Raw genomic sequence first — 45,303 nt, 5'->3', positions numbered from 1 at the left:
GGCATCTGAGCCGGCGGGGGTTCCGGTGCTACGGCTGCGGCGCGACGTCGGTGACGTCGCGCAGCAGCCATTTCCGGTCTCGGCGCAGGATCACCACGATCTGCGACGACATCGCGGCATCGGTCGCGTCGACTCTCAGCACCGCGATGTCGCCGAAGTCGTCGAGCAGCGTGACGGTCCGTTCGGACGCCGGAAGATCGATCGCGCCCGGCGGCAGGGGCGCGGCGTCGACGGACACGGCGGAGAGGCAGCCGCCGTCACCGGCGCACGCGAGCCGTGCGTCCAGCAGGTCGCCTGCGGCGACGGCGAGGTCGACAGCTCCGCCGGCGGGCGCGGCGCTCGCGCCAGCATCGGTTGCGTCCGCCGGTGGGGCGATCTCGGCACCGGGAGGAGCGGATGCCCCGGGCTCGGCCTCGGGCGCCGGCGAAGCGGTCGTCCCGTCGTCGGTGGCGATACCGCTCGCTGTCGGCCAGAGCGCCCCTCCGGCGAGGACCGCGACGGCGACGGCCCCGCCGACGAGCCACGGCGCTCGACGCGGGCCCGCCTGAGGCGTGTTCCGCGTGCGCCGAAGCCGTCGCCACACCGCCGTCGTCGCCCGCGAGACGGTGTCGGCGAGATCGTCGTCCACTCCGGCGATGAGCGTCTGCCACAGCGCCCGGGGCGCGGGTTCGTGCACCACGTCGGCTGCTCCCCGAGCCTCGTCGTGCGCACGAGGCACGCCCTCGGCAGCGCTCCGAGGGCTGAGGCTGACCGTGCTGAGCGGCTCGGCCTCGGCGATGGCGAACAGCGCCTGCTCGGCGGCCTCGAGCTCGTGGATCGAGACGCGCTCGGCCGTCACCGCCCGCAGTGCGGTCTGCCACGTGCGCTGCGCGCGAGGGGCGACGCTCACCTCCTCGAGGACGGCCGCGGCGCCCTCGAACGCGCGCCGGGCCGAAGCATCCGTCGCCAGCACCGGTCTGCCGGCGTCGTCGAGCCACCACTCCCCCGAGGCGTCCGGATCGCTCGCCAGCTGAGCGCAGCCGCGCAGCACGCTCACCGCGAGCGTGACCGCCTCGCCGGGGCTGAGCGGCATCCGCGCCGCCCGGCGGCGGACGAAGTCCTCGAGTCGCTCGCCGCACACGGGCAGGACCGCATCGTGGCCATCGACGCGTCGCACGATGTCGACGGGCGCGAGCAGGTGACCGTCGGGCGCAGCATCCCATCCGCGCCAATCCGGGCCGAGGACGTCGGTGTCGACCAGCACGCACGCGTCGCCCGCGGCGGTGCGCACCAGGACTCCCGGCCATGGCGCGTCCTCTCGCGCCCGGACGGCGCGGATGGCGCGGTAGGGGCTGCCGAGCGAGCCGCGGTCGGTCGTCATGCCGCCAGTGTGTCGGCGGGTTCCTCGCGTGCACGCCCAACAGCGCGGGACTGTGGATGATTCCCTGTCGCCTGCGCCTGGGGAGGAGCCGAGGGGGAGCCGGCGAAAAGGTAGGCTGGAGGCTATGGCCGCGCGCAGTTCCGCCCCCGAGAAGGGCCCGGGATTCTTCTCCCAGATCCGCACCCTCTACACCTTCACCCAGAAGGAGTTCCGCTGGCTGCCGTTCCTGCTGGTCGGCATGCTGCTCCTCGGCATCGCCGTGGGCGTGGGCATCGGATTCCTGATCCCACCGGTCGCCGTGTGGAGCGTCATCCTCTGGGGCGTCACCGGCCTCATGCTCGGCCTCTTGGCGTCGATGATGACGATGACCCGTCTGTCGACCCGCGCCATGTACAAGAAGATCGACGGGATGCCGGGAGCGACCGGCCACGTCATGTCGACCTCGCTCGGCCGCAAGTGGCAGTCCAGCGAGATGCCGGTGGGGATCAACCCCAAGACGCAGGAGGCCGTCTACCGCGCAATCGGTCGCGGCGGTGTCGTGATCGTCGGCGAGGGCGCCCGCGGCCGTCTCACCCGCCTCGTCAACGACGAGCGCGCGAAGGTGCAGCGCGTCGCCTCGGGCGTCCCGGTGACCGTGCTGTACGTCGGCCACGGCGAGGGCGAGGTCCCCATCGCGAAGCTCGCCTCGACCATCAAGGCGCTGCCCACGAAGGTCGACCGCGCCACCATGGCCGCCGTCATCAAGCGCGTCGACTCGGTCTCGCAGTCGCTCACATCGCTGCCCATCCCGAAGGGCATCGATCCCACGAAGGTCCGCGCGCCGCGCCCGCGCTGAGCCCGCGCGCACGAAGCGAAACCCGGTCCGGCGAAGTCGCCGGGCCGGGTCCTTCCGTCTCAGGAGCGGATGAGCACCGTGCCGGCCGCCTTGTCGTGGAGGCCCCGCTGGTCGGCGTCCCAGATCACGGCCGGGATCGCGAGGACCAGCAGGGCGGTGCGGATCACCGGACGCCACAGTCCCACCCACGCACCGTCCAGACGCACGAGGCGCAGCCCGAAGATGCGATGGCCGGGGCTCCCCTGGAGCGTGGGCAGGAACACGATCTGGATGGCCGCGAAGATCGCGAGGATGGCGAGCGGGTCCCATCCGAAGAACCCCGAGATGAGGTACGCGGCACCGTAATCGAGGAACAGAGCGCCGACGCGGCGGCCCAGACGGCCGATGGATCCGGTGCCCTCACGGGGCAGTCCGAGGCGTTCGCCGGGGTAGTCCTGGGTGCTCTGCGTCACTTCCCCAGCGTACCCAGGTCGCCGTAACATCCCCGAAACACAAGTGATACTGGAGGGCAATGCCCTGCGGGTAGCTTGCCAAAGTGCCCGGCCCGTACGGGCGGATCCGAATGCCCTACCTCTGGAGTCTTCATGTTCAAAGATTCATCCGAGGTGCTGAAGTTCATCAAGGACGAGGACGTCAAGTTCCTCGACATCCGTTTCACGGATCTTCCTGGCGTGCAGCAGCACTTCAACATCCCGGCCTCCACCGTCGACGAAGAGTTCTTCACGGTCGGCCAGCTGTTCGACGGCTCCTCCATCCGGGGCTTCGCGAACATCCACGAATCGGACATGCAGTTGATCCCCGACGTGTCGACGGCGTACCTCGACCCGTTCCGCGAGGCCAAGACCCTCGTCATGGTGTTCGACATCTACAACCCGCGCAACGGCGAGATCTACTCGAAGGACCCGCGTCAGGTCGCCAAGAAGGCCGAGAAGTACCTCGCCTCGACGGGCATCGCCGACACCGCGTTCTTCGCCCCCGAGGCCGAGTTCTACATCTTCGATGACGTCCGCTACGAGGTGAAGCAGAACTCGAGCTTCTACTCGGTCGACTCCGAAGAGGGCGCCTGGAACAGCGGCCGCGCCGAAGAGGGCGGCAACCTCGCCAACAAGACCCCGTACAAGGGCGGCTACTTCCCGGTCTCGCCGGTCGACAAGACGGCCGACCTGCGCGACGACATCAGCCTCCGCCTCATCGAGTCGGGCCTGCACCTCGAGCGTGCGCACCACGAGGTGGGCACCGGCGGCCAGCAGGAGATCAACTACCGCTTCGACACCATGGTGCACGCGGCAGACGACATCCTGAAGTTCAAGTACATCGTCAAGAACGTGGCGAACGAGTGGGGCAAGGTCGCGACCTTCATGCCCAAGCCGCTCTTCGGCGACAACGGCTCGGGCATGCACACGCACCAGTCGCTGTGGCTCGACGGCAAGCCCCTCTTCTACGACGAGAAGGGCTACGCGCAGCTCTCCGACACCGCTCGCTGGTACATCGGCGGCATCCTCGCGCACGCTCCCGCGCTGCTGGCGTTCACCAACCCGACGCTCAACTCGTACAAGCGTCTCGTCAAGGGCTACGAGGCTCCGGTCAACCTGGTGTACTCGGCCGGCAACCGTTCGGCTGCCATCCGCATCCCGATCACGGGCTCCAACCCGAAGGCCAAGCGCATCGAGTTCCGCGCACCCGACGCCTCGGGCAACCCGTACCTCGCCTTCGCCGCGCAGCTCATGGCCGGCCTCGACGGCATCCAGAACCGCATCGAGCCGCACGAGCCGGTCGACAAGGACCTGTACGAGCTTCCCCCCGAGGAGGCGAAGAACATCCCGCAGGTGCCGAACTCGCTGCTCGACTCGCTCGAGGCGCTGCGCGCCGACCACGAGTTCCTGCTCAAGGGCGGCGTGTTCACGCCCGAGCTGATCGAGACGTGGATCGAGTACAAGATCGAGAACGAGATCCAGCCGCTGAACGCGCGTCCGCACCCGTTCGAGTACGAGCTGTACTTCGGCGTCTGACGTTCCAGCACCGCGAAGCGGGCCCCGGAGCGATGAACTGACCCCCGGGAGTTGGACTGAGAATTCAGTTCCGACTCCCGGGGGTCAGTCGTATGCGTACTAACAGTTCGCTCAGTGAGGTGCAGCGCGAAGCGGCAGTAGCGTGGTTCGAGCAGGGTCTCGGGGACAGCGCGGTGGCGTCGCGGTTGAGTGTGTCGCGGTGGGCCGTCAGGGCTCTGTATCGACGCTGGAAGGTTCACGGCGAGAGGGCGTTGACGGAGATGGCGACGAGACCGCGGTACTCGTTCGAGTTCGAACTCGATGTCGTGCAGCGGGTTCTTGCGGGCGAGCCGAAGACGATGGTAGCTACAGAGCTGGCGCTCTCGTCACCGAAGCTGATCGAGACGTGGTTACGCCTGTACCGGGCCGAGGGTGAGGCCGGTCTGCGCGCAAAGCCACCGGGCAGGCCACCCAAGCCCGTGACCGCGCGGACGGGCGAGGAGACCGAGCTGGATCGGCTGCGGCGTGAGAACGAGCGCCTTCGGGCGGAGGTCGCATACCTGGGAAAACTGCGGGCCTTGATGGAGCAGCAACGAAGCTGATGCGCGAACTCGGACTGCGCTGCGAGATCCGCCGCAGACGGCGATACAACTCCTTCAAGGGCGAGGTCGGCACGATCGCCCCGAACCTCCTCGAACGCGACTTCACCGCGACCGCACCGAATCAGAAATGGGTCACCGATGTGACTGAGTTCACCGTCGGCGACCGGAAGGTCTACCTGTCGCCGGTGATGGACCTGTTCGACCGGCAGATCATCGGCTACGCCACTGGCATCTCACCGAACCTGCAGCTGACGAACACGTCGCTGCGGCAAGCCCTGACGACACTGCGTTCCGGCGACGCGCCGATCGTCCACTCCGACCAGGGCTTCCAGTACCAGCACGCGTCCTGGCGGCAGCTGCTCGCCGGCGCGGGCGCGATCCAGTCGATGTCCCGCAAAGCGAACTGCCTCGACAACGCCGTCATCGAGAGCTTCTTCGGCCACCTCAAGGACGAGCTCTACTGCAACACCACATTCCTCACCATCGACGCCCTCACCACGGCGATCGACGAGTACATCACCTGGTTCAACAACGACCGCGGCCATACAACGCTCGAGGGCCTGAGCCCGGTGCAACACCGGACCCAGGCCCTCGCGGCTTAGGCTCCTACTTGGCCAGTCCAACTATCGGGGACCAGTTCAAGACCGGGGCCCGCTTCTGTGTTCGCTGGGAGAGGGGCGCGGCACCTGGCGAGCGGCCTAGGCTGAACGAGCGCGCCCACGCGCCCACCGAGAGAAGTGAAGACCATGCCCGCCCGTACCACCGCGACGACACGACGACGTCGCGCGCACCGGGCGAAGTCCTCGACGCGCGGACGCAGGCGCCAGCAGCGACACGCCCGCCGGCGCGCCCGGCACGTGGGGGTCGCGGCGGCGATCGCCGTCCCGGTGATGCTCTGCGCCGCCCTCCTCGTGGGCGCGGCGCTTCTCGCCGGGAGTTTCCGGATGTCGTGGGCGGACGATATCGCCCTCGGTCCAGCAGATCGTGCGCCTGTCCCGCCGCCGATGGTCGAGTCGGCGGTCGCCGGTTACCGTGTCGAGCAGCTCACGAACGCCTGCACGATCCTCGTGGCCGGCAGGGACCTCGGATTCGACGCGCGGGACCAGACCATCGCCGTGATGACCGCGATGGGCGAATCGTCCCTGCGGAACATCGACTACGGCGACTGGGAGACGAGCGGCGTCACGAACCCCGACGGCTCGCGCACCACGTCGATCGGCCTCTTCCAGCAGCAGGACTCCTGGGGCACGCGCGAAGCCCGCCTCGACCCGTACACCGCGGCCACAGTGTTCTATCGCGCGATGGCCGAACGGGTTCCCGACCGCGCCGAGGTGGAGCCGACCCTCGTCGCCCACCGCACGCAGGTGAACGCCGATCCCTATCACTACGCCCGATATTGGGATCGCGCGGTGCGCGTGGTGGCCGCTGTCACGGGCAGCCCGATGGAGGGCGACCGCATCGACGGCATCCCGCACTGCCCGCCCGCGTGAGCGGCCCCGGCTCGCGGCCGGGGCTCACGCGGTCGGAGGCGCGGCCTGGGTGGCCGTGTCAGCCGTAGAAGAGCTTCTCGAAGACGCGGCGGGAACGGCGCGTGGTGCCGAGATAATCCTCCTCGACCTGCGTGGCCGAGCGCGGCGGGTACTCGAGGAGTCGCCCGATGCCGTCGAGCTTCTTGCGGTCGACGGGCAGCACGTCGCTCGTCTGGCCCGACAGGAGGGTGTTGGCCGAGCGCAGGCGGCTCGCCAGCCGCCACGCTTCAGCGAGTCGGTCGGCGGCGCTGGCGGGGATGAGACCGGCGCTCTCGGCCGCGCGCAGCGCGCCCAGCGTCGAGGTGGTGCGCATGTCGGGCACCGCGTGCGCATGCTGCAGCTGCAGCAGCTGCACGAGCCACTCGACGTCGCTGAGCGAACCCGGTCCGAGCTTGAGGTGCCGTGACGGGTCGACGCCCTGCGGCAGCCGCTCGCTCTCGACGCGGGCCTTGATGCGCTTGATCTCGCGAGTGGCGGCGAGGTCGACGGTCGAGGGATACCGCACGCGGTCGGCGAGCTTCATGAAGTCGCCGATCAGCTTCGTGCTGCCCGCCACGCCCCGCGCGCGCAGCAGCGCCTGCGCCTCCCACGACAGCGCCCAGCGCCGGTAGTACTCCTCGTACGCGTCGAGCGATCGGGCGAGCGGGCCGTTGCGGCCCTCCGGGCGCAGATCGGCGTCGAGCTCGAGCGGCACCCGATGGTCCTCCGAATGCGTGCGGAGGGCGGCCACGAGCTTGAGGGCGAGCTCGTGGGCGCGCTGCGGATCGACGCCGTTCGGGCGGTACACGTACATGACGTCGGCGTCCGAGCCGAAGCCGAGCTCCGCCCCGCCGAATCGCCCCATGGCGATGACCGAGAAATCGAGCGCGGCGTCTTCAGGGGGGACCACTTCACGACGCACCGCGCGCAGAGTGGACTGGATCGTCACCTCGGTGATCGTGGTCAGCGCATCCGCGACCTCTTCGATCGTCACGCTGCCGAGGATCGCGCCCATCGCGATGCGCAGCTGCTCGCGCCGCCGGAGCGCCCGCACGGCACGCATCGCGTCGGTGACGGTCTCATGGCGGGTCTGGATGGCGCGGGCCTCCTGCTGCAGCGCGACACCCGATCGAGGGCGCAGCAGCTCGGGGTCGTCGAGCCATGCCGCCGACTCGGGGATCCACTCGATCAGCTCCCCCACGTACCGCGAGCCCGAGAGCACGCGGGAGAGACTCTCCGCAGCACCCGAGGAGTCACGCAGCATGCGCAGGAACCAGTGAGTGTCGCCGAGCCGCTCGCTGAGCCGGCGGAAGGCCAGCAGGCCGTAGTCGGGGTCCACGCCGTCCGCGAACCAGCGGATCATGACGGGCATGAGGTGTCGCTGGATGGTCGCCTTGCGGCTCAGTCCAGTGGTGAGGGCGGCGATGTGGCGCAGCGCGCCGGCGGGGTCGGCGAATCCGATCGCCGCGAGACGGTCGTGCGCCTGCTCGGTCGACAGCACGCGCTCGTCGGCCGGCAGCGCCGCGACCGCCGACAGCAGCGGCCGGTAGAACAAGCGGACGTGGATGTCGCGCACCTCGCGCTTGACCGACTCCCACAGGTCCCAGATCCCCGCGCCGGTGTCGGCGAGCCCGGTCGCGCGCGCGAGGACACGGAGTTCCTCCGGACGCGACGGCATCAGGTGCGTACGCCGCAGCTGGCGCAGCTGCACGCGGTGCTCGAGAAGGCGCAGCACGCGGTAATCGCGGGAGAACGCGGATGCCTCGGCACGGCCGATGTAGCCCTCGGCGACCAGCGCGTCCAGAGCCTCGAGCGTGCCGCGCTGCCGGATGCGGTCATCCGAGAGGCCGTGCACGAGCTGCAGGAGCTGGACGGTGAACTCGATGTCGCGGATGCCGCCCGGGCCGAGCTTGAGCTGATACGGCACGTCGGCGGGTGGGATGTGCTCGGTGACGCGCTCGCGCATGCGCTGCACGCTGTCGACGAAGTTCTCGCGGGCGGCGCTGGTCCAGACCTTGGGCTGGACCGCCTCGATGTACGCCTGCGCGAGCGCCTCGTCGCCCGCGATCGGCCGCGCCTTGAGCAGCGCCTGGAACTCCCAGCTCTTCGCCCACCGGTCGTAGTACGCGAGGTGCGAGTCGAGGGTGCGCACGAGGGCGCCCTGCTTGCCCTCGGGGCGGAGGTTCGCGTCGACCTCCCACAGCGGCGGCTCGATCTCGACGCCGGAGATCCCGCGCATCGTCTGGACCGCCAGCCGCGTCGCGATGTCGACGATGCGGCTCTCACCGAACTCCTCGGCGGCGTCCTCGTCGCCGCCCGCGACGAAGATGACGTCCACGTCGCTGACGTAGTTCAGCTCGCGCGCGCCGGTCTTGCCCATGCCGATGATCGAGAGCTTCGTGCGGGCGACCTGGTCGTGCGGGAACAGCCCCGCGCCGACGGCCCCGCCCGACACGCGGGTGCGCGCGACGGCGAGGGATGCCTCGAGCGCCGCGCCCGCAGCATCCGCGAGCCGAGCCGACACCGCGGCGACCTCGTCTACCGGCGCGGGGCTCAGGAGGTCGTACGCGGCGATGCGGGCGAGCATGCGACGGTAGCGCACGCGCAGCGCGACCCACGCGCTCTCGCCGCCCTCGGCCGCGAAACCGTCCACGGCCCCGATCGACTCGAGCAGCTCCGCGCGCAGCTCGTCGGGCGTGGGCAGCCGCTCCCCCGCGTCGGCGAGCTGGTCGACCTCTGCGGGGTGCCGGAAGAAGAACTCGCCGAAGCCGGTCGATGCGCCGGTCAGCGCCCAGAGGGCGCGCCACGCCGCGGGCTGTTCGCGGGCGCGGCGCACGGGAGCCGCGTCGCGGCGCGCGAGGCGCGCCAGCGCGTGCAGGGCTTCGTCGGGATCCGCGGCGTCGACGGCCCCTTCGAGCAGCGCGTCGCGCGGTGCGTCGATGAGTGCGGCGAGCTCGTCGAGCAGGTCCTCGGCGTCGGCCAGGCGGCTGAAGCCCAGGCGGGCGAGCGGCGTCAGAGAGCCCGGCCGGTCGCTCGCAGACATGCGTCAGCCGGTCTCAGAGCATCTCGAGGTTGCTCTTGAGCTCGAACGGAGTCACCTGCGAGCGGTACTCCTGCCACTCGCGGCGCTTGTTGAGGAGCACGTAGTTGAACACCTGCTCGCCGAGGGTCTCGGCCACCAGCTCGGACTCCTCCATGTACTCCAGCGCGTGGTCGAGGCTCGCGGGCAGAGGGGCGTAGCCGAGCGCCCGGCGCTCAGCATCCGTCAGCGACCACACGTTGTCTTCCGCCTCGGGCGGCAGCTCGTACTCGTTCTCGATGCCCTTGAGACCGGCCGCGAGCATGAGCGCGTACGACAGGTAGGGGTTCGCGGCGGAGTCGAGCGCGCGGTACTCGACGCGCGACGACTGTCCTTTGCTGGGCTTGTACAGCGGCACGCGCACGAGCGCCGAGCGGTTGTTGTGGCCCCAGCAGATGAAGCTGGGCGCCTCGTCGCCGCCCCAGAGCCGCTTGTACGAGTTGACGAACTGGTTCGTCACCGCCGAGATCTCGTTCGCGTGCCGCAGCAGGCCCGCGATGAACTGACGGCCGACCTTCGAGAGCTGATACTGCGCGCCCTCCTCGTAGAACGCGTTGACGTCGCCCTCGAAGAGCGACATGTGCGTGTGCATGCCGCTGCCGGGCTTGCCTGTCATCGGCTTGGGCATGAAGGTCGCGTAGACGCCCTGCTCGATCGCCACCTCTTTGATGACGGTGCGGAACGTCATGATGTTGTCGGCCGTGGTGAGCGCGTCCGCATACCGCAGATCGATCTCGTTCTGGCCGGGGCCGCCCTCGTGGTGGCTGAACTCCACCGAGATGCCGAGGTCCTCCAGCATGCGCACCGAGCGGCGACGGAAGTCGTGGGCGGTGCCGCCGGGGACGTTGTCGAAGTAGCCGGCCGAGTCGACCGGCTCGGGGCCTTCGGTGCCGAAGGACGACGACTTCAGGAGGTAGAACTCGATCTCGGGGTGCGTGTAGAACGTGAACCCCGCATCGGCCGCCTTCGCGAGCGTCCGCTTGAGGACGTGGCGCGGGTCTGCGACCGCGGGCTGCCCGTCCGGCGTCGTGATGTCGCAGAACATGCGCGCGGTCGGGTCGATCTCGCCACGCCAGGGCAGGATCTGGAACGTCGTGGGGTCGGGGTGGGCGAGCAGGTCCGACTCGTACGAGCGCGTGAGACCCTCGATCGCGGAGCCGTCGAAGCCGAGGCCCTCGCTGAACGCGCCTTCGACCTCGGCCGGTGCGATGGCCACGGACTTCAGCGTGCCGATCACGTCTGTGAACCACAGCCGTACGAACTTCACGCCTCGTTCTTCGATGGTCCTCAGAACGAAGTCACGCTGCTTGTCCATCGCGTCCTCTCCGGTGCCGGATCGCCCGAGGTGTGTCTACGACCGCGGTGAAAGCCAGACTACTGGTCGCCGCCACCCTCGCCCGACACGGTGTCGGCGCCCCACGAGTCCTCGCGGGCCTCCTCGGCGGCCCACGCGCGCGAGCGCTCCTTGATGACCTCCGGGGCCTTGGCGGCCTCCTCGGGGGTGTCGAAGGGGCCGGCGCGGTCGGGTGCGGGCGATTCGAAGCCCTTCTCGACCTCTCCGGTCTTGAGGTTGTACCAGTACTTCTCGCTGCCGCTCGTCATGGTGCACGCTCCTCGGATCGCACGGCGGGTCGCCGTCAGCACGATCCTAGTGACGCGCGGCTCGTGGGCGACCGGGCCGGCGTCGATAGGCTGTCGACATGGCATCTGACGCGGCACGCGCCGTCGGCGTGGACATCGGCGGCACCGGGATCAAGGCGGGGATCGTCGATCTCGACCGGGGGGAACTCGTCAGCGACCGTGTCAAGGTCGCGACTCCCGCGGGCGCGCACCCGCCGGACGTGCTGGCCGCGGTGACGGAGGTGCTGTCGACCCTGGGCGTCGCCGACGACCCGTCGGTCCCGCTCGGGGTCGCGTTCCCCGCGATCGTCAAGCACGGTCGTACGCTGTCGGCCGCGAACGTGTCGGACCAGTGGATCGACTTCGAAGCCGAGAGGTTCTTCGAGGACGGCCTGGGGCGGGACATCCATTTCGCGAACGACGCCGACGTCGCGGGCGTCGCGGAGATGCGCTACGGCGCCGCGAAGGAGCAGCCTGGGCTGACCATCCTCACCACCCTCGGCACCGGGATCGGCTCGGCGCTGCTGTACGACGGCGTGCTGGTGCCGAACTCGGAGCTCGGTCACGTGCAGCGCGCCCGTCACGGCAAGGACGCCGAGGCATACGCGGCCTACTCGGCGATGGAGCGCCACCATCTCTCGTGGGAGCAGTGGGCGAAGCGCCTGCAGTGGTACTACAGCCACATCGAGTTCCTGTTCAGCCCCGACCTCTTCGTCGTCGGCGGAGGCGTGTCGAAGCACGCCGACAAGTTCCTGCACCTGCTGGATCTCAAGACGCCGATCGTGCCTGCGGTGCACCGCAACAACGCGGGGATCATCGGCGCGGCGGCGCTCGCGCGCGGCTGACCGTCTGCGCCGGGCGCGCAGTGCGAACGCGCGCCGGCGAGGCGAATGGGCCGGCCTGTACGCCGGGTTCTGTCCGGGGGCGTGAGCCCCGTGGACGGTCATCTCTCTCGGCGACACGTTGCCGTGCCGCTCCAGCGGCCTACCCGGGGACTCGGCGGGCCGCGTCGTCATCCCCTGTCTGGCCTTGCTCCGGGCGAGGTTTACCTTGCGGGTCGTGTCACCACGACCCCGGTGGTCTCTTACACCGCCCTTTCACCCTTACCCGGCCGAAGCCGGGCGGTCTGCTCTCTGTGGCACTGTCTCGCGGATCGCTCCGGGTGGGTGTTACCCACCGCCCTGCCCTGCGGAGCCCGGACGTTCCTCGGCGCGCGGCGGCGAACCGCCCGCGACGCGACCGTCCAGCCGACCCATTCGCATCCGCCAGTCTATCGCCGACGGCCATGCGGATGCCGCCGCGTCACTCCTTGAGCGCCGTCTCGGCGATCCGGACGTCCAGCCGGAAGTCGAGGGGGAAGCCGCCGAACAGCAGACGGCCGGCGCCGGCCGCCGCATCCGTGACGGCCTGGGCAGCGGCGTCCGCGTGCTCCTCGGGGGTGTGCACGATGACCTCGTCGTGCAGGAAGAAGGCGAGATGCGGTCGCCGCGCGAACGCCGCGCCGGAGCGCGGCGCGCCGCGATCGGCAGCCACCGCGGGGAGCGCGGCGAGGCGTCCGCGGAGGTCGGCGAGCCAGGCGAGCGCCCACTCGGCCGCGGTGCCCTGCACGACGAAGTTGCGGGTGAACCGGCCGCGATCACGGGCCCAGCGCCTCGCCCGGCTCTCTTCGGCACCGGATGCCTCGGCCTCGGTCGCCCGTGACTGCGCTGCCGACCATTCCGGAGAAGGTGCGGGCGACGTGCGGCCGAGCCACGTGGAGACGACGCCGCCGTCCTCGCCGGTGCGGGCGGCGTCGTCGACGAGACCCATCGCGCGCGGGTACGCGCGCCGCAGGCGCGGCACCAGCCGGCCGGACTCCCCCGTGGTGGCGCCGTACATCGCGCCGAGCATCGCGATCTTCGCCTCCTGCCGGGTGGCGACCGCACCGCTCTCCACGATCCCCGTGTAGAGGTCCCGCCCGCGGGCCGCCGCCGCCAGCGCGGTGTCGCCCGACATCGCGGCGAGCACGCGGGGCTCGAGCTGTGCGACATCGGCCACGACGAGCCGCCAGCCGGGGTCGGCGCGGACGGCCTCCCGCAGTTGGCGAGGGAGCTGCAGCGCACCGCCGCCCGAGGACGCCCAGCGCCCGGTGACGACGCCGCCGGGAACGTAGACCGGGCGGAAGCGGCCGTCGGCGACCCACTCCGACAACCAGGCCCACCCGTTCGCCGACAGCAGCCGCGAGAGCTTCTTGTACTCGAGGAGCGGTTCGATGACCGGGTGCCGCTGCTCGGCGAGCTCCCATCGGCTCGTGGATTCGACCAGCACCCCGACGCGGTGGAGCGACCGCAGCAGCTTCGGCTGCGAGTCGAGGCTCGCCGCAGGATCGCCGAGTGCCGCACGCACCCGCTCCGCCGCCGCCGCGAGCTTCACGGGCTGCGCGCCGCCCGGGCGACGCTCGCCGAGCGTCTCGACGAGGATGCGGTCGTGCACCTCGGCGTCCCACGGGAGCCCGGCCGCCCGCAACTCGGCCGCCACGAGCGCCCCCGCGGATTCGGCGGCCGTCAGCAGCCGCAACCGGCCGGCATCCGCGCTCCCGGCGATCGCCGCGCGCTGCCGGGCGAACTCGGACAGTGCCGAGTCGGCATCTGCCGGCGGGCCGGAGCGGCGGGCGGCGTCGTCGAGCTCGAACAGGGCGGGCGCGGGCTCGTCGCCGTCGACGTGGGGCGCAGCATCCCATTCCCGTGCCCGCCTCACCGCTGCCGACTCGTCGACGAGCGCGGAGTCGCGCAGGATCGCATGGCACAGGCGCAGGTCGTGGCAGCGCGCGACGCGCACGCCGCCGGCGAGCAGCGCGGCGTACCACTGCGGGGTGTCGTGCCACACCCAGCGCGGCGCCCACCGCGTCTCCGCCTCCGAGATCCACGACGTCAGCGCGGGACCGTCGATCTCGTCGCGGCCGACCTCGTCGGCGTTCGCGTCGAGCCGGATGACGGCGGCGCCGCGCCCGGCCCGCCCGAGGACGATCCAGCCCGGGGCGTCAGGCACGCCCGCCGCGGTCTCTGCCGGCTGGTGTCACAGCCCTGATTCGTCGTCGCGCACGAGGATGCAGCCGCACTCGGGGCACGTCACGACGTCGTTCTCGCCGGCCTGGCGCAGCACCTGCAGGTCGGTGCCGGCGAGCACCATGTGGCAGCCCTCGCACGTGCGCCGGCGCAGGAACGCCGCGCCGGCGCTGCGCACCGCGAGGCGGTCGTACAGGCCGAGCAGCTCGGCGGAAACGCCGCCCGCGATGGCCGCGCGGTCACGAGTGGCCGCGTCGAAGGCCGCCGTCGCCTCGGCGACGACGCGCTTGCCCTCCGCGCTCAGCTCTGCGCCCTCGGCATTGGTCGCCGCGATGAGCGCCTCCTGCTCGGCGACGGCGGCGTCGGCGACCTCCAGGCGCTCCATCACGGCGAGCTCCGCGTCCTCGAGGTCGCTCTTGCGGCGCGCGAGAGCCGCCAGTTCGCTCTCGAGACCCTGGGCCTCCTTGGAGTTGGTGGATGCTGCGAGCCGGCCCGCGTCGCGCGCCGCCCGGGCGTCGACCACCGCGACATCGGATTCGATGCGCGACAGCTCCGTGCGCAGGTCGTCGCGCGCGCCGAGACGTGTGCCGAGCTCCTGCGACAGCTCCTGACGCCGGCCCAGCAGCTCCTGCACGCGACCGGCCTGGGGCGGGTTCTTGCGGGCGTGGTCGGCCTGGCGGATGCGGGCGTCGAGCTGGGCGACCTCGACGAGGCGGCGCTGGTCTGCGGGGCTGGCGTTCACGTCACCAACCTACCGTGGGGCATCGACGGCGCGAGCGGCGGAGGCTAGCATTCGACGACCGGCCCTTCCGATGACGAAAGGCGCGAACCATGGGCGTTCTCCGCACCAAGTCCGTCGAGCAGTCGATCGCCGACACCGACGAACCGGAATTCCGACTCAAGAAGTCCCTCACGGCCCTGGACCTCACGGTCTTCGGCATCGGCGTCGTGATCGGCGCCGGCATCTTCACCCTCACCGGCCGCGCTGCGCACGAGGTCGCCGGTCCGGCGATCGTGCTCAGCTTCGTGGTCGCGGCGATCGCCTGCACGCTCGCCGCGCTCTGCTACGCGGAGTTCGCGTCGACCGTGCCGGTGTCGGGGTCGGCGTACACGTTCTCGTACTCCTCGCTCGGCGAGCTGTTCGCGTGGATCATCGGATGGGACCTCATCCTCGAGATGTTCCTAGGGGCGAGCGTGGTTGCGCAGGGGTGGAGCGCCTACCTCGGCACGCTCTTCGACCAGCTCGGGATGCCGATCCCGGCCGAGATCGGCTACGGCGGGACCGTCGACCTCATGGCGATCCTCCTCGTGCTCGTGCTCGGCGGGCTCATGACCTTCGGCATCAAGGAATCACTGCGCGTGAACATGGTGCTCGTCGCCGTGAAGCTCTTCATCGTGCTGTTCGTGATCGTCGCGGGCCTGCTGTTCGTGAACCCCGCGAACTGGTCGCCCTTCGTGCCCGCGCCCGCCCCGCGGGAGACCGCGACGGGGCTCAGCCAGCCGCTGCTGCAGTTCTTCTCGGGCATCGAACCGACCGCCTTCGGCGTCGGCGGCATCTTCGCCGGCGCCGCGCTCGTGTTCTTCGCCTACATCGGATTCGACGTCGTGGCGACCACCGCCGAGGAGACGCGGCGCCCGCAGCGCGATCTGCCGATCGGCATCATCGCGTCGCTGGTGATCTGCACGCTGCTGTACTGCGCCGTCGCCCTCGTGGTCACCGGCATGGTGCCCTACCAGGACCTCGACCCCGCGGCCGCGCTCGCCAACGCCTTCGCCTTCCACGGGGCGACGTGGATGGCGACGCTGATCTCGGCGGGCGCCGTCGCCGGCCTCACGACGGTCGTGCTCACGCTGCTGATCGGCGCGACCCGCATCATCTTCGCGATGTCGCGCGACGCGCTCCTGCCGATCGGTCTCGCCAAGGTGCATCCGCGATTCCGCACGCCCTGGGTCATCTCGATCCTCGTCACGGTCGTCGTCGCCGTCGTCGCGGGATTCACCCCGATCGGCCTGCTCGAAGAGATGGTCAACATCGGCACGCTGTCGGCGTTCGTGCTCGTCTCGATCGGCGTGATCGTGCTGCGGCGCAAGCGCCCGGACCTGCACCGCACCTTCCGCGTGCCGCTCAACCCGTGGCTGCCGGCGCTGTCGGCCGCGATCTGCGTCTACCTGATGCTCAACCTCACGGTCGAGACCTGGCTGCGATTCCTCGTGTGGCTGGTCATCGGATTCGCGATCTACTTCGCCTACTCGCACCGGCACTCGAAGATCGGCCAGCCCGGCTACCAGGAGTTCGCGCTGCCGCATGTCGTCTCGCATGAGCGCGACGGCGACGGGGACGGCGCCGCGCCGGCGGATCGACGCTGAGGAGGCTCGGTGGGCCCTGCCGGGATCGAACCGACGACATCCACGGTGTAAACGTGGCGCTCTACCAGCTGAGCTAAAGGCCCTCGCCGCCAGTCTACGAGGTGCGTCCGGAGCGTCCCGAACTCGCTAGGCTGGCAGTTGGTGCGTTTGTGCAGGGCAGACAACGCCCGCGCCGCTCCGGTAGCGATTACCTGGCACGATCTGCCAGACGACGAAAGGTCTTCTGTGACTGTCAACGATCAGGATCCGTACTCGCAGGAACCCCTCGACAGCGATCCCGATGAGACCTCCGAGTGGCAGGAGTCCCTGCAGCAGCTCGTGCAGGCGAAGGGCCACGGACGTGGCCGCGAGATCATGCTGAGCCTGCTGCAGACCTCCCACGAACTGCAGCTGAACGTCCCGCAGGTTCCCACGACGGACTACATCAACACGATCGCCCCCGAGAACGAGCCCGAGTTCCCGGGCGACGAGGAGCTCGAGCGCCGGTACCGCCGGTGGATCCGCTGGAACGCCGCGATCACCGTCCACCGCGCGCAGCGGCCCGGCATCGGCGTCGGCGGCCACATCTCGACCTACGCGTCGTCGGCCTCGCTGTACGAGGTCGGCTTCAACCACTTCTTCCGCGGCCTGGACGACCCGACCGGCGGCGACCAGATCTTCATCCAGGGCCACGCCTCCCCCGGCATCTACGCCCGGTCCTTCCTCGAGGGACGCCTGAGCTCCCAGCAGCTCGACGGATTCCGCCAGGAGAAGTCGAAGGCGCCGAACGCGCTGCCGTCGTACCCGCACCCGCGACTCATGCCGGACTACTGGCAGTTCCCGACGGTGTCGATGGGACTCGGCCCGATCAACGCCATCTACCAGGCGATGTCGAACAAGTACCTCACCAACCGCGGGATCAAGGACCTCTCCGACTCGCGCGTATGGGCGTTCCTCGGCGACGGCGAGATGGACGAGGTCGAGAGCCGCGGTCAGCTGCAGGTCGCGGCGAACGAGGGCCTCGACAACCTCACGTTCGTCGTCAACTGCAACCTGCAGCGTCTCGACGGCCCGGTGCGCGGCAACGGGAAGATCATCCAGGAGCTCGAGAGCTTCTTCCGCGGCGCCGGCTGGAACGTCATCAAGGTGGTCTGGGGCTCGGGCTGGGACGAGCTGCTCGCGAAGGACACCGACGGCGCTCTCGTTCACCTCATGAACACCACGCCGGACGGCGACTTCCAGACCTATCGCGCGGAGGACGGCGCGTTCATCCGCGAGCACTTCTTCGGGCGCGACGAGCGCACCGCCGCGCTCGTGAAGGACTGGTCGGACGACGACATCTGGGGCAAGCTCCGCCGCGGCGGTCTCGACTACCGCAAGGTCTACGGCGCGTACAAGGCCGCGACCGAGCACAAGGGCCAGCCCACCGTGATCCTCGCCAAGACGATCAAGGGCTACGGTCTCGGGCATCACTTCGAGGGCCGCAACGCGACCCACCAGATGAAGAAGATGACCCTCCAGGACCTCAAGTACTTCCGCGACTCCATGCGGATCCCGGTCTCGGACGCGCAGCTCGAGGAGAACCCCTACCTGCCGCCGTACTACAACCCGGGCTCGAACGACGAGACGATCCAGTACATGCTGGAGCGCCGCCGCGCCCTGGGCGGCTTCCTTCCGGAGCGCCGCACGCACCACGTCGGCCTGCAGCTGCCGGGCGATGACGCGTACGCGCTGCCGAAGAAGGGCTCGGGCACGCAGGAGATCGCCACGACCATGGCGTTCGTCCGTCTGCTCAAGGACCTCCTCCGCGCGAAGGACTTCGGCCACCGCATCGTGCCGATCATCCCCGACGAGGCGCGCACCTTCGGCATGGACGCGTTCTTCCCCTCGGCGAAGATCTACAACCCGCACGGCCAGAACTACACGTCGGTCGACCGCGAGCTGCTCCTCGCCTACAAGGAGAGCCCGCAGGGCCAGATCGTCCACGTGGGCATCAATGAGGCCGGCGCCGTCGCCGCGTTCACGGCGGCGGGCACCTCGTACGCCACGCATGGCGAGCCGCTGATCCCGGTGTACGTCTTCTACTCGATGTTCGGGTTCCAGCGCACCGGCGACGCCCAGTGGGCGGCAGGCGACCAGATGGCGCGCGGCTTCATCATCGGCGCCACCGCCGGACGCACGACGCTGACCGGTGAGGGCCTCCAGCACGCCGACGGCCACTCGCAGCTGCTCGCCGCGACCAACCCGGCGACCGTGTCGTACGACCCGGCCTACGGCTACGAGATCGCGCACATCGTCCGCTCGGGCATCGAGCGCATGTACGGCGGCAACCACCCCGACCCCAACGTCATGTACTACCTCACGGTGTACAACGAGCCGCTCGTGCAGCCGGCCGAGCCCGAGGGCGTGGACGTCGACGGCATCGTACGCGGCATCCACCACATCTCGGCCGCCGAGGGCGAGGGCCCCAAGGCCCAGATCCTCGCGTCGGGCGTCGGCGTGCCGTGGGCGCTCGAGGCTCAGCAGCTCCTGCGTGACGACTGGGGCGTGCAGGCCGATGTCTGGTCGGTCACCTCGTGGAGCGAGCTGCGCCGCGACGGCCTCGCCGCCGACGAGCACAACTTCCTGTACCCGGAGGAGGAGCCGCACACGGCCTACCTCACCGACAAGCTGAAGGACGCCGCCGGCCCCGTGGTCGCGGTGAGCGACTTCATGCACGCGGTGCAGGACCAGATCCGCCCGTGGGTGCCGAACCGCTTCGCGACGCTCGGTGCGGACGGCTTCGGCTTCTCCGACACGCGCGCGGCGGCCCGTCGCTTCTTCAAGATCGACGGCCCGTCGGTCGTCGTCCGGACGCTCCAGGCGCTGGCCGAGGAGGGTGCCGTCGACCGCAGCCTCGCCGCACAGGCCATCCAGAAGTACCGCCTGCACGACGTGACCGCGGGGACGAGCGGGAACGCGGGCGGCGAGAGCTGACCCGCGGATGGGCAAGTCCACCGGGGTGATGGACAAGGTCGAGACGCTCGCCTGGCTGCGACGCATCTCGGGCGACCTCGCGACCGTCACCATCAAGCGCCTCGAGGAGACGCTGCCCTGGTATGCCGAGATGCCGCCGGCCCGACGCTCCGCCGTCGGGCTGGTGGCACAGGCCGGCATCACATCGTTCATCCAGTGGTACGACGACCCGGCCTCCACGCCCTGGATCGCGTCCGACATCTTCGCCGCAGCGCCGCGTGAGCTGCTGCGCAGCGTGAGCCTGCAGCAGACCCTGCAGCTCATCCGGGTCACCGTCGAGGTGACCGAGGAGCGCGTCGCAGGCAAGGGCGAGCACCTCCGCGAGGCCATCCTGCTGTACTCGCGCGAGGTGGCGTTCGCCGCCGCGGACGTCTACGCCCGCGCCGCAGAGGCGCGCGGCCTGTGGGACGCACGCCTCGAGGCGCTCGTCGTGGACTCGATCCTCACGGGCGAGGCGGACGAGGAGCTCCCGAGCCGCATCGCCGCCCTGGGCTGGCACGGCCACGGCGAGGTCGCGGTGCTCGTCGGCACGACTCCCCCGCAGTTCGACGTCGACCAGCTCCGCCGCACCGCGCGCAAGCTCGGCGTCGACGTGCTGATCGGCGTGCAGGGATCCCGGCTCGTCCTCGTCGTCGGACGCGCGGAGCCGTCGGCCGTCGCCGACGAAGCCGTGGCCGACCTCCCGTTCGCCGAGATCGCTCGTCGCCTCGAGCCGGGCTTCGGTGGCGGCTATCTCGTGCTCGGGCCCACGGTTCCCGCGCTCGTGGACGCGAGTCAGAGCGCCCGCGCCGCACTGGCCGGATTCGCTGTCGCACGCGCGTGGCGCCACGCGCCCCGCCCGGTCGAGGCCGACGATCTCCTTCCCGAGCGCGCCCTCGCGGGGGACCCCCTGGCCAAGCTCACACTGGTCGAGCGGATCTACCGCCCGCTGCAGTCGCACAGCGCCGACCTCGTGTCGACGCTCTGGGCGTACCTCGACAACGGCCGCTCCCTCGAGGCCACGGCGCGCGAGCTGTTCGTGCACCCGAACACGGTGCGCTACCGCCTCAAGCGGGTCTCCGAGGTCATCGGCTGGGACGCCACCGGACCCCGCGAGGCCCTGATCCTGCAGACGGCCCTGATCCTCGGATCGATCGGGACGGATGCCTCGCGCCGCCGTCCGCCGCCACGACGCAACCCCGCCTGATCCCCGACGGACTCGACAGTGTGGGCCACGCACAAAGGAGCACGTGATTCTTGTGACGGTGTCGCCAGAACGACCTTTCTGATCCTTGGCAGGATGGAACGGTGAGAATCGCGGTCTTTCCCGGACAGGGCTCCCAGTCCCCCGGCTTCCTGGCTCCCTGGCTCGAATCCGACGGTGCGGCGGATCGCCTCGCTCAGTACTCGGAGTGGTCGGGCGTCGACCTCGTCGCCGCCGGCACGGAATGGGACGCCGACCAGATCCGCGACACCCAGGTGGCGCAGCCGCTCATCGTCGCGGCGAGCCTGCTCTCGTGGAACGCGCTGCCCGACCGTGAGCGCATCGGCGGCGTGGCCGGCCACTCCGTCGGCGAGTTCGCCGCCGCCGCCGCGGCGGGCGTCCTCAGCGAGCAGTCCGCCCTCACGCTCGTCGGCATCCGCGGTCGCGCGATGGCCGAGGCCGCCGCGGCGGCCGAGACCGGCATGAGCGCCGTGATCGGCGGGGACGAGGCATCCGTGCTCGCCCGCCTCGAAGAACTCGGCCTCTCTCCCGCGAACTACAACGGCGGCGGCCAGCTCGTGGTCGCCGGCGCCCTGGACGCATTGCAGGCCCTCGCGGCGGAGCCCGTCGCCGGCACCCGCGTGATCCCGCTGCAGGTCGCCGGTGCGTTCCACACCCGCTACATGGCCCCGGCCGTCGAGACCCTCCGCGCGGCCGCGACCGATCACGACGTCTCCGACCCCGGTGTCACGCTGTGGACGAACCGTGACGGTTCGGCAGTGACGTCGGGCGGTGCCTTCGTCGACCTTCTCGTCGAGCAGGTCGCCTCGCCGGTGCGCTGGGACCTCTGCATGCAGTCCTTCGCCGACAGCGGAGTGTCGGGCATCGTGGAACTGTCCCCCGCGGGCACGCTCGTCGGACTCGCGAAGCGCGCGCTGCGCGGAGTCCCCGCCGTCGCCGTCAAGACGCCCGCCGACCTGGAGGCCGCCGCCGCGCTGGTGGCCGCCGACGCCTGACCGGAGTACCCCGCATGACCCGCACCCTCATCCAGCCCACCGGTGCCGCCCACACGCGCATCTACGCGTTCGGCGCCGCTCGCGGCGAGATCGCCGTGCCGAACGACGACCTCGTCGGCCCGATCGACTCGAGCGACGAGTGGATCCGCCAGCGCACCGGCATCGTCACCCGCACCCGTGCGGTCGCCGAGACGGACGCGATCGATCTCGCGACGGATGCTGCGCGGGAGGCGATCGAGCGCTCCGGCGTCGACCCGTCCCAGGTGGACGCGGTGATCGTCGCCACGATCAGCAACCCGAAGCAGACCCCTTCGGTGTCGGCGATCGTCGCCGATCGGGTCGGCGCCAACCCCGCAGCGGCGTACGACGTGAACGCCGCATGCGCGGGCTTCGCCTACGGCGTCGCGCAGGCCGACGCTCTCATTCGCGCCGGAGCGGCCACCTACGCCGTGGTGATCGGCACCGAGAAGCTCAGCGACATCGTCGACCCCGCCGACCGGAGCATCTCGTTCCTGCTCGGCGACGGCGCGGGCGCCGCCGTCATCGGACCGAGCGACTCCCCCGGCATCGGTCCGACCGTCTGGGGATCCGACGGCTCGAAGTCCGAGGCGGTGGGCATGAACCACACGCTGACCGAGTTCCGCGACGGCGCCGCGCCGTGGCCGACCCTGCGCCAGGAGGGCCCGACGGTCTTCCGCTGGGCGGTCTGGGAGATGGTCAAGGTCGCGCGCCAGGCGCTCGAGGCCGCCGGGGTCGAGGCATCCGATCTCGCCGCCTTCGTTCCCCACCAGGCGAACATGCGCATCATCGACGAGTTCGCCAAGCAGCTGGGTCTTCCCGACACCGTCCTGGTCGGCCGCGACATCGAGACCACCGGGAACACCTCGGCGGCCTCCATCCCGCTCGCCACCCACCGCCTGCTCGAGGAGCACCCCGAGCTCAGCGGCGGCCTCGCGCTCCAGATCGGCTTCGGCGCCGGACTGGTTTTCGGCGCGCAGGTGGTCGTCCTTCCCTGACGCGGCGAACCGCGACCCTAGACTGATTCCCGGCCCGCTCGGGCACGCCTACCCCTAACAAACAGGAGAATCCCATGGCATTCACCAACGACGAGGTCCTCGCGGGACTCGCGGAGCTCATCACCGACGAGACCGGTATCTCGGCCGACGAGGTCGCGCTCGAGAAGTCGTTCACCGACGACCTCGACATCGACTCGATCTCGATGATGACGATCGTCGTCAACGCCGAGGAGAAGTTCGGCGTCACCATCCCCGACGACGAGGTCAAGAACCTCAAGACCGTCGGCGACGCCGTCACCTTCATCACGTCGAACCAGGCGTAGGACCATCCCGGTGGGGGCCGCGGCCCCCACCGGCCAGCACCACGAGGACTCTGATCTCAATGAGCACACCCCGTATCGTCGTCACCGGCATCGGCGCGTCGACCCCCGTCGGCGGCACCGCCCCCGAGAGCTGGGCGGCGCTCCTCGACGGAGCATCCGGCACGCACAGCCTCCAGCAGGAATGGGTGCAGGAGCACCAGCTCCCGGTGACCTTCGCAGCGGAGGCGCTCGTGCGGCCCGACACCGTGCTGGAGCGTCCGGTCGCCAACCGTCTCGACCCGTCGGCGCAGTTCGCGCTCGTGGCGGCGTTCGAGGCGTGGGAGGACGCGGGCAAGCCCGAGGTCGAGCCCGAGCGGTTCGCGGTCGACTTCGCCACGGGCATCGGCGGACTCCAGACGACGCTCGCCGGCTGGGACACGCTCAAGACCAAGGGACCCCGCCGGGTCATGCCGATGAGCGTCCCGATGCTCATGCCGAACGCTCCTGCGGCGGCCGTCTCGATGCACCTGAACGCCCGTGCCTACGCGCGCACGGTCGCCTCCGCGTGCGCATCGAGCACCGAGTCGCTCGTCAACGCCTTCGAGAGCCTTCGCGCGGGTCGCGCCGACGTCATCATCGCGGGTGGCGCCGAGGCGGTCATCCACCCGCTCACGATCGCCGCGTTCGCCGCGATGCAGGCGCTGTCCAAGCGCAACGACTCCCCCGAGACCGCGTCGCGACCGTACAGCGTCGATCGCGACGGGTTCGTCATGGGCGAAGGCGCCGCTGCCCTGGTGCTCGAGACCGAGGAGCACGCGAAGGCGCGCGGGGCCAAGATCTACGGCGAGGTCGTCGGCGGGGGCGTGACGGCAGACTCCTACCACATCACCGCCCCCGAGCCCGAAGGGCTCGGCGCTTCGCGCGCCGTGCGCCTCGCTCTCGAGCAGGCAGGTGCGACTCCCGACGAGGTCACGCACATCAACGCTCACGCGACCTCGACGCCGACGGGCGACATCGCCGAGTACAAGGCGCTGCTCAGCGTCTTCGGAGACCGCGTCCACGAGATCCCGGTCTCGGCGACGAAGGGCGCCACCGGCCACCTGCTGGGCGGCACCGGCGCGCTCGAGGCGATCTTCACGCTGCTGGCGCTCAAGGAGCGTCAGGCGCCGCCGACCATCAACGTCACCACTCAGGACCCCGACATCCCGTTGCGCATCTCGGCGTCGCCGATCGCCCTCGGCGCCGGCGACCAGCTCGCGATCAGCAACTCGTTCGGCTTCGGCGGCCACAACGCCGTCGTCGCCTTCCGCTCGGTCTGACGCCACGCGACGCGAAGACGCCCCCGGGTGATAGCCGACCGGGGGCGTCTGTCGTGTCAGGCGGCGGTTCGCGGTCCCAGGGCCCGGGATTCACGGCCTCCGAGCCTCGGTAGTGGCGCCTCGCGCCGCCTGCGTCTGTGGTGGATGAAGGGCGGAGGCCGCTCAGCCGACCTTGTGCAGCCAGACGACCGGGGCGTCGTCGCTCGCGTGCCGGAACGGCTCGAGCTCCTCGTCCCATGCGGCTCCGAGTGCCACGTCCAGCTCACGCTGCAGCTCGAACGCGTCGCCGCCGGCGATCTCCATCGCGTACCGGATGCGGTCCTCGCCGATGACGACGTTGCCCGCGGTGTCAGTCTGGGCGTAGTGGATTCCGAGTCCCGGCGTGTGCAGCCAGCGACCGCCGTCGCTGCGCGGAGTGGGATCCTCGGTGACCTCGAAGCGCAGGTGCTCCCAGCCGCGGATCGCGGTCGCCAGAGCGGAGCCGGTCCCGGCGGAGCCCTCCCAGTAGAACTCCGACCGCCGGCTGCCGGTGAGCACCGGCTGATCCGCCCAGTCGAAGCTGACGGCTCGGCCGAGGGCTCGCCCGACCGCCCACTCGAGGTGGGGGCACAACGCTCGTGGCGCGGAGTGGATGAAGATCACCCCACGCGCTTTGTGTGTCGTCATGTTCTCTCCGTTCGTCAGGTGCGTCTTCCCCTACGACCTGTGACGGTGTCATGACGTGCTGTTCGGTTGTGCTGCCGCCATTATCGCGGAGAGGGCGGCGGAATCACAAGACTGTGATTCCGCCGCCCTCTCCGATCAGGCCGGGAGGCTCAGGCCTCGCTCATGGCCTGGACCTCGGCCTTGCCCTTGGCCGCGTAGTACGCGGCGCGCGCGGCGTCGCGGCGAGCCTGCTCGGCCTGACCGGCGTCGAGCACCTCCTGCGAGACCTCGAACTGCGGCGCGGTCGGCACGGCGTGGTACTTCTCCATGTAGGCGTCGAGCTCGGGCCCGGACTCCCACGACGTGATGAGGCAGTAGCGCGGCTCGGTGCCGTCGTGGTGCACGGCGTGCCAGAGACGCTGCGTGTCGACGATCAGCTGGGCGCCGGCGGGGAGCGCGACGCGGTACTCGATGCTCGGGTCGGTGCGGTTCTCACGCAGCACGAAGTAGCTGTTCTTGTCGTCGGTGAGGTTGAAGAAGCCGCGCACGACCCAGCCGGTGCCGTCGGGGTTGAGACGGTTGTTGTCGTCCTGGTGGAGGTTGTACAGCGCGTCCGCGTAGGTGTTCGGCTGCAGCTCGATGATGCGGCAGCGGCCGACGTTGGCGCCGGGCTCCTGCGCGCGACGCGTCAGGGTCGGCGACTTCTCGGTCTGCTCGGGGATCCAGACGCCGTCCTTGTCGGTGCGCGGCGGTGTGTGGTTCCAGAAGCCGTTGCACTCGATCTCGCCCTTGGCGGATGCGAGCGGCGCGAAGCGGGTGTCGCCCGACGACTTCCAGTCGACGTACTCGATCGAGAGCCACTCCTGCGGATCGACCTCCTCACCGTAGGAGTCGAGCACCACGAAGCCGGTCTCGTCGAGAGCGGCAGACTTGATGTAACCCATGACGAATCATGCCTTTCGGTCAGTGAGCCAGCACGTTTTAACAGGCTCAACTTAGGCAAGCCTACCTCGGGGCTCCTGCGGGCCCTGATGTCCGCGCCGTGAATATCCGGCGGCCGTCGCAGGCCCGCTCCGGCGCGGGGAGCCCGGCCTAGACTGGACACGCCATGGTCACTGCCACGAACGTCGATGCCACTGCTGTCAACACCATCGGCTGGCTCTCCGCCGCGGACTGGACCATCGTCGTCCCGGTGTATCAGCGGCAGTACCGGTGGGACATCGGCGGCTGCGAGCAGCTGCTGTCGGACATCCGCGCGGTGGCCGATCTGGACGATCGGCAGATGCACTTCATCGGCTCGATCCTCTCCTCCGCGAGCGGCGAGGGATCGGATGCCGAGCTCGTGCTGATCGACGGGCAGCAGCGCACCACGACGCTCATGCTGCTCGTCGCCGCCCTGCATCACACCGTGCGCGAAACGGATCCCGACCTCGCCGACCAGCTCCAGCGCGTGCTCGTCCACTCGCACGACGCCACGCGCACGAAGCTGCGTCCGCACCGCGCGTGGGCGTCGGTGTTCGAGCGCGTCGTGCTCGACCTCCCCCTTCCGGCCGGCGAGCACCGGGACTCGCGCTTCGACGACAACTACGCCTTCTTCCGCAGCCAGATCAGCGTGGAGGAGGCGCCCCACATCTGGCGGGGGCTCCAGAAACTCGAGCACGTGGCGATCACGCTCGGCGTCGGCGCCAACGCGCAGCAGATCTTCGAGAGCCTCAACTCGACCGGGGAGCCGCTGCGCGACCACGAGCTCATCCACAACTACGTGCTGATGGGCCTCACCCACGCCGAGCAGCGCGAGATCGAGGCCGACCACTGGCAGCCGATCGAGCAGAACACCGGCGACGCGATCGCGGAGTTCTGGCGCCAGTACCTCGTCATGCGGACCGGGCGCGAGGTCACCGTCGTCGGCGGGCGCGGTGTGTACGACGCGTTCCGTCACGAGTTCCCGCGTCTCGACTTCGCCGACCTGGTCCGTCACGCGGACGAATGGCGCGAGCTGTCGCGCGTGTATCGGATCCTCCTGCATCCGAAGGAGTCCCCGGATGCCGAGATCACGCGTCACCTCGCGTACCTGGCCACCTTCGGCACGGCGATGTACCCGCTCATCATGCGCGCGTACCGCGACTTCGAGCTGGGCGCGCTAGGGCGCGACGAACTCATCGACACGCTGGAGATGGTGCAGTCGCTGCTGGTGCGGCGCGCGGTCGTCGGCACCGGGACGGAGCGGCTGGTCGCCCGTCTCTGCAGGGCGCGCGAAGCCGGCGCGGACGCTCTCGTCGCGGCGATCTCGCGCATCACCCCGTCGGACGAGCGCATCGCGGTGGCGCTGAAGTACTCGGAGCTCCCCCACGCGCCATACGTCCTCGGCCGCATCGCCGGCGTCGACGGCGCCGCCGGCCTCGACGTCGAGCACATCTTCCCGCTCGCCCCCGGCGACGGGTGGTCCGGCGACGGAGTCCGCGAGTGGGCGTCGTACAGCGAAGACGAGCAGAACAGCCACCGCGCGCTCGCGAACACCATCGGCAACCTCACCGTCCTCGAGGAGGACCTCGCGCAGCGCGCGTTCGATCGCTCGTTCCCCGAGAAGCGGCCGCTCTACGCCCGCAGCGCCGTCGCGACGACGGCCGAACTGGCAGAGCTGCCCTCCTGGGGCACTTCCGCGATCGCGGAGCGGTCGATGCGGCTCACCGGCCGCTTCGTCGAGGTATGGAGGCGCCCGGGCGGTCCGGCGATCGACGACGACGGCCTGACCCCGATCCTCGACGCCGTCCGCCGCCGCGGCTGGCCTCCGGGATGGCACAGGGAGTGGGCGTACGTCGAGTACTGCGGCGAGCACTGGGAAGTACCCGACGTGAAGTACCTCTTCAACCGCGTCTTCAAGCGGCTCTGGGCAGACTCGCGGGAGGCTGTCGTCTCGTACAGCGCGCGCCGCGGCGGTCCCGTCTACACGGCGCAGTCCTGGAACGGCCAGTGGGACCGCCTCGACGCCGAGCACTCGCTCTATATGGGCTGGGACTCGAGCTACATGCTGAGCGCCGTGCAGGGCGTACTCGAGGAGGCGGGTCTCGCCCCCGAGGTCTTCGTCAAGTACTCCTACATCGGCAATGCGATGTGAGAGCGGGACGGATGCCTCGGGTCGAGGCATCCGTCCCGCTCATCGTGGACCGGTCGCGGGCGTCACTCGAAGGTGACGGCTGCGTTCTCGTTGTTGAGCACGATCACCGGCGTGATCGCGGGGTGGCCGGCGGCCTCGATCTTCGCGAGATCGAAGCGCAGCAGCGGCGTGCCCGCCGTGACCTTCTGCCCCTTCTCGACGAGCGTCTGGAAGCCGTCGCCCTTCATCCCCACCGTGTCGATGCCGACGTGGATCAGAAGCTCGGTGCCGTCGGCGAGGACGAGCGCCACCGCGTGGCTGCTGTCGAACGTCGCCCCGATCGTGCCGTCGGCGGGCGCGACCACCGTGTCGCCCGTCGGTTCGATCGCGATGCCCGGGCCCATGATCCCCTGCGCGAACGTGGGATCGGGGACCGCTGACAACGGCACGACGGTGCCCTCGAGCGGTTGGCGCAACCGGACGGCCGTGGTCGCGGGCGTGTCGGTGAGGACGGCGGTGCCACCCGCCGCGGGCGCGATGGCGGGCTCCGGCGCAGCGCCTGTCGGCGCAGCGACCTCCCCCGCGATGATCTGCTCCATCGCGTCCTTCACGAACTGGACGTTCGTGCCGTAGACCACCTGCACCGACTTGCCGCCGGGCTTCATCGTCCCCGCAGCGCCCGCGCGCTTGAGTGCGGTGTCGTCGACCTTGCTGACGTCGTCGATCTCCATCCGCAGGCGCGTCGCGCAGTTCTCGAGCTCGAGGATGTTCTCTTTGCCGCCGAGCGCGTCGATGAAGCGGCTGCCGGTGATGAGGTACTTGTCGTCCGCGGCGTGAGTGTCGTACTCGGTGCCCTCGCCGAGGATGTCGTCGTCCTCGCGGCCCGGCGTCTTCAGGTTGAACCGCTTGATGAAGAAGTAGAACACCCCGAAGTAGATGAAGAACCAGAACACGCCCATCACGGGGATGAGCCACGGGTTCTGGGCCATCGGGTTCATCCAGTTGAGGACGAGATCGACGAAGCCGCCCGAGAACCCGAAGCCCATTCGGACCGGCAGGATCTGGCTGATCGCCATCGAGATGCCCGTGAAGAGCGCGTGGGTCACGTAGAGCACCGGCGCCAGGAACATGAAGGCGAACTCGAGCGGTTCGGTCACGCCCACGAAGAACGACGAGACCGCGCCCGCGAACAGGATGCCGTAGGCGAGCTTCTTGCGCGTGGTCTTCGCGGTGAGGTACATCGCGAGGGCGGCGCCGGGCAGACCGAACATCATGATCGGGAAGAATCCGGTCATGTACTGACCGGTGACCCCGTACGTGCCTTCTCCGGAGAGGAAGTTGTTGAGGTCGTTGATGCCGGCGACGTCGAACCAGAACACCGAGTTGAGCGCATGGTGCAGGCCCACGGGGATGAGCAGGCGGTTGAGGAAGCCGTAGATCCCCGTCCCGAAGGCGCCGAGCGTGACGATCCATTCGCCGAACGTGACGAGTCCGCCGTATACCCAAGGCCATACGAAGTACAGCGCGATGGCGACGACGAGCGAGATACCCGCCGTCACGATCGCGACCGAACGCTTGCCCGAGAAGAACGACAGGGCGTCGGGCAGCTTGGTGTCCTTGAAGCGGTTGTAGCAGAATGCGCCGATCAGGCCGCAGATGATGCCGACGAAGACGTTCTGCACCCTCAAGAACGAGGGGTCCACCTCGTTGACATCCGCGACACCCGTGTAGAGCGCCACCGTCTCGGGCTTCAGGAGCGTCGTCACCACCAGCCACGACACGAGTCCGGCCAGGGCTGACGTTCCGTCGGATTTCTGCGCCATGCCGAGCGCGATGCCGACGGCGAACAGCAGCGCCATGTTGTCGAGCAGCGAGCCGCCCGCTGCTCCGAGGAAGGCCGAGGCGATGTTGGGACTCTTCCCGCCGTCGCTGATCCAGTACGAAATGCCGGACAGGATCGCAGCCACCGGCAGCACAGCCACCGGGAGCATGATCGACCTGCCGAGCCTCTGCAAGAACTTCATTGTTCGCCTCCAAAAGGCGCGAGGGACAGTTGCTGCCGCTGACGCTACAGGCAAACCGGGCGGGCCGTCAGTGGTTCCCCCTCCGAAAGTTAGGGGTATGAACGAATTTCTCATCCGCCTGTGATCCGGGGTGCGAAACGGGTCGAGGTCCGTCGCAGCCGGCGGACTGCGACGGACCTCGAGACGTAGGGCGGGTGGGACTTGAACCCACGATCGTCGGGTTATGAGCCCGCTGCCTTGACCAGCTTGGCCACCGCCCCCTGCACCTGGCGTGCGCTGACGAGCCTACCTGCCCGGCTTGCCCTCGGCGTCGTCCGCCGGATCCTTGACCGGCGGTTCCGGCCACACCTTCGCGACGGCCTCGGTGACCTTGATCGAGGCGGTGTGGGGGTGTGCGGAATCCGTCGTCCCACCGGTGCTCCCCCGCTGGATCGGCAGCTCCTGGCTCTCGCTGAGCACCTGTGGATGGTGCCGGGCGAGCTGGAAGACGCCCCACACCGCGACCGCCCCCACGAGGGCGAAGGTGACGTAGACCCAGACCGGCGCGCCGGCAGCCTCCTGCAGGACGGTGAGCCCGATGAAGATCGCGACGATGGGGTCGATCACGGTGAGGCCGGCGACGACGAGATCGGGCGGACCCGAGGCGTACGCGTTCTGCACGAAGTACGCGCCCACGATGGCGCCCGCGATCAGGGCGGCGAGGCACGTGAAAGTGAGCCAGTCGAAGTCCTGCGCCTGGATGCGCACGATGACGACCTTCGCGAGCGTCGCCACGAAGCCGTAGATGACGCCTGCGGCGATGATGTAGAACAGCGCCCCCATGCGCGTGCGCAGCCAGATCCACAGACCCGCGAAGACGATGGTGACCACGCCCAGCAGCACCAGGATGGTGATGAGCTGGCCGTTGGACACCGGCTTCTCGGTCGCGAACAGCGCCGCGATCGTGACGAAGATGAAGATGCCTCCGACGCACGCGGAGATCGCGATGAGCGATCGCCGCGTCGGCCTGTGGCCGCTGATCTGCGCGTTGAGGAGCGTCGTGATCACCAGCGCGATGGCGCCCAGCGGCTGGACCACGATCAGCGGCGCGAAGGCGAGGGCCCAGAGCTGGCAGACGATCGCGAGCCCCAGCATCACCGTGCCGATCACCCACGACGGTCGCGCCAGCAGCCTCAGCAGGTGGTTGACGCCCAGTCCGCCGTTGCTCTGCGAGCCGTACAGGCGCTCGACCTTCGTGACGCCCCGGTGCTGGTACTGCGCTCCGAACGACATGAAGACCGCTCCGAGCAGGGCCAGCGGGATGCCGATGAGGATGTTGGGATTCTGGAACACGCCGACGAGTTGATCGCCGATGTCCTCGATCTCCACCGCAGTCCACACCACATGACGACACTAGCCGCAGGCGCCTGTCGATAGGCTCAAGGCGTGGCTGTTCTCCCGATTCGCATCATGGGCGATCCCGTCCTGCACTCCCCCGCCTCCGCCGTCGAAGCGATCACCGACGAGATCCGCACGCTGGTCGCCGACATGTTCGAGACGATGGATGCCGCACCCGGCGTGGGGCTCGCGGCGCCTCAGGTCGGCGTGCCGCTGCGCATCTACACGTACACCTACGCCGACGACGACGGCGCGCCCTGGCGCGGCGTGATCGTCAACCCGGAGCTCTGGATGAAGCCCCTCGAGCCCGGCGCGCCCGACCCCGACGAGGAGTCCGAGGGGTGCCTGTCGTTCCCCGGCGAGCGGTTCCCGCTGCGGCGGTCCGACGAGGTGCTCGTGACGGGAACCGACCTCGAGGGCGAGCCGGTCCGCATCCAGGTCGACGGCTGGCGGGCGCGCATCATGCAGCACGAGTTCGACCACCTCGACGGCATCCTCTACGTCGACCGCCTGGACGACGGCGACTGGAAGACCGTGCAGAAGATCGCGCGCAAGCGCGGCTGGGGCCGGCCGGGCAGTTCCTGGACGCCGGGCATCGACGACCTCGACGCCTGATCAGCGGACCGATCGATCAGTCGTCGTTCCGGCGATTCCGGCGGTCGACCCATCGACGCAACTCGGCGTCCGCTCCGGGCGGCGCCTGGGCGATGACGTTCATCCCCTGGCGCACGAACGTCGTCCCCGCCCGCATCGGTCCCCAGACCCGCGCCGTGGACAGTTCGCCGGTGTCGACGTCCCGCACCTGCACCTGGGTGGTGTCGGTGGTCTTGCGGGCACCCGGCCTGCCGGCGACGTGCTGCACGACGAGCACCGGGAGTCGGTGTGCCGCTGCGGTGGCGATCACGGAGTCGAGGTCATGCGCGGCCCATTGGCGGCGGATGCCGCGCGCGGTCCCCAGCGCGACGAGCACGACGACGATCGTGGCGATTCCGGTCGGGACGAGCCAGACGCTGAGCACCGCCAACAGGAGCGACCACAGCGCGATCCCTCGCACGGCGAGCAGGACCGCGACGATCGACGGCACCAGAGCGAGGAAGAGCCACGGCGCGGACACCGAGACGGGGAACATCCACGGCTCACCGCCGAACAGCTCGACGAGCCCGACCCACAGAACGTCGGCGCCGTACGCGGCGAGGGCGATCAGCAGCGGGACGGAGCGGTAGATCGGCGCCGGAGCGGGGACGCCGCCCTCGACCGCAAGACGCGGCGGAGACTTCGCGCGAGCCGCCATATGCACTCCTCGATCGCAAACCCGGAGACGAAGAAAGCCCCGGGGGTGGAGCCCCGAGGCCTTCGCTCCCCCACTTGGACTCGAACCAAGAACCTATCGGTTAACAGCCGATTGCTCTGCCAATTGAGCTATGGAGGAATGTTCCGCACTCTCGTGCGGGCAACCAGTCCATACTAGCAAAGCTGGACCGGTGCTCATGACCATCGGGTGGGATCAGTAGTTGACCACGCGTCGGTCCGTCTGGCCGTCGGGCGTCCACAGCAGGTCCTGCATGCCGTGTCCGAAGGCGACCGCGTGGCCCGCGCGCAGCACGAGCACATCCGCGTCCAGTTCGCGCACCACATCGGGCTCGTTGGTCACGATGAGAGCCGCCATGTCAAGCTCGCTGCGACGGCGGAGCACCGCCTCGCGCGCGGCTTTGCGCACCTCGACGTCCATGTTCGCGAAGGGCTCATCCGCGATCAGCACGCGCGGCTGGAGCACCAGCGCCCTGGCGAGCGCGACGCGCTGTCGCATGCCCGCACTGAGCTCGTACGGATACTTCGGCGCGGCTCCGAGCGGCAGCATCAGCTCATCGAGGAGGGATGCGACCCGCACCGCGAGCGCGCGCGAGCTCACGCGACGGTCCCGGCTGGTGATGGGCTCGCCGATGACCTCGGCGACGGTGAGGCGGGCCGGGAGGTGCGCGCCGGCCGACTGCGGAACGTAGCCGGCGTAGTACGTCAGATAACGGTGGGCCCGGCCGGGACGCCGCACCGCGACGCCCTCGACGAGTCCGCGACCGCCGACGACGGCGAGACCGGGTTCGTCGGCTCCCGCCAGCACCGCCGCAAGCGACGACTTGCCGGACCCGGTCGGACCCATCAGCGCGAGGATGCCGCCGTGCGGCAGCCGGAACGAGACGCCGTCGACGACGCGCTGGGCGGGACCGCCGCGGCCGGAGCGGGCGATCGACAGATCAGAACAGTCGATCGCGACATCCGCGTCTCGTCGGCGAGTCATGTCCTCATCCTGCCGTGCGACCGGCCGCGACGCCAGCCGACGGGATCGGTTCAGGATCCCTCGTCAGCGAGGGCCTGGCGCCTCGCATCGAGTTCACGCAGACGGAGCCGGATGGCGCGCCCCTCCTCCGAATCGGCAGGGACGCGCTGGATCGCGCCCAGCAGTTCCGCCTTATCGCGATCGAAGCCGCGCATCACGAGGCGGCGGGCGAGATCGCTCGCCGAGGAGACGGCGGCGTCGTCGCTCAGGGCCGGGAAGTCTCCCGCGAGCAGCTCGGCGGCGAGAGACCGGTAGGGCTCGCGGACGGTGGCGACGGCATCCACCGCCCAGCCGGGACGCTGCATTCCGGAAGCGTCGCGGACGGCGACACGTACGGCATCGAGCGCCGGATGCCGGAACGAGAGGTCGAGCGCGCGTGCGATGAGCGACGGGTCCATGCGGTGACCGAACTGCAGCACACCCATCAGCGCATCGCGCTCGAGACCGACATCGGGAGTGCGCGGAAGGGTCGCGAGCGTGACGCGCAGCGCCGCGTCGTCGACCGGGGCCTCGGGTGGCTCACCGCCGTGGGAAGCTGCCTCACGACGCCCCGCTCCGCCGGGGGTGCGACCGGCCCGCTCGACCTCGCGGCGCACGTCCTCGGTGTCCATACCGAGCCGACGGGCGAGCACGCGCACGTACTCGGGCTGGAGGAGCGGGTCGCGCAGCTCGGCGACGACGGGGGCGGCGGTGCGCAGCGCGCCGACGCGGCCCTCCACGGTGCGCAGGTCGTAGCCCGAGATGCGCTGGTCGAGTACGAACTCGACCATCGGGACCTTCGTCTCGAGGAGCGCTCGCACGGCGCCGTCGCCCCGGGCGAGGCGCAGATCGCAGGGATCGAGCCCATCCGGGCCCGTTGCGACGTACGTCTGCGCGTTGAACCGCTTGGCGTCGGCGAAGGCGCGCAGCGCCGCCTTCTGGCCCGCGGCATCCGGGTCGAACGTGAAGACGACCTCGCCCGCCGTCGAGTCGTCGCCCATCACGCGTCGGAGCACGGTGATGTGGTCGGCGCCGAACGCGGTGCCGCACGTCGCGATCGCCGTCGTGATCCCGGCGAGGTGGCACGCCATGACATCGGTGTAGCCCTCCACCACGACGACCTGGTGCTGACGCGAGACCTCCCGCTTGGCGAGGTCGAGGCCGTAGAGCACCTGCGCCTTCTTGTAGATCGTCGTCTCGGGGGTGTTCAGGTACTTCGGGCCGTTGTCGTCGTCGAAGAGCTTGCGCGCCCCGAACCCGATCACCTGCCCCGTGACGTCGCGGATCGGCCAGACCACCCGGCCGCGGAAGCGGTCGTAGACACCGCGCTGGCCCTGTGAGACGAGGCCCGCCGACGAGAGCTCCTCGTCGGTGAAGCCCTGCGTGCGGAGCGCCTTGGTCATGCCCTCCCAGCCCTTGGGGGCGAATCCCACGCCGAAGTGGGCCGCGGCGCCGGCGTCGAAGCCGCGCTGGCCGAGGAAGCGGCGGGCGATGTCGGCCTCGGGCGTCATGAGCTGGGTTCGGAAGAACTCCGCCGCCGCGGCGTTCGCGGCGTACAGGCGCGCGCGGCCGGTGTGCTCCGGGGCGGCGCCGCCGTCCTCGTAGTGCAGCGCGTACCCGATGCGGCCGGCGAGCCGCTCGACGGCCTCGGTGAAGGTGACGTGGTCCATCGCGCGCAGGAACGAGTACACATCGCCGGATTCGCCGCAGCCGAAGCAGTGGTAGAAGCCGGCCTGCGGACGGACGTTGAAGCTCGGGCTCCGCTCGTCGTGGAACGGGCACAGCCCCTTCATCGAGCCGACGCCCGCGGACTTGAGCGCCACCCGCTCGCCGATGATGTCGGCGATGTTCGTGCGCGCCTTCACCTCGTCGACGTCGGCCTGCCGGATCCGCCCCGCCATCAGCGGACCTCGGACGACGCGCGGAAGGAGCGGGAGGCGGTGTCCATGGGGCGCGCGCCGGGTGCCCAGACGCCGACGGATGCCGCATCCACCGGTCCGACGAGCGAGCCGTGCCATGCGATCGCCAGCTGATCGGTGAGGCTCGCGACCTGGTCGACGACGACGCGGCGGCGCGCAGCATCCGTCTCGGCCGCTGCGAAGTCCTCCGTGTGGAGCGGGTCGAGCGCCTCGGGGCGCTCCCACAGCGCCGTCGCGAGGCGCTTGAGGACGCGGCGCTGCTCCTTGTAGAGGTCCTTGCGGCCTTCGATCGACACGACCGCCGCCCCGATGGTGCCCTTGAGCACCGCCATCTCGGCCTCGACGATGCGGGGCACGACCAGGTGCCCGCGATAGCGGGTGAGCACGGAGGTCGCGTACGACTCGCGCGTGGCGGTGGTCGCCGCGCGCGCGAAGCGCCCGATGAGATCGGACGTGAGGTTCTTCAGGCGTGCCAGGGCGGCACGGGTGCCGTCGAACGAATCGATCCACTCCGGGATGCGGGTGAGCCGGAACAGGGCGTCTTCGAGCTCGTCGCGGGCGAAGTCGAACCCGACCCAGGACTGGATCGCGGTGAGCAGCCACTCGTGCTCGCGCGGATCGGCCAGGCGCGCGGGATCGAGGTACCCGTTGACGATCGCGTCCTCGAAGTCGTGGACCGAGTAGGCGATGTCGTCGGACAGGTCCATGACCTCGGCCTCGATGCAGCGGACGCGCCCGGGCGCCTCGGCGCGGAGCCAGCGGAACACCTCTTCGTCTTCGGGGTAGACCCCGAACTTGAGCCGGCCGCCCGGATCGGGCAGCGGATGATCCGCCGTCCACGGGTACTTGCACGCCGCGTCCAGGCTCGCCCTCGTGAGGTTGAGGCCGAAGCTGCGCCCGTCGGCGTCGATCACCTTCGGCTCGAGACGCGTGAGGATGCGCAGCGTCTGCGCGTTGCCCTCGAAGCCGCCGAAGTCCTCGGCCCACTCGTTCAGCGCGCGTTCGCCGTTGTGTCCGAAGGGCGGGTGCCCGAGGTCGTGGCTGAGGCAGGCGGTGTCGACGACGTCGGCGGCGAGGTCGAGCGCCGTCGCCAGCTCACGGCCGACCTGGGCGACCTCGAGCGAGTGCGTCAGTCGGTTGCGCGCGAAGTCGGCAGGGCTCGCCGGGCTCAGCACCTGCGTCTTGGCCGCCAGGCGGCGCAGGGCCGCGGAGTGCAGCACGCGGGCGCGGTCGCGCGCGAAGTCGTCGCGCTGCGATCGGTGGTGCTCGGCGTGGAAGCGGGCGGCGTCGGCGTCGTCGTACCCCACCGGGCGCTCCGACGTGCCGGCCGGATCACCCGCCACTGTGATCGAGTTCCGCTTCGGCGATGGCGGTGGTGGCCTCGGCGCTCAGCTCGCGGGACTCGAGCCAACGGTCGGGCAGAGCGGGCCGCTTCGGAGTGCCGGCGCGACCGCGCTGGCCTTCGGCGGCCGCGCCCGGATACGGGGCGGAGGAATCGAGGGTGGCGAGCAGATCGTCGATCTCGGCGAGACTCGACGCGGTGGCGAGGCTCGCACGCAGCTCGCCGCCGACGGGATAGCCCTTGAAGTACCAGGCGACGTGCTTGCGGATGTCGCGACAGCCGCGGCCCTCGTCCTCGAAGAACTCCACGAGCAGCTCCGCATGCCGCCGGAAGGCCCGGGCGACGAAGCCGAGCGTCGCATCCACCGGCTCGGCCGGAGCGGCGCCGGGCCCGCCCAGTGCGCGGGCGAGATCGCCGAACAGCCACGGTCGCCCGAGGCATCCGCGTCCGACGACGACGCCGTCGCAGCCCGTCTCGTGCATCATGCGCACTGCGTCGTCGGCGGACCAGATGTCGCCGTTGCCGAGCACGGGGACACTCGTGACCGCCTCTTTGAGCCGGGCGATCGCCGACCAGTCGGCCTCGCCCGAGTAGAACTCCGACGCGGTGCGCGCATGCAGCGCGACGGCGGCGACCCCGGCGTCCTCGGCGATGCGTCCCGCATCGAGATAGGTCAGATGGTCGGCGTCGATGCCCTTGCGCATCTTGACGGTGAGCGGGATGTCGCCGGCAGCGCGCGCGGCGCGCGTCACGATGTCGCGGAACAGCCCGAGCTTCCACGGAAGCGCCGCGCCGCCGCCCTTGCGGGTGACCTTGGGAACGGGGCAACCGAAGTTCAGATCGATGTGATCGGCGCGATCCTCTTCGACGAGCAGGCGCACGGCTGCCTCGGTCGTGGCGGGGTCGACGCCGTACAGCTGAATCGAGCGCGGGGTCTCGGACTCGTGGTGCGTGATGAGGCGCATCGTCGTGGCGTTGCGCTCGACGAGGGCGCGCGTCGTGATCATCTCGCTCACGTAGAGGCCCGCGCCGTACTCGCGGCACAGGCGCCGGAAGGCGGTGTTGGTGATGCCCGCCATCGGCGCGAGCACCACGGGGGCGTCGAGTTCGATGGGCCCGATACGCAGGGCGCGCGCGGGGGCGAGGGCAGTCGTCACGCGTTCCATTCTCTTACAGGAATCCGTCGCTTGGCTGAATGGCCTCCTCCCCATGTGGAGGGCTTAGCCTGGGGGCATGACCGAAGCCACCCTGACCGACCTGCGCGAGATCCCCTTCGACACCGCCGACGGCGGCACCGCGAGGCTCGCCGATTACGGCGATCAGGTGGTCCTCGTCGTCAACGTCGCCTCCAAGTGCGGGCTGACCCCGCAGTACGAGCAGCTCGAGCAGCTGCAGAGGGCGTACGCCGACCGCGGCTTCACGGTGCTCGGCTTCCCGTGCAACCAGTTCATGGGCCAGGAGCCGGGATCGATGGAGGAGATCCTCGAGTACTGCTCGGTCACATGGGGCGTGACCTTCCCCGTCTTCGACAAGATCAAGGTCAACGGTCCCGGCGCCGCGCCGGTGTACAAGGCACTGAAGAAGTCGCGCGACGCTGAGGGCAAGAAGGGCCCGATCGTCTGGAACTTCGAGAAATTCGTGCTGACACCGGAGGGCGGCATCCACCGCTTCCGTCCGAACGTCAAGCCCGACGATCCGTCGATCGTCGGGGTCATCGAGGCGAACCTGCCCCGCTGACCCCGGAGACCGAACGGGCCCGCCGCGATTCGTCGCGGCGGGCCCGTCCTCTGCATGCGCTCAGGCGTCGACCTCGGCGGGCTCGCGGTGCTCGGACCAGACCTGCCGCACGATCTGCGCGAACGCCTCGGCCGGCTGCGCGCCCGATACGCCGTACTTGCCGTCGATCACGAAGAAGGGGACGCCGTTGATGCCGTACGCGGCAGCCTGCGCCTGATCTGCGCGCACGGCTTCAAGGTAGCGGCCGCTCTGCAGCGCGTCGCGAGCGGCGTCGGCGTCGAGTCCGGCATCGACTGCGAGGTCGACGAGCTCGTCCTCACGGCCGAGATGGCGCCCCTCGGTGAAGTACGCCGCCATCAGGCGCTCGGCGAGCTCGTGCTGACGACCCTGCTCCTTCGCGAAGTGCAGGAGCTCGTGGGCCTTCACGGTGTTGGTGTGCTTGAGCAGATCGAAGCGGTACTCGAGGCCGGCATCGGCCGCGACGCCGGTCACCCGCTCGAGCATCTGCTGCACCTGCGTACGCGGCATGCCCTTGTGCTGGGCGAGGAAGTCGAGCTCGTCGCCCTCGAAGTCGACGGGCGTATCGGGCGACAGCTCGAAGGAGTGGTAGGTCACCTCCACGGCGGGGGCGTCGGTGTCCGCGGAGGCCGCGGCCAGCCCGTTCTCGAGATTCCGCTTGCCGATGTAGCACCAGGGGCAGGCGATGTCGCTCCACACGTCGATCTTGATGGCGTCCGTCATGCTGAGGACAACCGCACGCGACCGCGCATCTATTCCGACGAATGCGTCGGCGGTGGGGCGCGGTTCAGGACGCCGAAGAATCAGGAGCGTCCACGGCGCCGCCGAAACGGCGATCGCGGCCGAGGTAGGCGTCGATGCCGTGCCACAGGTCCTCCCGCGTGAAGTCGGGCCACAGCGTGTCGAGGAACACGAACTCCGCGTACGCCGACTCCCAGAGCAGGAAGTTCGAGGTGCGCTGCTCTCCGCTCGACCGGAGGAAGAGGTCGACGTCCGGCATGTCCGGGCGGTAGAGGCGGCGCTGGATCAGCTTCTCCGAGACGGCCGAGGGCTTGAGCCTGCCCGCCGCGACGTCGTCGGCGATCGAGCGCATCGCGTCGACGAGCTCGATGCGGCCGCCGTAGTTGACGCACATGGTGAGCGTCAGCACGTCGTTGCCGGCAGTGAGCTGCTCGGCGAACTGGAGCTCTTTGATGACGCTCCCCCACAGGCGCGGCTTGCGCCCGGCCCACTGGATGCGCACACCCCATTCGTTGAGCTGATCGCGCCGCCGGTGGAGCACATCGCGGTTGTAGCCCATGAGGAAGCGCACCTCTTCGGGTGAGCGCGACCAGTTCTCGGTCGAGAACGCGTACACCGACAGGTGCTTGACGCCCGCCTGGATCGCGCCGGCCACGACGTCGAGGAGTGCGGCCTCGCCCGCCTTGTGCCCCTCGATGCGGGTGAGGCCCCGGCGATTGGCCCACCGGCCGTTGCCGTCCATCACGATCGCCACGTGGTTCGGCACGGCCCCGCGCGGGTATTCGGGCGGGTGGACTCCGGTCCAGTCCAGCGGGCGATACGGCACCGCGTCGCGGTGCGTGTAGGGCTTCGGGCTCACCTGATGCCTTCCTGCGGGGCTGCCGAGACGTGGGAGAGCGAACGGATGCCGCGCTCGAGGTGCCATTGCGCGTAGGCCGCGATGAGGCCCGAGGCGGCTGCTGTCGACCCCGGCGACGCGGCATCCACCACATCCCATTCGCCTGCCATCAGCGACTGCAGGAGCGACACGGTGCCGGCGTCGACGCGCGCGGCGCCCGTGGGCGCGCAGTCGCGGCAGATGATGCCCCCCTGCTGGGCGACGAACGTGTCGTGGGGGCCGGGGCGTCCGCATCGGGCGCACTCTCCGAGGCCCGGGGCCCACCCCGACAGCGCCATCGCGCGGAGCAGGTACGAGTCGAGCACGCTGCGCGCCGCGTGCTCGCCACGCGAGAGCGCACGAAGGCCGCCGACCAGGAGGAGGTACTGCTGAGACGTGGCCTCGGCCTCGTTCAGGCGGTCGGCCGCCTCGACCATCGCGTGCGCAGAGGTGTAGCGGTCGTAGTGCGCCACGATCTCGGCGCCGTACGAACCCAGCGATTCGGCCTGCTGCACGATGTCGAGCGATCGCCCCTGGTACAGCTGCACGTCGGCGACCATGAAGGGCTCGAGGCGCGCGCCGAATCGCGACGACGTACGCCGCACGCCCTTCGCCACCGCGCGCAGCTTGCCGTGACGACGGCTGAGCATCGTCACGATCCTGTCGGCCTCCCCCAGCTTGTGGGTGCGCAGGACCACGACTTCATCGCGGTAGGTGGGCACGTGTCAATTATCCCGGGTGCCCGCGCGATCCGGCGGCACGGCGCAGCGGGTTGCGCCGGGCGAGCGCTCGTGCGTGGCATTAGGCTCCGCATGTGATGCTGCCGCGAGCCGTCGCCGCCCTGGGCCTGGTCGTGCTGCTCTCCGGATGCAGCGCGCCGGAGGACCCCGATCCGACGCCGAGCACAGACTCCCGCCAGGCGGAGTGCGCCGCCGCCGCGGCGGGCGTCGCGGACGCGGTGGCGGAGGTCGTCGCGGGCTACGAAGGACCGTTGAGTCCCGACGGCTCGATGACGGCGTCGCCGGAGCCGCTCCCCTCCGCAACACCCGGCGGAGAGGCCGACGATCCGCTCTCGGAGGCGGTCGCCGCCGCCCGACAGACGCGCGAGCGACTGGGCTGCGACACCGACCGGTTCGAACAGGATCTGCGCGCGGGACTCGATGACGTTCGTCCGCAGGGTTCCATTGCGACGGCGGTCTGGCGCCGCGTCTCGGCGACGCTGCTCGGCGAGATCCCAGCGGACGCGGCAGAACGGACGTTCGAATCCGGGGAGGATCTGGCGGAGGTCGTGGCGCAGATCCCCGAGGGCGGAACGCTGGTACTCCCTGCAGGGACGATCGAGGTGGAGGACACCCTCGTGCTCCTCGACGGCGTGACGCTGCGCGGCGCCGGTCGGGATGCCACGGTGATCCGCTCCTCGGCACCCGACGCCGCCGTGCTCATCGCCGCCGCGGGCCTCGTGAGCATCGCAGATCTCACCGTCGAGGTCGCGGGCACGAACCCCGCGTCGGCGGTCGTGGCCGGCCCCTGGGCATCGGTCGTCTTGGCGGGCGCTCGGGTCGCCGGCGCGACCATCGCGGACGGCATCGGAGGTGCCGGGGTGTATCTCTCGTCCGGTGCCGACGACGTCTCGGGCGAGCAGACCACGCTCGAGGTCACCGACACTCTGTTCGAACGCAACGGGTGGGCGGGGCTCGCTGTCACCGGCAAGCACCGTGTCAGCATCGAGGCCTCCGCATTCTCGGGGAACGGCGAGGTGGGCCTGCTCTTCATGGACGCGACCAGCGGATCGGTCCGCTCGAGCACGTTCGCAGACAACACGGTGGGTGTGGCGGTGGCCGGCACGGCCTCTCCCACCCTGCTGTCGAGCAGTGCGAGCGGCGGGTCCGTGGCTCTGCAGACCGACGATTCGGCGGCGCCGACGGTGGACGGACTGGATATCGGCGGGGCGACCACGGCCGCTGCGATCCTGGGCGGCGAGTCCGGCGGATGGATCGGCGGCGTCGCCTGCCACGACGTGCCGTTCGGCATCGTGGTCTCCAGCGGTGCCGCTCCGACGATGGGCTCCAACTCCTGCCCGCTGAGCCGCGGCGGATCCTGATCGGAGCGCGTCACGACGAGCATCGGGAACTTCGCGACACGCCGGTGTTCTTTCGCGACACGCCGTAGAAGTCCAGATGCTTGAGGAAATCTGCTTGTAGCCGGTCCGGCCCCGGTGTCATACTCGGCCACGTTGACCCCACTTCGGGTGTGGGGTTTTTCGGGAACATCGGGCGTGGGGGGAATCGTGCCGTCGGTGGGGGCCGTTCAATCGGGTGTGCGCAGCCGCGCTGCTCGGCGTCGCGCACGCGGCGCCGGCGCCGCTGCCGTCGCGGCCCTGGTGAGCGTCGCGCTCGTCGTCTCCGGCGTCGTCCCGGTCCACGCCGCGACGCCTGTGCCTTCCGCTGCTGAGCATGCCCCGGCGGCGTCCGCACCCGCACCCGCACCGACGCCCGAAGAGACACCGACCGAGGTCGTGCACCTGCGCGACGCTGAGGTCGTCGTGGTCCAGGTGCTGCCGCGCGACCAGGCACGCGCCGCGCTCGATTCCGTCTTCGCGGCCCAGGAAGACCGGCGGGCGGAGACGACTCGTCGCGAGCGCGTCACCCTGGCGGAGCAGAGCGCGTACGTGACCGAGCTGGCCGTCGCACAGCAGGCGGCCCAGGCGGAGGCCGATGCGAAGCTGCAGGAGGCTCTCGCGGCGCTGGCCAAAGCGCTGTCCACCAGCCAGTGCACCACCGTCGGCGGCACCAACGGACAGCCCGCGTCGATCTCGTGTCCGATGGAGAACGGCGATGCGACCATCTCCGGCGACGACGGCACCGGCGTGACGACTCCGACCCCGACTCCGACTCCGACTCCCACGCCCACGCCTTCGACTCCCGCGGACGACGACGGTGACGAAGCACAGCCGTTGACGGCATCCAGCACCCCGGCGGATCCTGTGGGTCCCGACCAGTTCCTCAGCGAAGGAGCACTGGCAGGCGCCGTTGCGCAGGTTCTCGGCGAATGGGCCGGCGCCGGTGCCGACGTCTCGGGCATCACCGCGTCCGTCGCCTCGCTGCCGGACGCGCGACTGGGCGAGGCATCCGGTCGTGCGATCGTCATCGACGACGACGCCGCCGGGTGGGGCTGGTCGCGCATGGACCTGCTCACCGTCGTCCGCCACGAGGTCGGCCACGCGCTCGGCGCGGGCCACGGCGGCGGCCTGATGGCGGAGACGCTGTCGCCGGGTGAGAGCCGGGGCATCGACGCGTCGATCCTCCCCGCGCCCGAGCCGCCCGCGCCCGAGCCGCCGGCACCGGCTGAACCCGCCCCTGCCGAGGAGCCCGCTGCGGCCGTCGAGCCGGCGGCGGTGGCGCCTGCCCCTGTCGCCGGGTCGCCCACGCAGCCGCAGCCGGCCGACGCGCAGATCACGGATCCGACAGCGCCGGTCGTCGCCGGCGAGGCGACGCTCGCGGCAGGCGGCTGGACCGTGGCCGATGGCACCGCGACCCTCGCGCTCACGGCGGAGGAAGCCGCGTCAGGCGGCATCGCGCTCGTGGGCGGGCGGATCGTCTTCACCTCCGAGTCGGGAGCGACGCTCGCGACGCCCGCGCAGGGGCTGACCCAGGTCGTCGTACGCGGCGTCGACGGTGCTGCATCGTTCACCGTCGACCTCACGGGCATCGCCGGCCTCGCGCTCGCGATCGACGGATCCATCGACGCCCTGCTCGTGAAGGGCCTTCCCGCCGCGGTGGTGCTCTCGGGCACGCCGGCGCGGCTGCGGCTGGACGCCGTCGTCGCAAGCCTCACGTTCCTCGCGCCACGCGTGTCCGCCCTGATCACCGGGGAGGGCTCTGTCGCCATCGACGGCGCGGTCGCCCTTCCCGGCGCGGACCTGACGGTGCAGGCGAAGTCCATCACGGTGCGCTCGGGAGCCTCCGTCGACACGACGGGCGCCGACCGTGACGGCGCGATCACCTTCGTCGCGAGCGACACGAGCATCGATGGCGAGGATGCCGCGGCATCCGTCACCGTCACGGGCGCGCGGCTCACCGGGGGCGAGGTGACGCTGCGCGCCGACTCGACGGACGCCACGGGATCGTGGTCGTCGTCGTCCGCGGGTGTCGCGGTGGTCGACTCCGAGATCTCGGCGACGGGTGACGTCGTCCTGAGCAGCTCGTCGACGAGCGCGTCATCGGCGAACGGCCTCGCGGCGCTCGTGAGGAATCAGTCGTCCGCGGTGACGCGTCTCGGCGGCACCACGACCATCACCACACCGGGGAGCGTCCGGATCGAAGCGCGCAACGCGGCGTCCGCGAGCGCTTTCGCGACCAACGGAGCCGGCATGGGGCTGGCGGAGGCGGACATCGTGCGCCTCACACATGCCGTCGTCGAGGGCGATCAGTCGATCAGCGCCGCGCGGCTGTTCCTGCTCGCGACCGCGGCGGGGTCGCTGCGCGTCGTCGCGGCGGGCACGGGTGGCTCGGCGCCGGCGGAGTCCGAGCTCGGCGGCATGGCGCTCGCGGCGAACCCGCACGCGGGCGCGGTCGCCGTCGGCCGCGCTTTCCTCGAGACCATCGCCCGCTTCGCTCCGTCGGCGAACGTCGACCTCGACGGCACTCGGGCGACCGTCCAGGCGGATTCCTCCATCGACGCCACCGTGGAGGGAGCCGACGGTGTCACGGCTCTCATCGTTCGCGAGGTCTCGGCCGCCGCCGTCGGTGAGAGCGCCGGGCTGAGCGGCGTCTCCGATCTCACCGTTGTCGCCACCGCCCGTCACAGCATCGCGGCCGACGGCGGTGCGGGCTGGGCGCTCGTCTCGTCCACGGCGCTCACCACCGCCTCGATCGAGGCCGGCTCGCCGCTCACGGTGAGCGGCGACCTCTCGCTCCACGCCGAACAGCAGGCCAGCGCGCGCGCGACCGGCACGGGGGCGGCCCTCGCCCTCGGCGTCCACGACT

General features: G+C 70.3%; 37 protein-coding genes, 3 tRNA genes and 1 other RNA gene (1 of these 41 cut by a window edge). 18 read left to right on the top strand and 23 right to left on the bottom strand.

The annotated features are described in order from the left end of the window. Positions 1-28: 28 nt before the first annotated feature. Entirely contained in the window at positions 29-1,360 is a 1,332-nt protein-coding gene (locus ACFQ7C_RS08525) for a hypothetical protein (protein WP_378899116.1), read from the bottom strand. Positions 1,361-1,484: 124 nt separating this feature from the next. On the opposite strand from ACFQ7C_RS08525, the gene ACFQ7C_RS08520 reads away from it, so the two are divergent. After that, on the top strand, positions 1,485-2,195 hold the full coding sequence (locus ACFQ7C_RS08520) for a DUF4191 domain-containing protein (protein ID WP_378899114.1): 711 nt from the start codon (positions 1,485-1,487) through the stop codon (positions 2,193-2,195). 59 nt (positions 2,196-2,254) lie between these two features. Here ACFQ7C_RS08520 and ACFQ7C_RS08515 read toward each other — a convergent pair whose 3' ends face one another. Next, positions 2,255-2,647 carry an RDD family protein gene (locus ACFQ7C_RS08515; protein ID WP_378899112.1) on the bottom strand — a complete coding sequence of 131 codons (393 nt, stop codon included), beginning with the start codon at positions 2,645-2,647 and terminating at the stop codon, positions 2,255-2,257. Positions 2,648-2,779: 132 nt separating this feature from the next. Between ACFQ7C_RS08515 and glnA (ACFQ7C_RS08510) the strand changes: the two genes are divergently transcribed. The 4 genes from glnA (ACFQ7C_RS08510) to ACFQ7C_RS08495 all read left to right on the top strand — a co-directional run bounded on the left by glnA (ACFQ7C_RS08510) (position 2,780) and on the right by ACFQ7C_RS08495 (position 6,275). Continuing rightward, entirely contained in the window at positions 2,780-4,204 is a 1,425-nt protein-coding gene (gene glnA, locus ACFQ7C_RS08510; RefSeq protein ID WP_378899110.1) for a type I glutamate--ammonia ligase, read from the top strand. A 119-nt stretch (positions 4,205-4,323) separates the two neighbouring features. Next, positions 4,324-4,785, top strand: coding sequence for a helix-turn-helix domain-containing protein (locus tag ACFQ7C_RS08505; RefSeq protein WP_378899108.1), 462 nt, complete (start codon positions 4,324-4,326; stop codon positions 4,783-4,785). Continuing rightward, the gene (locus ACFQ7C_RS08500; RefSeq protein WP_378899106.1) at positions 4,785-5,387 is read left to right on the top strand and encodes an IS3 family transposase; all 603 of its coding nucleotides are present in this window, start codon (positions 4,785-4,787) and stop codon (positions 5,385-5,387) included. The genes ACFQ7C_RS08505 and ACFQ7C_RS08500 overlap by 1 nt, the downstream gene beginning before the upstream one ends. Before the next feature lie 144 nt (positions 5,388-5,531). Further along, positions 5,532-6,275, top strand: a complete 744-nt coding sequence (locus ACFQ7C_RS08495) for a peptidase M23 (protein WP_378899104.1) — start codon at positions 5,532-5,534, stop codon at positions 6,273-6,275. Positions 6,276-6,333: 58 nt separating this feature from the next. On the opposite strand, the gene ACFQ7C_RS08490 is transcribed toward ACFQ7C_RS08495, so the two are convergent. Genes ACFQ7C_RS08490 through ACFQ7C_RS08480 form a run of 3 tightly spaced genes read right to left on the bottom strand, consistent with a single transcriptional unit; the run spans position 6,334 to position 10,974 of the window. Then, complete coding sequence (locus ACFQ7C_RS08490; RefSeq protein ID WP_378899102.1) at positions 6,334-9,336, bottom strand: bifunctional [glutamine synthetase] adenylyltransferase/[glutamine synthetase]-adenylyl-L-tyrosine phosphorylase; 3,003 nt, start codon at positions 9,334-9,336, stop codon at positions 6,334-6,336. A 13-nt stretch (positions 9,337-9,349) separates the two neighbouring features. After that, entirely contained in the window at positions 9,350-10,687 is a 1,338-nt protein-coding gene (gene glnA, locus ACFQ7C_RS08485; protein WP_159844124.1) for a type I glutamate--ammonia ligase, read from the bottom strand. A gap of 59 nt (positions 10,688-10,746) precedes the next feature. Next, the gene (locus ACFQ7C_RS08480) at positions 10,747-10,974 is read right to left on the bottom strand and encodes an SPOR domain-containing protein (protein ID WP_378899100.1); all 228 of its coding nucleotides are present in this window, start codon (positions 10,972-10,974) and stop codon (positions 10,747-10,749) included. 98 nt (positions 10,975-11,072) lie between these two features. On the opposite strand from ACFQ7C_RS08480, the gene ppgK reads away from it, so the two are divergent. Next, the gene (ppgK, locus tag ACFQ7C_RS08475; protein ID WP_378899097.1) at positions 11,073-11,837 is read left to right on the top strand and encodes a polyphosphate--glucose phosphotransferase; all 765 of its coding nucleotides are present in this window, start codon (positions 11,073-11,075) and stop codon (positions 11,835-11,837) included. A 42-nt stretch (positions 11,838-11,879) separates the two neighbouring features. On the opposite strand, the gene rnpB is transcribed toward ppgK, so the two are convergent. The 3 genes from rnpB to ACFQ7C_RS08460 all read right to left on the bottom strand — a co-directional run bounded on the left by rnpB (position 11,880) and on the right by ACFQ7C_RS08460 (position 14,778). Further along, an RNA gene (gene rnpB / locus ACFQ7C_RS08470) (RNase P RNA component class A) lies at positions 11,880-12,247 on the bottom strand. 47 nt (positions 12,248-12,294) lie between these two features. Further along, the gene (locus ACFQ7C_RS08465) at positions 12,295-14,019 is read right to left on the bottom strand and encodes a bifunctional 3'-5' exonuclease/DNA polymerase (protein WP_378899095.1); all 1,725 of its coding nucleotides are present in this window, start codon (positions 14,017-14,019) and stop codon (positions 12,295-12,297) included. A gap of 27 nt (positions 14,020-14,046) precedes the next feature. Further along, positions 14,047-14,778 carry a zinc ribbon domain-containing protein gene (locus ACFQ7C_RS08460; RefSeq protein ID WP_378899093.1) on the bottom strand — a complete coding sequence of 244 codons (732 nt, stop codon included), beginning with the start codon at positions 14,776-14,778 and terminating at the stop codon, positions 14,047-14,049. Between the two features lie 89 nt (positions 14,779-14,867). Here ACFQ7C_RS08460 and ACFQ7C_RS08455 point away from each other — a divergent pair, with 89 nt between their 5' ends. Next, entirely contained in the window at positions 14,868-16,403 is a 1,536-nt protein-coding gene (locus ACFQ7C_RS08455) for an amino acid permease (protein ID WP_378899091.1), read from the top strand. Between the two features lie 10 nt (positions 16,404-16,413). Here ACFQ7C_RS08455 and ACFQ7C_RS08450 read toward each other — a convergent pair. After that, positions 16,414-16,486: transfer RNA gene (locus ACFQ7C_RS08450), tRNA-Val, on the bottom strand. 142 nt (positions 16,487-16,628) lie between these two features. Between ACFQ7C_RS08450 and aceE the strand changes: the two genes are divergently transcribed. The 6 genes from aceE (at position 16,629) to ACFQ7C_RS08420 (ending at position 24,233) form a co-directional block, all read left to right on the top strand. Beyond that, positions 16,629-19,358 (top strand): pyruvate dehydrogenase (acetyl-transferring), homodimeric type, encoded by a 2,730-nt coding sequence (gene aceE, locus ACFQ7C_RS08445; RefSeq protein WP_378899089.1) that lies wholly within the window; start codon positions 16,629-16,631, stop codon positions 19,356-19,358. A gap of 7 nt (positions 19,359-19,365) precedes the next feature. Beyond that, positions 19,366-20,583 (top strand): PucR family transcriptional regulator, encoded by a 1,218-nt coding sequence (locus tag ACFQ7C_RS08440; RefSeq protein ID WP_378899087.1) that lies wholly within the window; start codon positions 19,366-19,368, stop codon positions 20,581-20,583. A 101-nt stretch (positions 20,584-20,684) separates the two neighbouring features. Continuing rightward, positions 20,685-21,596 (top strand): ACP S-malonyltransferase, encoded by a 912-nt coding sequence (locus tag ACFQ7C_RS08435; protein WP_378899085.1) that lies wholly within the window; start codon positions 20,685-20,687, stop codon positions 21,594-21,596. A 14-nt stretch (positions 21,597-21,610) separates the two neighbouring features. Continuing rightward, positions 21,611-22,612, top strand: a complete 1,002-nt coding sequence (locus tag ACFQ7C_RS08430) for a beta-ketoacyl-ACP synthase III (RefSeq protein ID WP_378899083.1) — start codon at positions 21,611-21,613, stop codon at positions 22,610-22,612. 74 nt (positions 22,613-22,686) lie between these two features. Beyond that, on the top strand, positions 22,687-22,935 hold the full coding sequence (locus ACFQ7C_RS08425) for an acyl carrier protein (protein ID WP_013586517.1): 249 nt from the start codon (positions 22,687-22,689) through the stop codon (positions 22,933-22,935). 59 nt (positions 22,936-22,994) lie between these two features. After that, positions 22,995-24,233, top strand: a complete 1,239-nt coding sequence (locus tag ACFQ7C_RS08420) for a beta-ketoacyl-[acyl-carrier-protein] synthase family protein (RefSeq protein ID WP_378899081.1) — start codon at positions 22,995-22,997, stop codon at positions 24,231-24,233. Between the two features lie 162 nt (positions 24,234-24,395). Here ACFQ7C_RS08420 and ACFQ7C_RS08415 read toward each other — a convergent pair whose 3' ends face one another. Together ACFQ7C_RS08415 and ACFQ7C_RS08410 are read right to left on the bottom strand one after the other, a co-directional pair. Then, on the bottom strand, positions 24,396-24,899 hold the full coding sequence (locus tag ACFQ7C_RS08415) for a DUF3145 domain-containing protein (RefSeq protein ID WP_378899079.1): 504 nt from the start codon (positions 24,897-24,899) through the stop codon (positions 24,396-24,398). A 149-nt stretch (positions 24,900-25,048) separates the two neighbouring features. Beyond that, the gene (locus ACFQ7C_RS08410) at positions 25,049-25,822 is read right to left on the bottom strand and encodes a hypothetical protein (protein WP_378899077.1); all 774 of its coding nucleotides are present in this window, start codon (positions 25,820-25,822) and stop codon (positions 25,049-25,051) included. A 164-nt stretch (positions 25,823-25,986) separates the two neighbouring features. Here ACFQ7C_RS08410 and ACFQ7C_RS08405 point away from each other — a divergent pair, with 164 nt between their 5' ends. After that, positions 25,987-27,993: a DUF262 domain-containing protein gene (locus ACFQ7C_RS08405; RefSeq protein WP_378899075.1), complete on the top strand. Its 2,007-nt coding sequence runs from the start codon at positions 25,987-25,989 to the stop codon at positions 27,991-27,993. A 62-nt stretch (positions 27,994-28,055) separates the two neighbouring features. Here the strand turns inward: ACFQ7C_RS08405 and nagE are convergent, their stop codons facing one another. The 3 genes from nagE to ACFQ7C_RS08390 form a co-directional block, all read right to left on the bottom strand. After that, the gene (nagE, locus tag ACFQ7C_RS08400; RefSeq protein ID WP_378899073.1) at positions 28,056-29,996 is read right to left on the bottom strand and encodes an N-acetylglucosamine-specific PTS transporter subunit IIBC; all 1,941 of its coding nucleotides are present in this window, start codon (positions 29,994-29,996) and stop codon (positions 28,056-28,058) included. A 186-nt stretch (positions 29,997-30,182) separates the two neighbouring features. Then, positions 30,183-30,256 (bottom strand) — tRNA-Ile (locus ACFQ7C_RS08395). A 25-nt stretch (positions 30,257-30,281) separates the two neighbouring features. Continuing rightward, complete coding sequence (locus ACFQ7C_RS08390) at positions 30,282-31,379, bottom strand: DMT family transporter (RefSeq protein WP_378899071.1); 1,098 nt, start codon at positions 31,377-31,379, stop codon at positions 30,282-30,284. Between the two features lie 42 nt (positions 31,380-31,421). Here ACFQ7C_RS08390 and def point away from each other — a divergent pair, with 42 nt between their 5' ends. Then, positions 31,422-31,988, top strand: coding sequence for a peptide deformylase (def, locus tag ACFQ7C_RS08385; protein WP_378899069.1), 567 nt, complete (start codon positions 31,422-31,424; stop codon positions 31,986-31,988). Between the two features lie 16 nt (positions 31,989-32,004). Here def and ACFQ7C_RS08380 read toward each other — a convergent pair whose 3' ends face one another. From ACFQ7C_RS08380 to dusB, 6 genes are all read right to left on the bottom strand, one after another. Further along, the gene (locus tag ACFQ7C_RS08380) at positions 32,005-32,664 is read right to left on the bottom strand and encodes a hypothetical protein (protein ID WP_378899067.1); all 660 of its coding nucleotides are present in this window, start codon (positions 32,662-32,664) and stop codon (positions 32,005-32,007) included. A 65-nt stretch (positions 32,665-32,729) separates the two neighbouring features. Continuing rightward, a tRNA-Asn gene (locus tag ACFQ7C_RS08375) sits at positions 32,730-32,802 on the bottom strand. Positions 32,803-32,877: 75 nt separating this feature from the next. After that, positions 32,878-33,666: an ATP-binding cassette domain-containing protein gene (locus ACFQ7C_RS08370; protein WP_378899065.1), complete on the bottom strand. Its 789-nt coding sequence runs from the start codon at positions 33,664-33,666 to the stop codon at positions 32,878-32,880. Between the two features lie 50 nt (positions 33,667-33,716). After that, positions 33,717-35,585 (bottom strand): DNA primase, encoded by a 1,869-nt coding sequence (gene dnaG / locus ACFQ7C_RS08365; protein ID WP_378899063.1) that lies wholly within the window; start codon positions 35,583-35,585, stop codon positions 33,717-33,719. Then, entirely contained in the window at positions 35,585-36,946 is a 1,362-nt protein-coding gene (locus tag ACFQ7C_RS08360) for a deoxyguanosinetriphosphate triphosphohydrolase (RefSeq protein ID WP_378899061.1), read from the bottom strand. The genes dnaG and ACFQ7C_RS08360 overlap by 1 nt, the downstream gene beginning before the upstream one ends. Further along, a complete protein-coding gene (gene dusB, locus ACFQ7C_RS08355; protein ID WP_378899059.1) occupies positions 36,936-38,111 on the bottom strand; it encodes a tRNA dihydrouridine synthase DusB in 1,176 nt (391 codons plus the stop codon). The genes ACFQ7C_RS08360 and dusB overlap by 11 nt, the downstream gene beginning before the upstream one ends. Before the next feature lie 67 nt (positions 38,112-38,178). Here dusB and ACFQ7C_RS08350 point away from each other — a divergent pair, with 67 nt between their 5' ends. Next, positions 38,179-38,682, top strand: a complete 504-nt coding sequence (locus tag ACFQ7C_RS08350) for a glutathione peroxidase (protein ID WP_378899057.1) — start codon at positions 38,179-38,181, stop codon at positions 38,680-38,682. Between the two features lie 60 nt (positions 38,683-38,742). Here ACFQ7C_RS08350 and ACFQ7C_RS08345 read toward each other — a convergent pair whose 3' ends face one another. The 3 genes from ACFQ7C_RS08345 to recO form a co-directional block, all read right to left on the bottom strand. Beyond that, the gene (locus ACFQ7C_RS08345) at positions 38,743-39,423 is read right to left on the bottom strand and encodes a DsbA family protein (protein WP_378899055.1); all 681 of its coding nucleotides are present in this window, start codon (positions 39,421-39,423) and stop codon (positions 38,743-38,745) included. A gap of 64 nt (positions 39,424-39,487) precedes the next feature. Beyond that, positions 39,488-40,300 carry an isoprenyl transferase gene (locus ACFQ7C_RS08340; RefSeq protein WP_378899053.1) on the bottom strand — a complete coding sequence of 271 codons (813 nt, stop codon included), beginning with the start codon at positions 40,298-40,300 and terminating at the stop codon, positions 39,488-39,490. Further along, entirely contained in the window at positions 40,297-41,040 is a 744-nt protein-coding gene (gene recO / locus ACFQ7C_RS08335) for a DNA repair protein RecO (protein WP_378899051.1), read from the bottom strand. The genes ACFQ7C_RS08340 and recO overlap by 4 nt, the downstream gene beginning before the upstream one ends. Positions 41,041-41,135: 95 nt before the next feature. Here recO and ACFQ7C_RS08330 point away from each other — a divergent pair, with 95 nt between their 5' ends. Together ACFQ7C_RS08330 and ACFQ7C_RS08325 are read left to right on the top strand one after the other, a co-directional pair. Next, a complete protein-coding gene (locus tag ACFQ7C_RS08330) occupies positions 41,136-42,419 on the top strand; it encodes a right-handed parallel beta-helix repeat-containing protein (protein ID WP_378899135.1) in 1,284 nt (427 codons plus the stop codon). Between the two features lie 195 nt (positions 42,420-42,614). Continuing rightward, a protein-coding gene (locus ACFQ7C_RS08325) for a hypothetical protein (RefSeq protein WP_378899049.1) crosses the window boundary here: on the top strand, positions 42,615-45,303 show its 5' portion. 34,748 nt of this gene lie beyond the right edge of the window; the window shows 2,689 of its 37,437 coding nt (coding positions 1-2,689); it begins with the start codon at positions 42,615-42,617; its stop codon lies off the right edge, out of view.

Source organism: Microbacterium sp. NPDC056569 (genome assembly GCF_042793475.1).
Taxonomy (GTDB): Bacteria; Actinomycetota; Actinomycetes; order Actinomycetales; family Microbacteriaceae; genus Microbacterium.
Note: the sequence above shows the minus strand (reverse complement) of the source record. Positions and strands in the feature narration are given on the sequence as shown.

What these genes read in the sequence shown, in the direction of transcription:
- ACFQ7C_RS08525 (WP_378899116.1), bottom strand. Translation starts at nt 1,360, where the DNA reads ATGACGACCGACCGCGGCTCGCTCGGCAGCCCCTACCGCGCCATCCGC.
- ACFQ7C_RS08520 (WP_378899114.1), top strand. Translation starts at nt 1,485, where the DNA reads ATGGCCGCGCGCAGTTCCGCCCCCGAGAAGGGCCCGGGATTCTTCTCC.
- glnA (WP_378899110.1), top strand. Translation starts at nt 2,780, where the DNA reads ATGTTCAAAGATTCATCCGAGGTGCTGAAGTTCATCAAGGACGAGGAC.
- ACFQ7C_RS08500 (WP_378899106.1), top strand. Translation starts at nt 4,785, where the DNA reads ATGCGCGAACTCGGACTGCGCTGCGAGATCCGCCGCAGACGGCGATAC.
- ACFQ7C_RS08495 (WP_378899104.1), top strand. Translation starts at nt 5,532, where the DNA reads ATGCCCGCCCGTACCACCGCGACGACACGACGACGTCGCGCGCACCGG.
- ACFQ7C_RS08490 (WP_378899102.1), bottom strand. Translation starts at nt 9,336, where the DNA reads ATGTCTGCGAGCGACCGGCCGGGCTCTCTGACGCCGCTCGCCCGCCTG.
- glnA (WP_159844124.1), bottom strand. Translation starts at nt 10,687, where the DNA reads ATGGACAAGCAGCGTGACTTCGTTCTGAGGACCATCGAAGAACGAGGC.
- ACFQ7C_RS08480 (WP_378899100.1), bottom strand. Translation starts at nt 10,974, where the DNA reads ATGACGAGCGGCAGCGAGAAGTACTGGTACAACCTCAAGACCGGAGAG.
- ppgK (WP_378899097.1), top strand. Translation starts at nt 11,073, where the DNA reads ATGGCATCTGACGCGGCACGCGCCGTCGGCGTGGACATCGGCGGCACC.
- ACFQ7C_RS08455 (WP_378899091.1), top strand. Translation starts at nt 14,868, where the DNA reads ATGGGCGTTCTCCGCACCAAGTCCGTCGAGCAGTCGATCGCCGACACC.
- ACFQ7C_RS08440 (WP_378899087.1), top strand. Translation starts at nt 19,366, where the DNA reads ATGGGCAAGTCCACCGGGGTGATGGACAAGGTCGAGACGCTCGCCTGG.
- ACFQ7C_RS08430 (WP_378899083.1), top strand. Translation starts at nt 21,611, where the DNA reads ATGACCCGCACCCTCATCCAGCCCACCGGTGCCGCCCACACGCGCATC.
- ACFQ7C_RS08425 (WP_013586517.1), top strand. Translation starts at nt 22,687, where the DNA reads ATGGCATTCACCAACGACGAGGTCCTCGCGGGACTCGCGGAGCTCATC.
- ACFQ7C_RS08420 (WP_378899081.1), top strand. Translation starts at nt 22,995, where the DNA reads ATGAGCACACCCCGTATCGTCGTCACCGGCATCGGCGCGTCGACCCCC.
- ACFQ7C_RS08415 (WP_378899079.1), bottom strand. Translation starts at nt 24,899, where the DNA reads ATGACGACACACAAAGCGCGTGGGGTGATCTTCATCCACTCCGCGCCA.
- ACFQ7C_RS08410 (WP_378899077.1), bottom strand. Translation starts at nt 25,822, where the DNA reads ATGGGTTACATCAAGTCTGCCGCTCTCGACGAGACCGGCTTCGTGGTG.
- ACFQ7C_RS08405 (WP_378899075.1), top strand. Translation starts at nt 25,987, where the DNA reads ATGGTCACTGCCACGAACGTCGATGCCACTGCTGTCAACACCATCGGC.
- nagE (WP_378899073.1), bottom strand. Translation starts at nt 29,996, where the DNA reads ATGAAGTTCTTGCAGAGGCTCGGCAGGTCGATCATGCTCCCGGTGGCT.
- ACFQ7C_RS08380 (WP_378899067.1), bottom strand. Translation starts at nt 32,664, where the DNA reads ATGGCGGCTCGCGCGAAGTCTCCGCCGCGTCTTGCGGTCGAGGGCGGC.
- ACFQ7C_RS08370 (WP_378899065.1), bottom strand. Translation starts at nt 33,666, where the DNA reads ATGACTCGCCGACGAGACGCGGATGTCGCGATCGACTGTTCTGATCTG.
- dnaG (WP_378899063.1), bottom strand. Translation starts at nt 35,585, where the DNA reads ATGGCGGGGCGGATCCGGCAGGCCGACGTCGACGAGGTGAAGGCGCGC.
- dusB (WP_378899059.1), bottom strand. Translation starts at nt 38,111, where the DNA reads ATGGAACGCGTGACGACTGCCCTCGCCCCCGCGCGCGCCCTGCGTATC.
- ACFQ7C_RS08350 (WP_378899057.1), top strand. Translation starts at nt 38,179, where the DNA reads ATGACCGAAGCCACCCTGACCGACCTGCGCGAGATCCCCTTCGACACC.
- ACFQ7C_RS08345 (WP_378899055.1), bottom strand. Translation starts at nt 39,423, where the DNA reads ATGACGGACGCCATCAAGATCGACGTGTGGAGCGACATCGCCTGCCCC.
- ACFQ7C_RS08330 (WP_378899135.1), top strand. Translation starts at nt 41,136, where the DNA reads ATGCTGCCGCGAGCCGTCGCCGCCCTGGGCCTGGTCGTGCTGCTCTCC.